57 protein-coding genes, 2 tRNA genes and 1 pseudogene (2 of these 60 only partly in view) are annotated in these 54,373 nt (G+C 63.1%); 27 read left to right on the top strand and 33 right to left on the bottom strand.

Annotated features, from left to right (window positions below; genetic code table 11):
- Positions 1-150, bottom strand: the 5' end (the start) of a protein-coding gene (locus RYZ20_RS04800) for a hypothetical protein (protein WP_317670869.1). The gene continues 240 nt to the left of window position 1, outside the view; the window shows 150 of its 390 coding nt (coding positions 1-150); the start codon lies at positions 148-150; its stop codon lies off the left edge, out of view.
- Positions 151-231: 81 nt separating this feature from the next.
- Complete coding sequence (gene ilvC, locus RYZ20_RS04795; protein WP_317670867.1) at positions 232-1,254, bottom strand: ketol-acid reductoisomerase; 1,023 nt, start codon at positions 1,252-1,254, stop codon at positions 232-234.
- A gap of 126 nt (positions 1,255-1,380) precedes the next feature.
- Between ilvC and RYZ20_RS04790 the strand changes: the two genes are divergently transcribed.
- Together RYZ20_RS04790 and RYZ20_RS04785 are read left to right on the top strand one after the other, a co-directional pair.
- Complete coding sequence (locus RYZ20_RS04790; RefSeq protein WP_317670865.1) at positions 1,381-1,839, top strand: Lrp/AsnC family transcriptional regulator; 459 nt, start codon at positions 1,381-1,383, stop codon at positions 1,837-1,839.
- Entirely contained in the window at positions 1,836-2,294 is a 459-nt protein-coding gene (locus RYZ20_RS04785) for an Lrp/AsnC family transcriptional regulator (RefSeq protein WP_317670863.1), read from the top strand. Before RYZ20_RS04790 ends, RYZ20_RS04785 begins: the two co-directional genes overlap by 4 nt.
- A gap of 244 nt (positions 2,295-2,538) precedes the next feature.
- On the opposite strand, the gene RYZ20_RS04780 is transcribed toward RYZ20_RS04785, so the two are convergent.
- From RYZ20_RS04780 to RYZ20_RS04765, 4 genes are all read right to left on the bottom strand, one after another.
- Positions 2,539-2,901 (bottom strand): hypothetical protein, encoded by a 363-nt coding sequence (locus RYZ20_RS04780; protein ID WP_317670861.1) that lies wholly within the window; start codon positions 2,899-2,901, stop codon positions 2,539-2,541.
- 136 nt (positions 2,902-3,037) lie between these two features.
- Complete coding sequence (locus tag RYZ20_RS04775) at positions 3,038-4,249, bottom strand: UbiH/UbiF family hydroxylase (protein WP_317670859.1); 1,212 nt, start codon at positions 4,247-4,249, stop codon at positions 3,038-3,040.
- A gap of 62 nt (positions 4,250-4,311) precedes the next feature.
- A complete protein-coding gene (locus tag RYZ20_RS04770; protein WP_317670857.1) occupies positions 4,312-4,527 on the bottom strand; it encodes a hypothetical protein in 216 nt (71 codons plus the stop codon).
- Positions 4,528-4,638: 111 nt separating this feature from the next.
- Entirely contained in the window at positions 4,639-5,313 is a 675-nt protein-coding gene (locus RYZ20_RS04765) for a pyrimidine 5'-nucleotidase (protein WP_317670855.1), read from the bottom strand.
- A gap of 113 nt (positions 5,314-5,426) precedes the next feature.
- On the opposite strand from RYZ20_RS04765, the gene RYZ20_RS04760 reads away from it, so the two are divergent.
- Positions 5,427-6,062 carry a GntR family transcriptional regulator gene (locus RYZ20_RS04760; RefSeq protein ID WP_317670853.1) on the top strand — a complete coding sequence of 212 codons (636 nt, stop codon included), beginning with the start codon at positions 5,427-5,429 and terminating at the stop codon, positions 6,060-6,062.
- Here the strand turns inward: RYZ20_RS04760 and RYZ20_RS04755 are convergent.
- The gene (locus RYZ20_RS04755; protein WP_317670851.1) at positions 6,059-8,098 is read right to left on the bottom strand and encodes a glycosyltransferase family 2 protein; all 2,040 of its coding nucleotides are present in this window, start codon (positions 8,096-8,098) and stop codon (positions 6,059-6,061) included. The genes RYZ20_RS04760 and RYZ20_RS04755 overlap by 4 nt on opposite strands.
- A gap of 118 nt (positions 8,099-8,216) precedes the next feature.
- On the bottom strand, positions 8,217-9,383 hold the full coding sequence (gene carA / locus RYZ20_RS04750; RefSeq protein WP_317670849.1) for a glutamine-hydrolyzing carbamoyl-phosphate synthase small subunit: 1,167 nt from the start codon (positions 9,381-9,383) through the stop codon (positions 8,217-8,219).
- Positions 9,384-9,550: 167 nt separating this feature from the next.
- Between carA and RYZ20_RS04745 the strand changes: the two genes are divergently transcribed.
- Both RYZ20_RS04745 and RYZ20_RS04740 read left to right on the top strand, forming a co-directional pair.
- On the top strand, positions 9,551-10,009 hold the full coding sequence (locus RYZ20_RS04745; protein WP_317670847.1) for a GatB/YqeY domain-containing protein: 459 nt from the start codon (positions 9,551-9,553) through the stop codon (positions 10,007-10,009).
- A 41-nt stretch (positions 10,010-10,050) separates the two neighbouring features.
- Positions 10,051-10,383, top strand: coding sequence for a hypothetical protein (locus RYZ20_RS04740; protein WP_317670845.1), 333 nt, complete (start codon positions 10,051-10,053; stop codon positions 10,381-10,383).
- Here RYZ20_RS04740 and RYZ20_RS04735 read toward each other — a convergent pair.
- Positions 10,356-10,883, bottom strand: coding sequence for a DUF2244 domain-containing protein (locus RYZ20_RS04735; RefSeq protein ID WP_317670843.1), 528 nt, complete (start codon positions 10,881-10,883; stop codon positions 10,356-10,358). The two genes, RYZ20_RS04740 and RYZ20_RS04735, sit on opposite strands and share 28 nt — an antisense overlap.
- Positions 10,884-11,025: 142 nt before the next feature.
- Here RYZ20_RS04735 and RYZ20_RS04730 point away from each other — a divergent pair, with 142 nt between their 5' ends.
- A complete protein-coding gene (locus RYZ20_RS04730; RefSeq protein ID WP_317670841.1) occupies positions 11,026-11,385 on the top strand; it encodes a hypothetical protein in 360 nt (119 codons plus the stop codon).
- A gap of 57 nt (positions 11,386-11,442) precedes the next feature.
- Here the strand turns inward: RYZ20_RS04730 and ctaD are convergent, their stop codons facing one another.
- The 3 genes and pseudogenes from ctaD to lipB all read right to left on the bottom strand — a co-directional run.
- Entirely contained in the window at positions 11,443-13,116 is a 1,674-nt protein-coding gene (gene ctaD, locus RYZ20_RS04725) for a cytochrome c oxidase subunit I (protein WP_317670839.1), read from the bottom strand.
- A gap of 215 nt (positions 13,117-13,331) precedes the next feature.
- Positions 13,332-13,745 carry a c-type cytochrome gene (locus RYZ20_RS04720; protein WP_317670837.1) on the bottom strand — a complete coding sequence of 138 codons (414 nt, stop codon included), beginning with the start codon at positions 13,743-13,745 and terminating at the stop codon, positions 13,332-13,334.
- A 135-nt stretch (positions 13,746-13,880) separates the two neighbouring features.
- Positions 13,881-14,549: pseudogene (gene lipB / locus RYZ20_RS04715) on the bottom strand (lipoyl(octanoyl) transferase LipB); the annotation flags it as partial.
- A 210-nt stretch (positions 14,550-14,759) separates the two neighbouring features.
- Here lipB and RYZ20_RS04710 point away from each other — a divergent pair.
- Positions 14,760-14,846 (top strand) — tRNA-Leu (locus tag RYZ20_RS04710).
- Positions 14,847-14,934: 88 nt separating this feature from the next.
- Here RYZ20_RS04710 and RYZ20_RS04705 read toward each other — a convergent pair.
- Positions 14,935-15,159 carry a hypothetical protein gene (locus RYZ20_RS04705; RefSeq protein ID WP_317670835.1) on the bottom strand — a complete coding sequence of 75 codons (225 nt, stop codon included), beginning with the start codon at positions 15,157-15,159 and terminating at the stop codon, positions 14,935-14,937.
- A 55-nt stretch (positions 15,160-15,214) separates the two neighbouring features.
- Here RYZ20_RS04705 and RYZ20_RS04700 point away from each other — a divergent pair, with 55 nt between their 5' ends.
- From RYZ20_RS04700 to RYZ20_RS04680, 5 genes are all read left to right on the top strand, one after another.
- Positions 15,215-16,318: an ABC transporter ATP-binding protein gene (locus RYZ20_RS04700; protein WP_317670833.1), complete on the top strand. Its 1,104-nt coding sequence runs from the start codon at positions 15,215-15,217 to the stop codon at positions 16,316-16,318.
- 94 nt (positions 16,319-16,412) lie between these two features.
- Positions 16,413-17,486 carry an ABC transporter substrate-binding protein gene (locus RYZ20_RS04695; RefSeq protein ID WP_317670831.1) on the top strand — a complete coding sequence of 358 codons (1,074 nt, stop codon included), beginning with the start codon at positions 16,413-16,415 and terminating at the stop codon, positions 17,484-17,486.
- 99 nt (positions 17,487-17,585) lie between these two features.
- On the top strand, positions 17,586-18,836 hold the full coding sequence (locus RYZ20_RS04690; RefSeq protein WP_317670829.1) for an ABC transporter permease: 1,251 nt from the start codon (positions 17,586-17,588) through the stop codon (positions 18,834-18,836).
- A gap of 11 nt (positions 18,837-18,847) precedes the next feature.
- Positions 18,848-19,807, top strand: a complete 960-nt coding sequence (locus RYZ20_RS04685; RefSeq protein ID WP_317670827.1) for an ABC transporter permease — start codon at positions 18,848-18,850, stop codon at positions 19,805-19,807.
- Positions 19,808-19,909: 102 nt separating this feature from the next.
- Positions 19,910-20,302: a VOC family protein gene (locus RYZ20_RS04680; RefSeq protein ID WP_317670825.1), complete on the top strand. Its 393-nt coding sequence runs from the start codon at positions 19,910-19,912 to the stop codon at positions 20,300-20,302.
- Positions 20,303-20,308: 6 nt separating this feature from the next.
- Here the strand turns inward: RYZ20_RS04680 and RYZ20_RS04675 are convergent, their stop codons facing one another.
- From RYZ20_RS04675 to RYZ20_RS04645, 7 genes are read right to left on the bottom strand one after another with little or no spacing between them, the layout of a single operon-like run.
- Positions 20,309-21,256, bottom strand: a complete 948-nt coding sequence (locus tag RYZ20_RS04675) for an AEC family transporter (RefSeq protein WP_317670824.1) — start codon at positions 21,254-21,256, stop codon at positions 20,309-20,311.
- Positions 21,253-22,053, bottom strand: coding sequence for an MBL fold metallo-hydrolase (locus RYZ20_RS04670; RefSeq protein ID WP_317670822.1), 801 nt, complete (start codon positions 22,051-22,053; stop codon positions 21,253-21,255). Before RYZ20_RS04670 ends, RYZ20_RS04675 begins: the two co-directional genes overlap by 4 nt.
- On the bottom strand, positions 22,050-22,856 hold the full coding sequence (locus RYZ20_RS04665; protein WP_317670820.1) for a TatD family hydrolase: 807 nt from the start codon (positions 22,854-22,856) through the stop codon (positions 22,050-22,052). The genes RYZ20_RS04670 and RYZ20_RS04665 overlap by 4 nt, the downstream gene beginning before the upstream one ends.
- Positions 22,857-22,871: 15 nt before the next feature.
- Positions 22,872-23,996, bottom strand: coding sequence for a DNA polymerase III subunit delta' (locus RYZ20_RS04660; RefSeq protein WP_317670818.1), 1,125 nt, complete (start codon positions 23,994-23,996; stop codon positions 22,872-22,874).
- Positions 23,993-24,604 (bottom strand): dTMP kinase, encoded by a 612-nt coding sequence (tmk, locus tag RYZ20_RS04655; RefSeq protein ID WP_317670816.1) that lies wholly within the window; start codon positions 24,602-24,604, stop codon positions 23,993-23,995. Before tmk ends, RYZ20_RS04660 begins: the two co-directional genes overlap by 4 nt.
- Positions 24,605-24,608: 4 nt before the next feature.
- Positions 24,609-25,775, bottom strand: a complete 1,167-nt coding sequence (locus tag RYZ20_RS04650) for a D-alanyl-D-alanine carboxypeptidase family protein (RefSeq protein WP_317670814.1) — start codon at positions 25,773-25,775, stop codon at positions 24,609-24,611.
- A 19-nt stretch (positions 25,776-25,794) separates the two neighbouring features.
- Positions 25,795-26,667 (bottom strand): SPOR domain-containing protein, encoded by an 873-nt coding sequence (locus tag RYZ20_RS04645; RefSeq protein ID WP_317670812.1) that lies wholly within the window; start codon positions 26,665-26,667, stop codon positions 25,795-25,797.
- Positions 26,668-26,915: 248 nt separating this feature from the next.
- Here RYZ20_RS04645 and RYZ20_RS04640 point away from each other — a divergent pair.
- Positions 26,916-27,005, top strand: a tRNA-Ser gene (locus tag RYZ20_RS04640).
- Between the two features lie 648 nt (positions 27,006-27,653).
- On the opposite strand, the gene RYZ20_RS04635 is transcribed toward RYZ20_RS04640, so the two are convergent.
- From RYZ20_RS04635 to RYZ20_RS04615, 5 genes are all read right to left on the bottom strand, one after another.
- Positions 27,654-28,421, bottom strand: a complete 768-nt coding sequence (locus tag RYZ20_RS04635; protein WP_317670810.1) for an ABC transporter ATP-binding protein — start codon at positions 28,419-28,421, stop codon at positions 27,654-27,656.
- Position 28,422: 1 nt separating this feature from the next.
- The gene (locus RYZ20_RS04630) at positions 28,423-29,475 is read right to left on the bottom strand and encodes a FecCD family ABC transporter permease (protein ID WP_317670808.1); all 1,053 of its coding nucleotides are present in this window, start codon (positions 29,473-29,475) and stop codon (positions 28,423-28,425) included.
- On the bottom strand, positions 29,472-30,572 hold the full coding sequence (locus tag RYZ20_RS04625; protein WP_317670806.1) for an ABC transporter substrate-binding protein: 1,101 nt from the start codon (positions 30,570-30,572) through the stop codon (positions 29,472-29,474). The genes RYZ20_RS04630 and RYZ20_RS04625 overlap by 4 nt, the downstream gene beginning before the upstream one ends.
- Before the next feature lie 102 nt (positions 30,573-30,674).
- Entirely contained in the window at positions 30,675-31,136 is a 462-nt protein-coding gene (locus RYZ20_RS04620) for a hypothetical protein (RefSeq protein WP_317670805.1), read from the bottom strand.
- 374 nt (positions 31,137-31,510) lie between these two features.
- The gene (locus RYZ20_RS04615) at positions 31,511-31,780 is read right to left on the bottom strand and encodes an accessory factor UbiK family protein (RefSeq protein WP_317670803.1); all 270 of its coding nucleotides are present in this window, start codon (positions 31,778-31,780) and stop codon (positions 31,511-31,513) included.
- Between the two features lie 123 nt (positions 31,781-31,903).
- Between RYZ20_RS04615 and lgt the strand changes: the two genes are divergently transcribed.
- The 5 genes from lgt to RYZ20_RS04590 all read left to right on the top strand — a co-directional run bounded on the left by lgt (position 31,904) and on the right by RYZ20_RS04590 (position 36,189).
- On the top strand, positions 31,904-32,791 hold the full coding sequence (gene lgt, locus RYZ20_RS04610; protein ID WP_317670801.1) for a prolipoprotein diacylglyceryl transferase: 888 nt from the start codon (positions 31,904-31,906) through the stop codon (positions 32,789-32,791).
- Positions 32,788-33,870 (top strand): class I SAM-dependent methyltransferase, encoded by a 1,083-nt coding sequence (locus RYZ20_RS04605; RefSeq protein ID WP_317670800.1) that lies wholly within the window; start codon positions 32,788-32,790, stop codon positions 33,868-33,870. The genes lgt and RYZ20_RS04605 overlap by 4 nt, the downstream gene beginning before the upstream one ends.
- 16 nt (positions 33,871-33,886) lie before the next feature.
- Entirely contained in the window at positions 33,887-34,648 is a 762-nt protein-coding gene (gene pgeF / locus RYZ20_RS04600; RefSeq protein WP_317671344.1) for a peptidoglycan editing factor PgeF, read from the top strand.
- 244 nt (positions 34,649-34,892) lie between these two features.
- Positions 34,893-35,051 (top strand): hypothetical protein, encoded by a 159-nt coding sequence (locus tag RYZ20_RS04595; protein ID WP_317670799.1) that lies wholly within the window; start codon positions 34,893-34,895, stop codon positions 35,049-35,051.
- Between the two features lie 316 nt (positions 35,052-35,367).
- Positions 35,368-36,189, top strand: a complete 822-nt coding sequence (locus RYZ20_RS04590) for a Hint domain-containing protein (protein ID WP_317670797.1) — start codon at positions 35,368-35,370, stop codon at positions 36,187-36,189.
- Here RYZ20_RS04590 and RYZ20_RS04585 read toward each other — a convergent pair.
- The 3 genes from RYZ20_RS04585 to RYZ20_RS04575 form a co-directional block, all read right to left on the bottom strand.
- The gene (locus tag RYZ20_RS04585; RefSeq protein ID WP_317670795.1) at positions 36,186-36,773 is read right to left on the bottom strand and encodes a hypothetical protein; all 588 of its coding nucleotides are present in this window, start codon (positions 36,771-36,773) and stop codon (positions 36,186-36,188) included. The genes RYZ20_RS04590 and RYZ20_RS04585 overlap by 4 nt on opposite strands.
- Before the next feature lie 80 nt (positions 36,774-36,853).
- Entirely contained in the window at positions 36,854-37,150 is a 297-nt protein-coding gene (locus tag RYZ20_RS04580) for a hypothetical protein (protein ID WP_317670794.1), read from the bottom strand.
- Positions 37,150-38,961 (bottom strand): M3 family oligoendopeptidase, encoded by a 1,812-nt coding sequence (locus RYZ20_RS04575; RefSeq protein ID WP_317670793.1) that lies wholly within the window; start codon positions 38,959-38,961, stop codon positions 37,150-37,152. The genes RYZ20_RS04580 and RYZ20_RS04575 overlap by 1 nt, the downstream gene beginning before the upstream one ends.
- A gap of 209 nt (positions 38,962-39,170) precedes the next feature.
- Between RYZ20_RS04575 and RYZ20_RS04570 the strand changes: the two genes are divergently transcribed.
- From RYZ20_RS04570 to RYZ20_RS04555, 4 genes are read left to right on the top strand one after another with little or no spacing between them, the layout of a single operon-like run.
- Positions 39,171-40,583: a circularly permuted type 2 ATP-grasp protein gene (locus tag RYZ20_RS04570; protein ID WP_317670791.1), complete on the top strand. Its 1,413-nt coding sequence runs from the start codon at positions 39,171-39,173 to the stop codon at positions 40,581-40,583.
- Between the two features lie 6 nt (positions 40,584-40,589).
- Complete coding sequence (locus RYZ20_RS04565; RefSeq protein ID WP_317670789.1) at positions 40,590-41,543, top strand: alpha-E domain-containing protein; 954 nt, start codon at positions 40,590-40,592, stop codon at positions 41,541-41,543.
- Entirely contained in the window at positions 41,540-42,349 is an 810-nt protein-coding gene (locus RYZ20_RS04560; RefSeq protein WP_317670787.1) for a transglutaminase family protein, read from the top strand. The genes RYZ20_RS04565 and RYZ20_RS04560 overlap by 4 nt, the downstream gene beginning before the upstream one ends.
- 33 nt (positions 42,350-42,382) lie before the next feature.
- Positions 42,383-43,108: an Ntn hydrolase family protein gene (locus RYZ20_RS04555; RefSeq protein ID WP_317670785.1), complete on the top strand. Its 726-nt coding sequence runs from the start codon at positions 42,383-42,385 to the stop codon at positions 43,106-43,108.
- On the opposite strand, the gene RYZ20_RS04550 is transcribed toward RYZ20_RS04555, so the two are convergent.
- Both RYZ20_RS04550 and RYZ20_RS04545 read right to left on the bottom strand, forming a co-directional pair.
- Positions 43,105-44,043, bottom strand: a complete 939-nt coding sequence (locus RYZ20_RS04550) for an alpha/beta hydrolase (RefSeq protein WP_317670783.1) — start codon at positions 44,041-44,043, stop codon at positions 43,105-43,107. The genes RYZ20_RS04555 and RYZ20_RS04550 overlap by 4 nt on opposite strands.
- Positions 44,044-44,049: 6 nt before the next feature.
- Positions 44,050-44,337 carry an SCP2 sterol-binding domain-containing protein gene (locus tag RYZ20_RS04545; RefSeq protein ID WP_317670781.1) on the bottom strand — a complete coding sequence of 96 codons (288 nt, stop codon included), beginning with the start codon at positions 44,335-44,337 and terminating at the stop codon, positions 44,050-44,052.
- 63 nt (positions 44,338-44,400) lie between these two features.
- On the opposite strand from RYZ20_RS04545, the gene RYZ20_RS04540 reads away from it, so the two are divergent.
- The 5 genes from RYZ20_RS04540 (at position 44,401) to RYZ20_RS04520 (ending at position 49,260) form a co-directional block, all read left to right on the top strand.
- Positions 44,401-44,973 (top strand): tetratricopeptide repeat protein, encoded by a 573-nt coding sequence (locus RYZ20_RS04540; RefSeq protein ID WP_317670779.1) that lies wholly within the window; start codon positions 44,401-44,403, stop codon positions 44,971-44,973.
- Between the two features lie 10 nt (positions 44,974-44,983).
- On the top strand, positions 44,984-47,719 hold the full coding sequence (locus tag RYZ20_RS04535) for a helicase-related protein (RefSeq protein ID WP_317670777.1): 2,736 nt from the start codon (positions 44,984-44,986) through the stop codon (positions 47,717-47,719).
- Positions 47,719-48,027 carry an RNA-binding S4 domain-containing protein gene (locus RYZ20_RS04530; protein WP_317670775.1) on the top strand — a complete coding sequence of 103 codons (309 nt, stop codon included), beginning with the start codon at positions 47,719-47,721 and terminating at the stop codon, positions 48,025-48,027. Before RYZ20_RS04535 ends, RYZ20_RS04530 begins: the two co-directional genes overlap by 1 nt.
- A 66-nt stretch (positions 48,028-48,093) precedes the next feature.
- The gene (gene fdxA / locus RYZ20_RS04525; RefSeq protein WP_317670773.1) at positions 48,094-48,435 is read left to right on the top strand and encodes a ferredoxin FdxA; all 342 of its coding nucleotides are present in this window, start codon (positions 48,094-48,096) and stop codon (positions 48,433-48,435) included.
- Between the two features lie 315 nt (positions 48,436-48,750).
- Complete coding sequence (locus RYZ20_RS04520) at positions 48,751-49,260, top strand: CarD family transcriptional regulator (protein ID WP_317670771.1); 510 nt, start codon at positions 48,751-48,753, stop codon at positions 49,258-49,260.
- 54 nt (positions 49,261-49,314) lie between these two features.
- Here the strand turns inward: RYZ20_RS04520 and RYZ20_RS04515 are convergent, their stop codons facing one another.
- The 3 genes from RYZ20_RS04515 to RYZ20_RS04505 form a co-directional block, all read right to left on the bottom strand.
- The gene (locus tag RYZ20_RS04515) at positions 49,315-51,192 is read right to left on the bottom strand and encodes a monovalent cation:proton antiporter-2 (CPA2) family protein (RefSeq protein WP_317670769.1); all 1,878 of its coding nucleotides are present in this window, start codon (positions 51,190-51,192) and stop codon (positions 49,315-49,317) included.
- A gap of 164 nt (positions 51,193-51,356) precedes the next feature.
- On the bottom strand, positions 51,357-54,095 hold the full coding sequence (locus RYZ20_RS04510) for a hypothetical protein (RefSeq protein WP_317670767.1): 2,739 nt from the start codon (positions 54,093-54,095) through the stop codon (positions 51,357-51,359).
- 213 nt (positions 54,096-54,308) lie between these two features.
- Positions 54,309-54,373, bottom strand: partial view of an O-acetylhomoserine aminocarboxypropyltransferase/cysteine synthase family protein gene (locus RYZ20_RS04505; protein WP_317670765.1) — the end only. The gene runs 1,219 nt beyond the window's last position; only the last 65 of its 1,284 coding nucleotides appear in the window; its start codon lies off the right edge, out of view; the stop codon is at positions 54,309-54,311.

Below are 54,373 nucleotides of genomic sequence, written 5' to 3'. Positions count from 1 at the left end.
GATGAACAGCAGCACGCCCAGATTGCCGATCCAGAAGGTGTCCCCAAACCCGAGCCGCGCGCCGAACAGATCCGCAAACCAGCGTGGCGAGAAATACCCGGCGCGGGTTTCCGCGATCTGGTGCAATTCTTGTTCGGACGGATTGGTCATCGTTACGCTCCTGTTTCGGGGGACCATAACGAAAAAGGGGCGCCCTGCAAGGCGCCCCGATCTGACAGGTTGTCGCGCGGATTAGTTGCGCTCTTTGTTAACCATTTTGCCTTTGGCGATCCACGGCATCATGGCGCGCAGACGCTCGCCGACTTGCTCGATTTCGTGCTCGTCGTTGATGCGGCGGGTTGCCTTGAAGAAGGGCTGGCCAACAGCGTTTTCGAGCATGAAGTCACGCACGAATTTGCCGGTCTGGATGTCGGTCAGAACCGCTTTCATGCGGGCCTTGGTTTCTTCGTAGGGCAGGATGCGCGGGCCCGAGACATACTCGCCGTATTCGGCGGTGTTCGAGATCGAGTAGTTCATGTTCGCGATGCCACCTTCGTAGATCAGGTCGACGATCAGCTTCACTTCGTGCAGGCACTCGAAATAGGCCATTTCCGGCTCGTAGCCAGCTTCAACCAGGGTTTCAAAGCCCATGCGGATCAGTTCAACAAGGCCGCCGCAGAGAACGGCTTGTTCGCCGAACAGGTCGGTTTCACATTCCTGACGGAAGTTGGTCTCGATGATGCCCGAGCGGCCGCCACCGATAGCCGAGCAATAGGACAGGCCGATGTCCATCGCCTTGCCGGTTGCGTCGTTGTGAACAGCCACGAGGCAGGGCACGCCGCCGCCTTTGGTGTATTCGCCGCGAACCGTGTGGCCCGGGCCTTTCGGGGCCATCATGATGACGTCGATGCCCGGCTTCGGCTCGATCAGGCCGAAGTGAACGTTCAGGCCGTGTGCGAATGCGATGGCCGAACCTTCTTTCAGGTTGTCGTGGACGTATTTCTTGTAGGTCTCTGCCTGAAGCTCGTCGGGCATGGTGAACATGATGACGTCGCACCATGCAGCAGCTTCGGCGATGCCCATGACCTGGAGGCCTTCGGCTTCGCATTTCTTGGCCGAGGCCGAGCCTTCGCGCAGAGCGACGACGATGTTTTTCGCGCCCGAGTCACGCAGGTTCAGTGCGTGGGCGTGGCCTTGCGAGCCGTAGCCGAGGATGGCGACTTTTTTGTCTTTGATCAGGTTTACATCGCAATCGCGATCATAAAACACGCGCATGGGCGGTCCTCCGTTGAATGTCTAGCGATAACTTACGACTTTATGTCGCAATATCTGCGCATTCATTGAGAAATATTCACTCGTAGTGTAAGATTAATTCACAGATACTAAATTAGTGAAAAAATCATGCAGATAGATGATGCGGATCGGCGGTTGTTGCGCCAGATGATGGCGGAACCGGGCCTGCCTGCGGCGGAACTGGCCGAGAGGGCTGGGCTGACCACCGCGACCTGCTGGCGGCGGATTGAAAAGCTGCGCGCGCGCGGCATTCTGCGCGGCGAAGAGGCGCGGATCGACTGGCGCGCCCTTGGCTGGGGGGTCGAGGTGAGCCTGCGCTTCACGCTGGATAAAACCAACCCACGCGCCTTTGACGAGTTTATCGCCGCCGCGCGTGAGGTGCCCGAGGTGATCGAGATCCAGACCTTCCTTGGCCAGACTGACATTCGCCTGAACGTGATTGCCCGCGACATGGGGCATTATCAGGAGATCTATCGTCACCGCATCCTGATGCTGCCCCACATCGCCGAGCTTGATGCGCTGATGCTGGTCGCTACCATCAAGGAAAGCGCGGAGCTGCCGCTATGATCGACCTTGACGATACCGACCGCGCGATCCTGCGCGCGCTTGTGCAGGACGCAACGCAAAGCGCTGGCGGATTGGGGCGGCGGCTGGGATTGTCGCAGCCTGCCTGCTGGCGGCGCATCCGGCGGCTGGAGGAGGCGGGCATCATTGCGGGGCGGCGGCTGGATGTCGATGCTTCGGCGCTTGGTTTCGGGGTGACGGTGTTCCTTGGGATCAAGCTGGCCGCGCGCGGGCGCGTCAGTCTTGAGGATTTCGAGCGCGCCGTGACGGCGATCCCAGAGGTGCAGGTTGTGCAGCACGTTCTGGGGCGGTTCGACTACCGCCTTCGGGTCAGCGCGCGCGACATTGCCGATTTCGAACGTGTCCTGCGCCGCCGGATCATGACCCTTCCGGGCGTCGGGCAGGTCGAGGCGAATGTGATGCTCTCGGAGGAGCGGCGGCCGGGACCCTTGGGCTAGAATATGCTATGCCATTCGGACTCTGAGCCGGCTTTGCTGGCAAGTCCGGTCTGGGGGATCCCGAGTGCGTTGTTCCTTGCCACCTACATACCGGAAGGCGGGCTTATAGGCCACGTTTCGGCTGATCGCTGTCGAGGCGCGTATCCCGCTTGAAAACTCAGGGGAGTCATGTGCGGTTTCTTATGGATGACTGGCGAACCGGGGCGGGAATTGCTGCTTGCGTAGCTATCCCCGCCCCGAGACGTTAATGCAGCGTCAGCCCGGCAAACAGGCGTTTGCGCGGTTTCGGGCGCAGCTCCGCCAACGGATCTGATACGGGAACGAGGCTCGGGGTGCGTTCGGCATTCGGAATACGCTCGGTGCGCAGCACGCGCATGACGCGCTCGCGGATATAGGTCGGGTCGTTGCGGATTTCCGCGGGCAACAGGCGGGCCTCGAACACAATGCGACGGCGTGTCACCAGTTCGACCTTATGCATGCGCCCTATTTTGGGCAGGTCGGGCGTGGCGAAATAGGCCATACGCAACTCGGCCTCGCGTTGCTTCAGGCGCGCGATTTCAGCGCGGATTTCGGCGAGTTCATCGGCCGGATTGGTCGGGGTCATCATCGGCATTGCTCCTTTCTGGAGGCTCCGATGGTGCGCGGTTCGGCTTAATATAGCTCTAACAGGAATGAGCGGAGGCAACGGAAGCTTGCCCCAAAGCATTGAAAATTTTACCGAAGGGTGGGTGCGGACCGGCGCATCAGCGCATGCCAAGCCCCGCTTTCATCAGCGTCTTGCGCACCGGACCCAGCGAATACAGCGCGCCCAGAACGCCCGCGCGCAGATCGCGCAGGGGGCGGGCCTCGACCATCGAGGCGCGGTTCAGCAGGTCGATGCCGATTTCGCGCGCCTTCACCTCGGGCCAGCGGCGACGGTTATAGGCGGCCAGCATCGGGGTGCTTCCCAGGTGCGCAGGGTCTTTCTCGCACAGTTCCAGCAGGCAGGTCAGATCGGCCAGCGACATATTCAGCCCCTGTGCGCCGATCGGCGGGATCACATGCGCGGCCTCGGCGATCAGGGCAACTCGTTGCCCCGCAAAGCTTTTGGCGATCTGCGTCATCATCGGCCAGACCGAGCGGCGCGTGGCCAGCGTGAGCTGCCCCAGAACGCCGGTCGAGCGCGCGTTCATCTCGGCCTCGAACTCGGGCACGGGCAGAGCGGCCAGACGCTCGGCCTCGGCGCCGCGCTCCATCCAGACGATAGCGGACGAATGCAGCCCCCCGCGGTCGGGCAGCGGCACAAGCGTAAACGGCCCGCCCGAGCGGTGGATCTCGGTCGAGATATTGTTGTGCGGTTCGGGGTGGGTCACGGCAAAGGCCAGTGCTTTCTGGCCGTAACGCGTTGTTTTTACGTCGATCCCCGCCGCCTCGCGGATGAACGAATTGCGTCCGTCAGCGGCGACAACCAGTCGCGCTTTGACGCGGGTGCCGTCCGAGAGCGAAACCTCGGCGCCTGCCTCGCGGGTGATCAGGCCCGTTGTCGCGACGCCCGGGCGGAAATCGACCAATGGGAGTTCGTCCAGCCGCGCCACCATCTCGCGGCGCAACAGCCAGTTTTGCAGGTTCCAGCCAAAGGGTTCGTCGGAGATGTCGGCCGCGTTGAAATCGCGGGTCAGACGCGCCTCGGGGGCGGCACCGCCCGCGTCGATGATCCGCATGATCTGAAGGGGTGCCGCGAAGGGCTGCAAACGCTCCCAAAGCCCTGCGCGCTCCAGCACGCCGCGTGAGGGATGCAGGAAGGCGGTGGTGCGCATATCCGCACCTTCCGCGCCCTCAGATGTCACCGGCGGGGCAGGATCAACGCAGATCGTGGTAAACCCTGCCGAACCAAAGGCCGCCGCAGCCGTCAGGCCCGCGACGCCGCCGCCGGAAATCAGGATGTCGGTCTCGACCGGAGTTTGGGTATTGCTCATCTGTCCCTCCATGCGCAGCGCCAATCTACGCGCCGCGCATAGGGAAAGCCAGAGCGTTGGCGTCAGCCGCCAGCGGTCAGCAGGACCAGAAGCGCCAGCGAGACCCAGGAGGCGATTACCCCCCACATGATCAGCCCGCCAAGGCCAAGCGCGACAAAAGCCGCTGCCGCCGAGCCGATCAGCAAGATCGCAATGGCCCACATGATCGCGCTATTGTCTTTGCCGGTTTCATGGGCGTGCAGGTTGGTTGCGCCGGTTTCGGCGGTCGACATGGTCATGATAGAATCTCCCGTTCGCTGTCTCCCTGACAACGGGGTGCTACTTAGCGTGCTGCGACGCAGAATGCAGGTGCGAAAGATGGTCAAATTGTCGCACCTTGCGCGGGCGACTCAGGAGGGGTTTATGCGGGTCAGAAAGGCACCCAGATCGCCGGTGTGATGGTGGATATGGGCAGGCGGTGCGGGCAGGGGCTCGGGCGCGACATGAACGCAACGCATACCAAGCGTGTGGGGTTCCACGAGGTTGCGCGGGTCATCCTCGAACATGGCGGCGCGGGTGGGGGTAATGCCCGCCGCGCCAAAGACCGTCGCGAACGAAGCCGGATGCGGCTTCGGATGAAAGCCCGCGTTTTCAACGCCGTAAATCCCGTCGAACAGCCCCGAAAGCCCGCGCGCCTCTAGCACGCGCATCGCATAGGGCGCGCTGCCATTGGTGAAAACGATCTTTTGGCCGGGCAGGGCGGCAATGCCCGCGCGCAGCACCGGATCGGGGCACAGATGATCCAGAGAAATCTCGTGGACCTCGTGCAGATAGGGCGCAGGGTCCACACCGTGTTCGTGCATCAGACCCGCAAGCGTCGTGCCGTAAAGCTGCCAGTAATGGGCGCGCAGATGGTTCGCCTCGTCGCGCGGAAGCCCGAGTGCGCGCATGACGAAATCGGTCATCCGCACCTCGATCTGGTCGAAGAGGCGCGCCTCGGGCGGGTAGAGCGTGTTGTCGAGGTCAAAGACCCACTCACGCACATGCGCGAAATCGGCCTTCGGATTTGGTTCGGCGTTCGTCATGGGGCAAAGCTAGCGCCCGCGCGGGGGCAGGGCAATGGCGCTTGCATGGGGGCGGGGATGGGGCGTAAGGTTCGCGCTCGCGGCGGGAGGTCGGAACTGGGAGCGGAGCGCCAATGCAGAAAGATGCCTATACCTTGATCCTCGAGGCGATCGACGGCGGGATTTACCGCCCCGGCGACCGGCTTGTTGAATCGGAACTGGCCGAGCGGTTCGGGGTGTCGCGCACGCCGGTGCGTGAGGCGTTGCAACGGCTTGAAACGCAATCCATGCTGGCGCGTGACGGGCGCTCGTTGATTGTGGCTTCGCTTGACCATAACCAACTGGCCGAGCTGTATGTCGTGCGCGCCGAGCTGGAGGCGCTTGCCGCGCGTCTGGCGGCGAAACATGCTGCCCCCGAAGAGGTGCGTGTGCTGCAAGAGATGATCGAGGAAGACCGCGCGAAAATCGGTGATCCCGGTGCGCTCAGCCGCGCGAACCGCCGGTTTCATCATCAGATCCACCTTGCCTCGCACAACCGCTATCTGGTGCAGCAGCTTGACCTTGTGCACCGCTCGATGGCGCTTTTGGCGACGACCTCTCTGGCGGTTGAAGGGCGCGGCGAGGCGGCACTGGCCGAGCACCAGGCGATCGTCGATGCGATTGGTGCAGGCGATGCCGAGGCTGCCGGCACGATGCTGCGTAAACATATCTCGAAGGCGTTCGAGACGCGGCTCAAGCTGGACGCGACCGCCGTGCAGGAGCGCGGCTAGTCGATCAGCGGCGCCAGCCGCGTGCGTGGCGGTGGCGCAGGCACAGGTGTCGCGGCGACGATCTGCGGAACCAGGGCCGAGGCGCGGGGCTTTTGCGCGTTCAGGTCAAACACCCCGTGGCTGGTCTTGTCCCAATAGAAGGGCTTGACGATCATCTCGTAAAGCGCCTTCCAGCCGGCCAGCGCGCCAAGCGGAAAGTAGAAATGCAGCGTCGGCACCCAAGGGATCAGGTGACGGTGTTCCTTGCCACTGACGGCCCAGATGCCGACCGCGATATTCGCCCCCTCGGTCAGCACGAACAGCCCGATCAGCGCGTTACGCAGCGGTGTGGACAGAACTGTGTCGACCGGATGCCAGACCCCCAGCGGCACAAGCCACATCGACCACAGCACGGGCGCGAAAATAAACTGCGTGAGCGACCCGAGAACCAGAATCTGGATGCCTAAAAACCGTTTCGGGCCAAGCTCTTGCCACAGGCGACGCGGGTTTCGCATATGCACGGCCCAGGTCATCGCATAACCCTTGAGCCAGCGAGATCTCTGCTTGACCCATGGCATCGCGCGGCAGTTTGCCTCTTCGTGGGTGACGGTGCGCACCAGTTCCGTGCGATAGCCATGACGCGCCAGACGGATGCCCAGATCTGCGTCCTCGGTCACGTTATGCGCGTCCCATCCACCCAGTTCCTCCAGCGCCTCTCGGCGGAAAAACAGCGTCGTGCCGCCAAGCGGGATCACCAGCCCCATCCGCGCGACACCGGGCAAAAGCGTGCGCCACCACGCGGCATATTCGATGGTAAAGCACCGCGCGAGCCAGTTCGTGCGCGGGTTATAATAATCCAGCATCCCTTGCAGACAGGCGACCTCGGGCGGCGCCTCGGCAAAGCGGCGCGCAATGATATGGAGCTGGTCGGGATCGGGCGCGTCCTCGGCGTCATAGACCCCGATCACCGAGCCGCGACAGAAGTTCAGCGCGTAATTCATCGCTCGTGGCTTGGTCTTGATCGGGCCGTCCGGCACCGTCACAACACGCATCCAGCGCGGCAGGGTCGCCTCCGCCAGCGTCGTGCGGGTCATCAGATCGCCCTGTTCGACCACCAGAAGAATGTCCAGCAATTCGCGCGGGTAATCCAGCTTGCCAAGCCGCGCGATCAGCCGCTCGGCTATGTCGTGTTCATGAAACAGCGGCACCATGATCGAGATGATCGGCAGCCTTATCGGTGCCTTCGGGCCTGCGCGCAGAGGGGCGGGGCTTTCGCGCCGCGCTTTGATTTCGCTGCGCGCCGCCAGCAGTTTCAGTCCTGTCGAGAGCACCAGCGAGAGCACCACCCAGCTAAACAGCGCCATGAAGACCGCGATTGGGGCCAGCCACAGCCCGACCGCACTGAGCGTGAGCAAGGCCAGGGCGAAGCGTGCGGCACGGGCCTCGTTATGCGAGCGACAGGATTTCTCGGGGTCGACCTTGACCTCGGCGCGGCGGATCAGCGCGGTCTGGCGGCGCGCGAGCAGGCTTTCATGCACATCACGCTCGGGCGCCAGAACCATGCGATAGGGCGCTAGCCCGGCAGGCAGGCTATTGCGAAGATTGTGAAAATCTTCGGGACGTGCCGTCGCGACAAGGGTAACGCCGCCCACGCGCCGCCACGGCACAAAGCTGTCACGCAGGCAGGCCTCGGGGCCGATAGCGTCAATCAGGCGCGGGTCGGGAGCTTGCGCAATCAGATCGACAATCGGCGCCGACCATTGCGCCGAAAGCGCTGACATCAAAGCGGCCTCATCGACCCAGCCATGCGCTAGCAGAATGTCGCCCAAGCGAACGTCTTGACGGATGCGCAGCGAGAGCGCCTTGATCAGATGTGCGGGCTCGATCGCGCCGCGATCCAGCAGGATCTGACCCAAGGGCGTGCGGTTCGGGCTGGCCTTGGGCGAGTTTGGCAGGCGAATGCGCCGCGCCTTTTCGGGCCTCAGAAACGCCGAAAGCGAGATCGGAGCGTTTTCCGGCTCGAGAACAGGGATAATCTTACGCTGTGTGGAACTCATGAACACACCCCTTGGTTGTGTTCAGAGTTGAGCAAGATCCGTTAACAGAGGGTTAATAGATCACCGGATCGGCCAAAAATTCAGATCGTTGCAGGCAGAGACTGTCTGCCTGCTGATCTCAGGCGGATTTGCGCGCGCGCATGGCCTCGGCGAAACGCTCGAACAGGTAATAGCTATCCTGCGGACCGGGGCTTGCCTCGGGGTGGTATTGCACCGAGAACACCGGACGCCCCTCGATGCGGATGCCACAGTTCGAGCCGTCGAACAGCGAGACGTGCGTCTCGATCACGCCTTCGGGCAGCGATTGCGCATCAACCGCGAACCCGTGGTTCATCGAGGTGATCTCGACCTTGCCGGTCTCTTTGTCTTTCACTGGGTGGTTCGCGCCGTGGTGGCCGTGGTTCATCTTGATCGTCTTCGCGCCAAGCGCGAGGGCAAGCATCTGGTGGCCAAGGCAGATCCCGAAGACGGGCAGTTCGGTCTTCAGCACGTCACGGATCATCGGCACGGCATATTCGCCGGTCGCAGCCGGGTCTCCGGGGCCGTTCGACAGGAACACGCCATCGGGATTGTGCGCGAGCACTTCTTCGGCGGTCGCGGTTGCGGGCAGAACCGTCACATCGCAGCCAGCCGAGGCCAGGCAGCGCAAGATGTTGCGCTTGGCGCCGAAATCAAGCGCGACGACCTTGAAGCCTTCGCCTTCGCGCGCCTTGTAACCCTCGGGCCAGGCCCAACGCATTTCATTCCACTGGTAGGACTGCGCGCAGGTCACGTCTTTCGCCAGATCAAGCCCGACAAGCCCCTGCCAGTCGCGCGCCTTTTTGACCAGTGCCTCGATGTCGAACTCGCCATTCGGGTTATGCGCGATGGCGACATGCGGCGCGCCCTGTTGGCGGATCGCACGGGTCAGGCGGCGGGTGTCGACACCGCCAACGCAAATCCGGCCGCGCTTGGCCAGCCAGCTAACAAGGTCTTCGCTCGCGCGCCAGTTCGACGGCTCGGTCGGGTCCCATTTGACGACCATACCGGCGGCAACCGGATCGCTGGTTTCGTCATCTTCGGGGTTCACGCCGACGTTGCCGACATGCGGGAAGGTGAATGTCACGATCTGGCCCGCGTAAGACGGGTCGGTCATGATTTCCTGATAACCGGTCATGGCAGTGTTGAAGACAAGCTCGGCCACCGTCTCTCCGGTAGCGCCGAAACCCTTGCCATAGAACAATTGCCCGTCGGCAAGCGCGATAAGCGCTGTGGGTTTCTCGGATGCGGTCTGGCGTGCAGGCATGGCGTGTTCCCCCGGGGCAAAATCCGTGGGAAACTAGGCGCGTGCGCCTGCGCGGTCAAGGGGGTTCGTCTTTTTATTGATATTGAATGAAATCAATATGTTAGCATCATTGCGCCAAAGCGTGCTTCGGGGTATTTTGGCGGCTTACACGGAAAAGGGCTTTGCCGATGGGAATGAAAGACAAGATTGCGCTGGCACTGAAAGACGCGATGCGTTCGAAAGAACAGGCGCGGCTGTCGACGCTGCGGCTGATCAATGCGGCCATCAAGGACCGCGAGATTGCGCTGCGGGGCGAGGATGGCGGCGGCGAGCTGGCCGATAGCGACATCCTTGCGATTCTGGGGAAGATGGTAAAGCAGCGTCAGGAATCGGCGCGCGCCTATGAAGAGGGCGGGCGGCTGGAACTGGCCGAGAAAGAGCTTTCCGAGGTTGGCGTGATCGAGGAGTTCCTGCCACGCCAGCTGTCGGCGGAAGAAGTGACCGAGGCCGTGGCGGCAGCGATTGCCAAGGTCGGCGCCAGCTCGATCCGCGACATGGGCCGCGTGATGGGCGAGTTGAAGGCGAAATACACCGGCCAGATGGATTTCGGCGCGGTCGGTCCGATGATCAAAGACAAGCTGGCGTGAGATGGCTCTGGCCAGTGCCGGCTCTGGCGCTGGCCGGATGCATGGGCGGGGGATTCGGTGCGAATCCCTATCCCGACCGCGAGGTGGTGGCCTTCGCGTCAACCACGGGGGACGGCGCGTTCCGATACGCCTGTGCCGAGGCGGAGCCTCCGGATTCCATTCAAGCCCGCGGCAAGGCCGCGCATCGCGCCTTTGAGGTCGCTTTGGCAGAGTTCGAGGATCAGCGCGCAAAGATTTTGCTAGAGGGGCTGGATAGCGGCAAGTCTCCGCGCGCAATAACGCGGCTGCTGGATGCTCGGACCGAGCTTTGGGCGCAGAAGACCGCCGAACGGATCGAGGCGGGGTATCACTGCATCCCGCTGTCGGGCGGCTGATCGGCCTGCGTCACGCGCGCGATCATCAGATTATCGCTGAGTTCCGTGTAAACTGCGCTCCTTTCGGCGGGCGTGAGGAAGGCGCCAAGCTCGACCACGCGCGGCCCGCCATGCAGCACCAGATAATCCGGCACGGGCCCGCCCTGCGCGATCAGCTCGGGGCGCACCCAATGTGTGTTGGCCTGCCAGTGTCCCGCCTTGTCGGGATCGGTGCGGAACTGGCTGAGAGTGACCGTCTCGGGGGTGAGCGTCAGAACCTCCAGCACCTCGCCCGTGCGATAGCTATATGCCAGCGCCCACCAGATCGCGCCAACCGCAATCGCCAGAAACGGCAACAGCGCCCAGAGGATCACCGAGCCGAGCACCGCAAACAGCGGCAGGGCGAGAAGGGCTATCGTCGCGCCGATAAACAGCACGAAGCCCCGCTTTGGCAGCGAGCGATACGGCCAAAGCTCCAGCCGGAGTTCTCCGGCCTCTCCGTCAGTCCATTGATAAGGCATGTCCTCCCCCGTTCGCAGGTCCAGCGTAAGCCCGCGGACCGTGCTCGGGCAAGGCTGGCGAGGGTGTCGCATGGTGATTTATCGGCGGATCGGGCAGACTCCGGTTTTGCCGGAGGGACAGGCCATGCAACCAGTCAGAAAAATGCGGAAAATTTCAGCAGTATTCGCGGGCATCTTCGGCGTGATGACGCTGGTTGTCGGTGGATCGGCGCTGACGGGGACGGTCGATTTCGGAACGCCCGTGCCCTTCGTCCTGATCTTTAACTTTGCTTCGGGCTTCGGGTTTGTGGCGGTCGGATGGGGACTTTGGGCCGGTCGAAACTTTGCCAGGCTTCTGACGGTGGTAATGTTCGGGGCCAGCCTGATCGTTGCTCTGGGGCTGGTTTGGTGGATTTCGCAAGGCGGCGCGTATATGACCCGCACGCTTTGGGCGCTTTCTGCGCGCACGCTGGTTTGGGGCGGGCTGGCGCTGGTTGCGCGGCGGGTGATTGCCAAAGCCTGAATAGCACGCAACGAAAAACGGCCCCGGATCGCTCCGGGGCCGTTTCGATTTCTTGCCTTAGTGGGCGTGGGAGTGATCCCAGTCCTCACGCTTGGGCAGCTGCTCGAACGTGTGCTCGGGCGGCGGCGAGGGCAGCGTCCACTCCAGCGTATCGGCATATTCGTTCCAGTAGTTCTTTTCGGTGACGCGCTTGCCGCGGGTCAGCGTGTAGAACACGATGCCGATGAAGAAGACGAACGACGCGAACGAGATGAAGGCGCCATAGGACGAGATCTTGTTCCAGTAGGCGAAGGCCTCGGGGTAGTCGATATAGCGGCGCGGCATCCCCTGACGGCCAAGGAAGTGCTGCGGGAAGAAGATCATGTTCGAGCCAATGAACATCATCCAGAAGTGCAGCTTGCCCGCCCATTCGGGGTATTGCCGGCCCGACATCTTGCCGATCCAGAAATAGACGCCCGCAAAGATCGCGAAGACTGCGCCAAGCGACATCACATAGTGGAAGTGCGCCACGACGTAATAGGTGTCGTGATAGACGCGGTCGAGCGGGGCTTGCGACAGAACCACGCCGGTCACGCCGCCCACGGTGAACAGGAACAGGAAGCCGAAGGCCCAAAGCATCGGCGTCTTGAACTCGATCGAGCCGCCCCACATGGTCGCGATCCACGAGAAGACCTTAACGCCTGTGGGCACTGCGATCACCATCGTCGCCAGCATAAAGTAGCTCTGCTGCGTCAGCGACATGCCCACCGTATACATATGGTGCGCCCAGACGACGAATCCCAGAACCCCGATCGCCACCATCGCATAGACCATCGGCAGGTAGCCGAAGACGGGCTTGCGCGAGAAGGTCGCGATGACATGCGAGATAATGCCAAAGCCCGGCAGGATGATGATGTAGACCTCGGGGTGCCCAAAGAACCACAGAATGTGCTGATAGAGGATCGGATCACCGCCGCCTTCCGGCTGGAAGAAGGTGGTGCCGAAGTTACGGTCCATCAGAAGCATCGTGATCGCGCCCGCCAGAACCGGCAGCGACAGCAGGATCAGCCACGAGGTGACAAAGATCGACCAGCCGAACAGCGGAACCTTGTGCAGCGTCATGCCCGGAGCGCGCATGTTCAGGAAGGTGGTGATCATGTTGATCGAGCCGAGGATCGAGCTTGCGCCCGAGACGTGCACGGCAAAGATCGCCAGATCCATCGAATAGCCTTGCTCTGCGGTCGAGAGCGGCGGGTAAAGCACCCAGCCCACGCCCGAGCCAAGCTGGCCATTGCCGCCCGGTGCCAGCAGCGAGGCCACACCAAGCGCGACACCAGCCACATAGAGCCAGTAGCTGAGGTTGTTCATCCGCGGGAAGGCCATATCCGGCGCGCCGATATGCAACGGCATGAAATAGTTGCCAAACCCCCCGAAGAGCGCGGGAATCACCACGAAGAACATCATCAGAACGCCGTGATAGGTGATCATCACGTTCCAGAGGTGCCCGTTGGGGGTGCATTCCTGCGAGCTGTCCGCGATAAAGCGGGCGCCTTCCGCGCACATATACTGCACGCCGGGGTCCATCAGTTCGAGGCGCATGTAGACGGTGAAAATCACCGAAATAAGCCCGACAATACCTGCGGTGAAGAGATAGAGAATCCCGATATCTTTGTGGTTGGTGGACATGAACCAGCGGGTGAAGAACCCGCGATTGTCATGTTCGCCATGGCCGTGAACGGCTGCGTCCGCCATGTGTGTCTCCCTTATAAGTGCAGAATGTCCGGGCTCTCCCTTCCCGAACCTGCCTAAGTGCAGTTCTAAGGCGCATTTTTTTATCGGGCAAGGATGGAGTGCGAAAAAATGTCACACCCAGATGCCGCACGGGCCTGATGGCGGGCCTGCAATGCGAAAGGGCGCCCGTTCGGGGCGCCCTTTGCGGATCACATCTCTTGCCGGATGGCAAAGACTTATTGGGTGACAGAGGCCAGATAGGCCGCGATGTCTTCCTGGTCTTTTTTCTGCTTGTGAGTCATGCCCGACTTGGCTTTCGCGCCCAGCTTGGCCTCAAGCCATGCGGAGGGGTCGGTCATATAGACGGCCAGCTCTTCTTCGGTCCAGACGAAATCGGGGTTCGCGCCGGCGAACTCGACGATCGATTCCTTGTATTTGAAGCCTTCCTGATGCGCGGCCGGCTTGCCGACGATGCCATAGAGGTTCGGGCCGGTCTTGCCGCCCTTGACGATATCGGTGCCGTCTTCTGCCTGGATCATGTGGCAGGCTTTGCACTTCTTGAATTCTTTCTCGCCTTTCTCGGCGTCACCTGCAAATGCCGGAACGGCAAGGGCAACGACAGCGAGCGTGGCAATCAGGCTGGTCTTCATCGCGTCTTCCTCATGTTAGGTCTCGACCCCTCTCCCTCGGTCAGGGCCCTGAAGGTGCGCAGATAGGGCGCATGGAGGGGTTCTACCACGGGGCAAAAGGTCGCGTCACGGGGGAAGATCGGGAAAATTTCCCCATCAGGCAAAGATTTGATCGAACTTTAGTCGCAACGCGGCGTCCAGATCGTCCATTGTGACCGGCAGGCCCAGATCGACAAGGCTGGTGACGCCGTGCTCGCGGATGCCGCAAGGGACGATTCCGTCAAAGTGGCCCAGGTCCGGTTCGACGTTGATCGAGATGCCGTGGAAACTGACCCATTTGCGCAGCTTCACGCCGATGGCGGCGATTTTGTCCTCGCGCAGCGCGCCGTCGAGGGCAGGGGGCTTGTCGGGGCGTGTGACCCAGACGCCGACGCGGCCCTCGCGGATTTCACCGGTGACGTTGAACTCGGCCAGCGCGGCAATCACCCAGTTTTCCAGCTTTTGGACAAAGGCGCGCACGTCGCGCCCGCGTTTGTTCAAATCAAGCATGACATAGGCAACGCGCTGGCCCGGCCCGTGATAGGTGTATTGCCCGCCGCGACCTGCATTGAACACAGGAAAGCGGTCGGGGTCGACCAGATCCTCGCGTTTGGCCGAGGTGCCGGCGGTATATAAAGGAGGGTGCTCCAGCAGCCAGATCGCCTCGTCTGCCTCGCCTTTATATATAGCGGCGACGCGCGCCTCCATGAATGCCAGTGCTGCGTCATAGGGGACGGGCGCGTCCGAATATATCCACTCGACCATGTGGCCTCCGTTCTGTTGCGAGGAGTCTACGCAAAGATTGCGGGCGCCTCCAGCGGATTGATGCGCGGGGCGGGCGGGGCGCAAACGCGCCTGTCATCGCGCGCAGCCCTTGTTTTCAAGGCGCCGATGCATACCCGCTCGACGCGCCGATTTTTTTTCGCGAATGCCCCGAAATTCCTCTTTTCATCGCGGCGGCCTTTGGCTAAAAGCCCGCTACCAAGCCAAGACAGTGCGGTCGTGGCGGAATTGGTAGACGCGCAGCGTTGAGGTCGCTGTGGGGTAACTCCCGTGGAAGTTCGAGTCTTCTCGACCGCACCATCATCCCGCTGAGGATGACGAAAAAGCTCCCGCAAGGGAGCTTTTCGTTTTCAGCCCTTCCGCTGCGACCGCGGCCGGGCGGAACGACTCACTCGGGCGGCACCTGTCCTTTTCGACAGGTCGGGCCTTTCCATACTGCCTGAAAAACGGACGAGAAATTTCCGCAGATCGCGAGTTGACGCAAAAATCTTGCGCAGGTTGGCTGAATGCGACCTTTTGTTTGCGCGATACGACCGCAGAAAAAGTGGATTTCAGGGCAATCTTTTAAATCTTTCCCCAACGGCAAAAAGTCGGTTGCAACATAGCCGCTCACTTGTTTTATTCATCGGGCGGGAACTAATGAACGATAAACGACAGGGAGCCCGAATTTGACAACTGAAGCCAGCGGCGATGGATTCGTCGTATTTGACCGCGTGCAAAAAAGCTACGACGGCGAAACGCTTGTTGTGAAAGACCTCAACCTATCAATCGGCAAAGGCGAGTTTCTGACGATGCTCGGCCCGTCCGGTTCCGGCAAAACGACCTGCCTGATGATGCTGGCGGGGTTTGAGACTGCAACACACGGTGAAATTCTGCTCGACGGGCAGAATATCAATCACACGCCGCCCCACAAGCGCGGCATCGGGATGGTGTTCCAGAACTATGCCCTCTTCCCGCATATGACGGTGGGCGAGAACCTTGCGTTCCCGCTGGAAGTGCGCGGGATGGGCAAGTCCGAGCGCGAGGCCAAGGTCAAGCGTGCGCTTGATATGGTGCAGATGGGGGCTTTCGCCAACCGTCGTCCGGCCCAGCTTTCGGGTGGCCAGCAACAGCGTATCGCCCTGGCGCGTGCACTGGTGTTCGACCCGTCTCTGGTGCTGATGGACGAACCGCTTGGCGCGCTTGATAAACAGCTGCGCGAACATATGCAGTTCGAGATCAAACACCTGCATGAATCGCTTGGCATTACCGTGGTTTATGTGACCCACGATCAGGGCGAGGCGCTGACCATGTCGGACCGCGTGGCCGTGTTCAACGATGGTCGCATCCAGCAGCTTGCGCCGCCGGACGAGCTTTATGAGCGCCCGCAAAACAGCTTTGTGGCGCAGTTCATCGGCGAGAACAACAAACTGCCGGGTGTTATCGAAACGCTTGACGGCGATAGCTGCACGGTGCGTCTGGCAACAGGCGAGATCATCGACGCGACGCCGGTCAATGTGCACGAAAAAGGGCAAAAGACGCTTGTGTCGATCCGCCCCGAGCGTGTCGAGTTCAAGCCCGAGATGATGCCTCCGGGCGCCCATATGATCGACGCCGAAGTGCTCGAAGTGATCTACATGGGCGACATTTTCCGCACGCGTATGCGTGTTGCAGGTTCGGACGAGTTCGTGATGAAATCGCGGAATACGCTTGGGCAGACCAAACTGTCCGCGGGCGAGAAAATCCGTATCGGCTGGCATCCGCAGGACGCCCGCGCCCTCGATCCGCAGTAAAGGAATAGGCTGGCGGGGCAACCCGCCTTCCTTGCCGCCTCACACGCGGCCAACAGACGTAAAGTCAGCACTAATAACAACTGGGAGTCTCCTAATGAAAAAGACCATGATCCTCACCACGGCTCTTGTGGCAACGGGCTTTGCAGCCTCGGCGCAAGAGCTGAACATCGTGTCCTGGGGCGGTGCCTATACCGTCAGCCAGGTCGAGGCTTATCACAAGCCCTTCACCGAAATGACCGGCGTCAAGATCAACTCGATCGACGCTGACAACCCGGCAACCCCCCTCAAGGCGCAGGTTGAAGCCGGCAACGTCTCGATCGACCTTGCTGACATCGAGCTGTCGGACGCCATCCGTCTGTGCGACGAAGGCCTGCTGCAAGAGATCGACCCGGCCATGCTGCCGGCCGCTCCCGATGGCACCCCGGCTGCCGAAGACTTCGTTCCGGGCGCCATTCAGGATTGCGCCGTTGCGAACATCGTCTGGGCAACCAACATTGCCTATGACAAGACCAAGTTCGAAGGCAACGAGCCGAAAACCCTTGCGGACTTCTTCGACCTCGAGAAGTTCCCGGGCAAGCGCGGCCTGCTGAAGTCGGCCAAGCGTTCGCTGGAAATGGCACTGGTTGCTGACGGCGTCGGTTCGGAAGACATCTACACCGTTCTGGGCACCCCCGAGGGCGTCGAGCGCGCACTGGCCAAGCTTGACACCATCAAGGACTCGGTCGTGTGGTGGGAAGCTGGCGCACAGCCGCCGCAACTGCTTGCAGATGGCGAAGTCGTGATGACCACCGGCTACAACGGCCGTTTCTTCGCGGCTGAAGTCGGCGAAGGCAAGCCGTTCGGCTCGATCTGGGAAGGTGCCTACATGGACTATGACCTCTGGGCCATTCCGAAGGGCGCACCGCACCTGGAAGACGCGATGAAGTTCCTCGCGTTCTCGACCGACACCCAGCGTCTTGCTGACCAGGCTAAATACATCTCGTATGGTCCGGCCCGTAAGTCGTCGTCCTCGCTTGTTGGCCTCTATCAGGACGGCAAGACCCAGATGGCACCCTACATGCCGACCAACCCGGACAACCTGATCAACCCGATCTGGACCGATCCGACCTTCTGGGCTGACCACGACGTCGAACTGAACGAGCGTTTCAACGCCTGGCTCGCCAGCTAATGTAACACAACATGCGGGAGGCGCATTCGTGCCTCCCGTATTTTCTTGCAGCCGCGGGTTTAGCCCGTGGACAGGAAAATTGTATCTGCGAGGAACCGGATGACCGACGCAACGACCATTCTTACCACTGCCGATGGCAAGCCACTCAAGGCCGCACTTGCGGCCTCGCTCGCGGTGCGCCGTCGCCGCGCACTCATGCTGGTTGCGCCGCTCTTTCTGTTCATTCTGATCAGCTTCATCGTGCCCATCGGGCAGATGTTGTTCAAGTCGATCCATAATGACACATTCTCGAAAAACGCCCCCGCGCTGGTGGAGTGGTTCGATGCCAATCCCGCCGGTTCTGCGCTGGACGAAAGCGCTTATGCGGCGCTCGCCTCGGACCTTGTGCTGATGCGTGATAAAAAAACCGCGGGCGAGGCGGGGACGCGGATCAACTACGACATCGCGGGGACGCGCTCGCTGTTCACAGGCTCGGCGCGGTCGGCGAAAAAACTGTCGGCCCCCTATAAAGAAGCGCTGATTGATCTGGATGCGAAATGGGCCGATCCGGCGATCTGGCGCGCGATGCGCTCGGCGTCCAGCCCCTATACCATCGACTTCTATCTGGCGGCGAACGACTTTACCCGCGATGACGATGGCTCGATCACCACGGTGCCGGAAGGTCAGGCGATCTATAAAAAGCTGATGTCGCGCACGCTCATTATGTCGCTGGAAATCACCGCGATCTGCTTGCTCCTCGGCTTCCCGATTGCGCATCTTCTGGCGACGCTGCCGATGCGCAAGGCGATGCTGCTGATGATCCTTGTTCTGCTTCCCTTCTGGACCTCGCTTCTGGTGCGCACGACCGCGTGGATGGTGCTCTTGCAAAGCCAGGGTGTGCTGAATGACCTGATGGTCTGGGCCGGTATCATCGACGAAGAGGGCCGGTTGCAGATGATCTATAACGAGACCGGCACGATCGTCGCGATGACGCATATCCTGCTGCCCTTCACCATTCTGCCGCTCTATTCGGTGATGAAGACGATCCCGCCGAGCTATGTGCGCGCCGCGCGCAGCCTTGGCGCGACCTCGTGGACCGCGTTCCGCCGCGTCTACCTGCCGCAGACCCTTCCGGGGATCGGGGCAGGCGGGCTTTTGGTCTTCATCCTCGCGATGGGCTACTACATCACCCCCGCTCTTGTCGGTGGCGCCGATGGCCAGATGATCTCGAACATGATCGCCTTCCACATGCAGAAGTCGCTCAACTGGTCGCTGGCTGCCGCACTTGCCTCGCAACTTCTGGCCGTCGTTCTGGTCTTCTTCTGGATCTACGACAAGCTGGTCGGCATTGACAAAATGAAGCTCGGGTAACGGAGAGAGACATGGCACTTCCTACCTACGCAAGCCCGCTCGAGCGCGTCTGGCATTACTCCTATCTCGTGATCTGCGCGCTGATCTTTACCTTCCTGATCGCGCCGATCCTGATTGTGATGCCGCTCTCGTTCAACGCGGAACCTTACTTTACCTTCACCGAGAAGATGCTCTCCTTCGACCCCGAGGGCTATTCGATGCGCTGGTATGACACGCTGATCACCTTCGGGATGCAAACCCCCGAGGGCGAACGCGGCGCGGCCTTCTGGTCGGACTTCTGGCACAACGCGACCTGGATGCATGTTGCGAAGAACTCGATCATCATCGGTTTCTTCTCGACCATCCTGTCCGCATCGCTTGGCACCATCGCGGCGCTTGGTCTGACCCGCCCCGAGATGCCCTATCGCAAGCAGATCATGGCGGTTCTGATTTCGCCCATGATCGTGCCGATCATCATTTCAGCGACGGGGATGTTCTTCTTCTACTCGGGCCAGTGGGTTCCGGTCCCGAGCTTCGAGAACGGTTTGCATCTGGAATGGGGACGTCTGGCGGGCTCCTATCCGGGGATCATCCTTGCGCACGCGGCCCTGGGCATTCCCTTCGTGATCATCACTGTGACGGCCACCCTGTTTGGTTTCGACCAGTCGCTGGTCCGTGCCTCCGCGAGCCTTGGCGCCAACCCGCGCACCACCTTCTTCAAGGTGCAGATGCCGCTGATCCTGCCGGGGGTGATCTCGGGTGGACTGTTCGCCTTTGTCACTTCGTTTGACGAAGTTGTCGCGGTTCTGTTCATCGCGGACCACACCCAGCAGACGATCCCGCGCCAGATGTGGAACGGTATCCGCGAGCAGATCAGCCCCGCTATTCTGGCCGTGGCGACGATCCTCGTGATCATCTCGATTGCGCTTCTGACCACCGTCGAATTGTTGCGCCGCCGCTCCGAGCGTCTGCGCGGCATGAGCCCGAGCTAATACGGGCAGCACCGCAACTGAAAAGGGGGCTTTGGCCCCCTTTTTCTTTGGCAAAAAGCCGATGCTGTGTAACCTGCCCGTTGCCTAACGAAAGCGAAACCGATGCTTGGAATCGAGCGCCTTGACCATCTTGTTCTGACCGTGGCCGATATCGACCGTGCCTGCGCGTTTTACTGCGAAATCCTCGGGTTTCAGCTTGTAACCTTCGGGCAGGGGCGGAAGGCGCTTGCCTTCGGTCGGCAGAAAATCAACCTGCATCAAGCCGGACAAGAGTTCGAGCCGAAGGCCGCGCGCCCGATGCCCGGTTCCGCCGACCTGTGCCTGATTTCGTCAGTGCCGCTGGATCGCATCACCCGTCACTTGCAGGCAGCGGGTGTGGTGATCGAAGAGGGGCCGGTGCGCAGAACCGGTGCAACGGGGCCGATCCTGTCGGTCTATATCCGTGATCCGGATGGCAACCTGATCGAGATCGCAAATGAGATTGCCCGTGACTGATCTGCCTTAGGGCAAAATCGCGAGCCAGCCCCAGATGCTCAGGATCGAGGTGGCGGTTGCGATCAGCACGGCCGAGGCCGCGACGCGGCGGCCCACTCCGTAAAGGTTGGCAAAGAGATAGGCGTTGACCCCGGGGGCCATTGCCGCTGTCAGCACCGCAGAGCGCAGCGCCGCCGTATCAAGGCCAAAGCCGAAGCGGCCAAGCGTATAGGTGATCGCCGGATGCAGCGCGAGCGAGAGCACGGTGACCATCGTAATCGCTTTGGCGTCGCCCTCGGGGCGATAGCGGTAAAGCACGCCCCCCAGCCCGAACAGGGCCGCAGGCAGGGCCGCGCGCGCCATCATATCCATCGCATCCCAGATCGGCGCGGGCAGGCTCAGCCCCGTCGTGCCCTGAAAGATCTGGATCGCAAACCCCGCCATGATCCCCAGAACCAGCGGCGTGCGCAGCACCCCCAAAAGCGCGTTCATGCCCACGCGCCCCAGTCCCGCGCCCGTGCCATGCGAGCGCACGGCCTCCATCACCAGAATGCCGACGGTATAAAGGAAGGGCGAGTGGACCGAGATGATCGCGAAGTTGCCCGACAGCGCCTCGGCGCCATAGGCGCGCTCGGTGATCGGCACCCCCAGAAGGAGCGAGTTCGAAAAGAGACAGGCAAAGCCTATGGCGACGCTTTCGGGACCGGTGCGGCCCAGAAACCGCGCCCCTGCGATCCCGATGGCAAAGGAGACCAGCGCGCCGGTGTAAAAGCTGGTCATCAGCCCGATGTCATAGCTCGCCCCAAGGTCAAGCCGCGCGATCGAGCGCGCCAGCAGCACCGGCACCGCGAAGTTCTGCGCGAACCGCATCAGCCCGTCGACGGCGGCCTCTGAAAACATCCCGCGCCAGCTGACCAGATAGCCGAAGCCGATAACCAAAAAGACCGGAAGGATAACGTCGATCAGCGCGGTCACGGAGCGTCAAACTCCAGCACCATCCCGTCGAAAGCGGGGGTGATGTGATCGGGGGTCTCGGCGTCGAGATCATTATAGTCGAGGTCGATATGCATATTCGTCAGCACCGCCGTTTTGGGCGCGCAGCGCGTGATCCATTCCAGCGTCAGCTCCAGATGGGCATGCGTCGGGTGGGGGGTGCGGCGCAGCGCGTCGATCACAAAGCACTCCAGCCCGTCCAGATGGGTCCAGCCCGGCTCGGGGATGATATTGACGTCGGGGATATAGGCCAACGGCCCCATGCGGAAGCCAAGCGCGTCGATATTGCCGTGGATTACCTCGATCGGCTGGAACGCAATCGCGCCGCCCGCGCCCGAAATCTCGAAAGCGCCACGGATCGACAGCAGGTCGCAGATCGGCGGGTAGTTTGAATCCGGCGGCTGGATGAAGGCATAGCCAAAGCGGTTCAGAAGCGCCTCTTGCGTATCGCTGTCGGCATAGACGGGCAGGCGGCGGCGCATGTTGAAGACGATCTGGCGCAGGTCATCAAGCCCATGCACATGGTCGGCGTGCGAATGGGTGAAGACCACCGCGTCCAGCTCACCGATGCCGGTGCTGAGGAGTTGCTCGCGCAGGTCCGGCGAGGTGTCGATCAGGACGCGGGTTGTGCCCTGCGCGCCAATGCGTTCAACCAGCATCGAGCAACGGCGGCGGCGGTTCTTCGGGTTGGTCGGGTCGCATTCGCCCCAGTGGCCCCCGATGCGCGGCACACCGCCCGACGATCCGCAGCCCAGAATGGTGAAGCGGAGTTTGCTCATGATGCGGCCTCATAGCTGGCGGCTTTGGCGAAGAGGCGGTCGAAATTCGCGGTCGTGGCCTGCGCGAATTCTGCGACTGAAATCCCGTAAACCTCGGCGCCGGTTTTCGCGGTGAGCGCGGTATAGGCGGGCTCGTTGCGCCGCCCCCGATGGGGCGGGGGGGCCAGATAGGGGCTGTCGGTTTCCAGCAGGATGCGGTCCAAAGGCGCGGCGGCAAAAATATCGCGCACATCTTGCGAGCGGGGGAAAGTCGCGATCCCCGACATCGACAGGTAGAAGCCAAGGTCAAGCATCTGCCGCGCCAGTTCCGGCCCGGAAGAATAGCAATGCATGACGCAGGAGAAGGGTTTGGCCTTCATGCCTTCGGTCAGGATTTGGGCCATGTCCGCATCGGCGGCGCGCGAGTGGATAATCAGCGGCAGGCCGGTTTCCTGCGCGGCCTCGACATGGACCCGCAGCGAGACCTGCTGCACCTCGGCGCTGTCTGCGGTGTAGTGGTAATCCAGCCCCGTCTCACCGATGCCCACGAATTTCGGATGCGCGGCGAGGGTGATCAGTTCGTCAAGTGTGGCAAGCGGCTCTTCGGCGGCGCTCATCGGGTGGGTGCCGGCGGCGTAGAATACCTCCGGGTAGGTCTCGGCGATGGCGCGCACAGCGGGTTCGTTGCGCAAGCGCGTGCAAATCGTGACCATGCGGGTGACGCCCGCCGCTTTGGCGCGTGCGATCACCTCGGGGAGTTCGCCCTCGAAATCGGGGAAGTCGAGGTGGCAGTGGCTGTCAACAATCTGCGGGAGGTCGGTCATCGCGTCGTCCTTGGCTCAGGCGGAGGCTGCCGCCGTGATCTCAAGAACCATATCCATGACCAAAGCGGCAGGGTCAAGGTTGACCGCCCGTCCGTGGCGTGCGGTTGCGCCTAAAGACTGGTGCAGGCGTGCCCATTTCATCGCCGCGTTCGCATCGGGGCTGAGGCGGGCCAGCAGGCGGGCCTCGCCCTCGGCGGCCTCGGGCTGGGGCGGGCCGGATACGCCCGCGCGCGCAAGTCGGGCCAGAAACAGGTCGATCAGATGCAGCGTCAGCTCATAGCGCGCCTCGTTCGCCTTGCCTGCGATGCTATCGGCCAGCGCAATCGCGCCCAGACGGTCAAGGCGGGGCAGGGACGACATAATTGTCACCAGCCGCGTGTAACTGTCCAGCCCGTCAAGGTTGATCAGGCGGATTGCCTCGCCAACGGACCCGCCCGAGAGCGCCGAAAGCGCCAGCGTGTTGACCTCAAGCGGGGCGCCATCTTCGGCCTGTGCCAAGGCTTCGGCCATATCCTCGGGCATCAGCGTTTGCAGCCGCAACTCGCGGCAGCGCGAACGGATGGTCGGCAAAAGCCGCGCGGGCTGATGGGTGATCATCAGGAAGGTCACGGCGGGGGGCGGCTCTTCGAGCAGTTTCAGAAGCGCATTCGCCGCCTGCGTGTTCATATCGTCGGCCGCGTCCACAATCACCACGCGCCGCCCGCCCTCGGCAGCGGACAGATGCAGAAAGTTGTTGAGCTTGCGCACCTCGTTCACGCGGATGTCCTGCGAGAGCGCATTGCCTTTGTCGTTCGGCCCGCGCTTAAGCACGAAAACCGTGCTTTCCGATCCCGCATGGATGCGGCGGCAGACCGGATGCTCGGGGTCGGTATCAAGGGTTTTTGGCGGCTCGGGCGCGCCGAAAAGGCCGCCGTCATCCTTGGGGCGCGTCAGCAAAAACCGCGCGATCCGCCATGCAAGCGTGGCCTTGCCCACACCTTGCGGGCCGGTCAGCATCCATGCGTGGTGCATCCGGCCTGTGTTGAACGCGTCCAGAAAGTCGGCCTCGGCGCGGGGCTGGCCCAAAAGGCGGGCGGTATCGCGTGGATGGGGGGCGCCTTCGATGCGGGTCGGATCAGGAAGGAGGTCGGCCTCGCTCATGCAAGGGCCGCCTTGGTTCGGGCCAGAATGTCGGCAGCGATGGTGTCGGTCGCACGGTCGCCCTCAATCACGCGGAAGCGGGCGGCGAATTCCTGCGCCAGAGCCAGAAAGCCCGCGCGCATCTTCTGTTGCAGTTCGACGCCGAAATCCTCGAACCGCTCTTCGGTGCCCTGGCGGCCCTTGGCGCGCGACAGGCCAGTCGTGGCGTCTATATCGACGAGGAAAGTCAGATCAGGCTCGCGCCCGATCATCATCTTGTGCAGAGCATCTACAGTGCCGCGCAGATCCCCGCGCGACAGCCCCTGATACATGCGCGTCGAATCCGCGAAACGGTCGCAGATCACGATTTTTCCGGCGGCGAGAGAAGGCTCAATCAGCCGCTCCAGATGGTCGCGGCGCGCGGCGGTAAACAGCAACAGCTCGGTTTCGGCGGACCAGCGGTCGGGATCGCCCTCAAGCACCAGACGGCGGATTTCCTCGGCCCCGGCCGAGCCACCCGGCTCGCGCGTGAGCACAACGTCGTGCCCCTCGGCGCGCAGTGCCTCGGCCAGTATACGGGCTTGTGTGGATTTGCCCGACCCGTCGATGCCCTCGAAGCTGATGAACATTTCTTTAGACGCCTGCCGCGATAAGAGCTTGCTTGAACAGGCGCCGCGCAGCAGCCTTGACGCGGATCATGAAGCCGCCCTTGGCGACATCGGCCTCGGCAATCAGCGGGATGCGTTTGGCCTCGTCAAACCCGGGGATATGCAAGATCAGATCGCCCGCGGTGTCGCCTTTGGCAATCGGCGCGGGCAGGGGGGCGTTCAGCACGACCTCGGCCTTCACGTCATATTGCGCGGCGGCAGGTATCAGCAGGCGAATATCCTCGGCCGGGATCAGCCCCACAGTTTGTGCCTGGCCAAGCCAGATCGGCGCCTCGGCCAGACGAGTGCCAGCCTTGGCAAAATCCTTCAGAACGAACTGGCGAAAGGCCCAGTTGGCAATCGCTTCGGCCTCTTGCGCGCGCTCAGCCTCGGAGCCAAGTCCCGAAATAACAAAGATAATCCGTCGATCTCCCATCACCGCCGACCCGACAAGGCCGTAGCCCGCCTCTTCGGTGTGGCCGGTTTTCAGCCCGTCCGCGAACCAGTCCGCCGCCTTGATCTTCAACAGCGGGTTGCGGTTTTGCGAGTTCGCGGGCGCGCGGTCCTTGTAGTTGAAGGTCTGGGTCGCGAAGATCGGATAATATTGCGGGAATTTTCCGATCAGGCGCGCGGCCAGAATACCCAGATCATGCATCGACATGCGCTGCCCCGGATGCGGCCAGCCCGAGGCATTGGCGAACATCGAGTTATTCATGCCAAGCGCGCGGGCGCGGTCGGTCATCATGCGGGCAAAGGCGTCTTCGGACCCAGCCAGCCCCTCGGCCACCACGACGCAGGCGTCATTGCCCGAATTCACGATGATCCCGTGCAACAGCTCGTCCACCGAAGGCCGGTCCGAGGTATTCAGGAACATCGTCGAGCCACCCATCGCCTGCGCGCGCGGCGACACGGCGAAAGTCGTCGAGGGGGTGACACGGCCTTCTTCCAGTGCCTCGAACAGCAGGTTGATCGTCATCAGCTTCGACATCGAAGCGGGGGGCAGCGGAATATCGGCGTTCTTTTCCAGCAAAACCGTGTGCGAGGTCAGGTCATAGACCCAGGCAGCCGTGGCGCGTGTTTCAAAAGCGCGGGCTGGCAGGGCGGTCAGCAGGGTCAGGGCGAAAAGGGCGATGAGGCGCAGGATCAGGGGCATTGTCTTGTCGGGGCTTTCCTTAGTTCGAGACGGTGTAGGCATCGGCATAGCCAAGCGAGCGCACCTTCTTCAGAAGTGCTGTGCGGTCGCTGGCCGAGGCCGCCGGACCTGCCAGCACACGCCAGAAGGTTTTGTCGCCGCTCTGGCCCTTGCGGATCGTCGCGATGATGCCTTCCTTCGCCATCTTCTCGACAACGCCGGTAGCGTTGCTTTCAATCGAGAAGATACCAAGCTGCACGAACATTTTGCCTTTGGTGGCAATCGGTGCTGTAGGCGTGCTGGTGACGGTTGGCGCAGGCGCGGCCTTCTCGGCCTTGTCCAGCGCGGCTTCTGCGGATTTCACAACCTTATCAATGGGTTTCGTCTCGATCTCAGCGGCGGTGGCGATTTTGGGGTCTTCCACCAGAGGGGCGGGTTCAGGCGGTGGGATTTCGATCGTCTCGCGCCGCAACGCCACGACGGACAATTTTGTCGGCGCACCTGCCAGAAGGCCGATCGCCTCGGCCGCGTCAGAGGAAACCTGCAATTTCGGCCCCGGATTGTCGTGCTCGCGGCGGAACAGCGCACCGATCACCGACTGGCCGTTTGCCTCGTTGCGGATCATCACCCGCTCGGGGTCTTTGGCGCTCGGATGTGCCACCCAAACGCCGCCAAGCGAGGGACGCCCGTCCCAAAGCCCATCCTCATTGGCGGAAAACACCTGCGGCGCCTCGACGTCTTTTTCGATGACCTGACCGGGCGCTGGCTCGGCGCTGTCGCTTGCGGGTTTGGCTTTCAGGAAGGCCAGCGGCTGCCCTTCCTGACACCCTGCCAAGGCAAATGTCGTCGCGGCGAGAGCGGCCCACAGGCCGAAACGCGCCCCTTTGTTATTCACAATAGTCTGCCCGGTCATTGTGCCCCTTCCCGCGCGGGCTGCGCCCCGCATCTTGTCAGCCTTGCCTGGTTCGCCTCGATCCCCGACAATCGAACGCAACCGAATTGCACCAGTATTACCGCGTGCGGACAAACAAGGAAAGCGCCCGCTCTGCCAAGGAGGCGAAATGCTGCGCGAAAGGCTTTCAGAATCGCGTGAACTGGTTTAGCGACGAGGCGTCGAAAGCGCGAAGGTCAGGCAGGTTTTGCCTTGATGCGCCAGACAATGGAAGTGTGGCCGAGTGGTTTAAGGCTCTGGTCTTGAAAACCAGCGTGGGGGAGACTCCACCGTGGGTTCGAATCCCACCGCTTCCGCCAATAAAAAAGCCACTTAGCGACAGGCCGCGCCTCCCACCGCTACCCTGCTACAAGCTCGCTACATGCAGGCTTCTCGGGGGGGGCGGGAATCGGTCCGCGCGGTTAGCTTGTAGCGCATTTGTAGCATAGTCGCGAAAGCGGCCCGCTTCACATGCACCCGGGCCGCTTTACCGATGCAGGCAGAAAGGAGTTACTGCCGTCGGCTGGTTCCGATGGTTTAGGGTCCGTCGGTTTCCTGAAGGGCCTGCGGCTGGCGAGACCGCTCCCCGTGACGCCACTCCAATCACGAGGTTATGGGGTTCGTCTCTGCCTACGCGGGGGCAACTTGCACTCGTCGCTCATCCTCACTTTGACCACATCGTCCGAGAAGAACGGCGTCGAGCACCTCATGCAGACACGCCACGGTTGACCACAACCAAGGCGTCATCCGGGTCCGCCCCGTCCAAGCGCTTGGTCACCGCCTTGTCGAACAGGGCGACGAACTCGGCCCCGGTGTAGGTCATCAGGTAGACGGTTCCGGTGTCCGGTAGGTTGCGAAGCAGCGTCTGGACCGCCTCGCGGTAGAGCGAGCTTGTGTTTGCGCACAGGGAGCAGCCGCCTGCAAGGGCAGGACTTGCGCGGGTCGAACCGGCGGTGCCGCCGTTCGCCTCAGCCCGAGGGGGCGCAGGCGGGCAGATGCGGCACGATCACCGGCTTGTCGTCGCGCGCGCGCAGGATTTCGGGGGCGATGCGCCAGTGGCGGGAAAGGCGGTCAGGGGTCAAAACCGCCTCGGGCGGGCCATCGGCCTCGATCCGGCCCTCCGCCAGCACCAGCACCCGGTCGGCATAGCGCGCCGCAAGGCTCAGGTCGTGCAGGGCCGCCAAAACGGGGGCGCATGTCGCCGCCGCATGGGCGCGCAGGAGTGCCATCGCCTCAAGCTGATGGTGCAGATCGAGCGCCGAGGTCGGTTCGTCGAGCAACAAAAGCTTCGGGCGGCGGAACAGGCGCTGCGCGATCAGAACGCGCTGCTGCTGCCCGCCCGAGAGGTCGTGCATCGCGCGGTCGGCCAGTTCGGACAGGCCAAGGCGGTGCAGCAGTGCCTCGGCCTCGGCAATCAGAAGCGGCGGCACGCGCATGCCAAGCGCCTCGCGCCGCCCCAACAGGACGCAGTCGAGCACGCTGAGCGCGGCGCGCACCGCAAAGGCCTGCGGCAAGAAGCCCACCTCGCCCCGCGCCACCGCCCGCCCACCAAGCGTGAGCCGGACGGGTTCGGGGGAAAGCCCCGCAATTGCCTGCAAAAGCGTGGATTTGCCTGCTCCGTTGGGGCCGATCAGCGTCACCACCTCGCCAGCCGCAAGGTGCAGTCGGCAAGGGGCCAGCACCCGCGCCCGACCCCGATGCAGCGCAGGCAGCGTGATTTCGATAGCCGCGTTCATCTTAGCCCCCCTTCTTCGTCAGGATCACCGCAAGCAGCATCGGCACCCCCGCCACCGCCGTGACGATGCCAACCGGAATTGCCGCGCCCTGCGACAAAACCTTGCCGGTGACCGAGGCCGCAATCAGGATCAACGCACCGGCAATGGCGGCGGCGGGCAGGCCAAGGCGGTGATCCTCGCCCACCAGCGCACGCGCGACATGCGGCGCGATCAGCCCGACAAAGCCGATGGTGCCGGTGAAGCTGACCGCCCCCGCGGTCAGAAGCGCGGTGATCAAGAAGGCGCGCCGGCGCAGCGCCGCAACGTCAAGCCCAAGCGAGGCGGCATGGGCCTCGCCCAGACGCAGGCTGGTCAGTGCCCAGAGATCGCGGACCAGAAGCGGCAGGCAGACCAGCAGGATCGTGCCCGAGACCGTCACCGCCACCCAGTTTGCCTTGAGAAGCGAGCCGAAGAGCCAGAACACGATCTGCGCAAGCACCTCGGGCGAGGCCATGAATTGCATCAGCGATTGCGCCGACTGAAAGAAGAACATCACCGCAATGCCCGCAAGCACGAGGGTTTCCGGCGCGGTGCCGCGCGCGCGCGCCACAAGCCAAACGAGCGCGGTGGCGGCGAGGGTGGCGGCAAAGGCCAAGGCAGGGGTGAGCAGCCAGCCCGGCAGCGGCAACGGGATGAGCGTGCCGCCCATGATCGCGAGCGCCGCGCCAAAACCGGCCGCGGCGGAAAAGCCCAGCGTGAAGGGCGAGGCCAGCGGATTGGCGAGGATCGTCTGCATCAAAAGCCCCGCAAGGCCCAGCGATGCGCCGACGATCAGCCCCATGCACAGCTGTGGCAGCCGGATTTGCCAAAAGATCGTGGCGGCGGCGCGGTCGGCGCCCTCGGGGCCGGCAAGGGCCGCGTGCCACAGCGCCCCCGGCGTCATCCCCGAGGGGCCGGTCATCAGATCAAGCAGCGCGAAAGCGGCGAGCACGAGGGCGGCGATCAGCACCGCCGCCCCCTGCCGGGCCGCCCGCGCCCGCCACCGATCAAGGGCGGGAACGGGTAGCGCGGTCATTGCAGTTTCGTCACGAAGGTGCCGTCGGGCGCGACCGGCAGCCAAGCCTTGTAATAGTCCACCAGCTCGGCGGCCGGATCGACATCGGCAAAAGCCTCGGGGTAAAGCGCCTTGGCGATGGTGCGGGCATAGACGAAATCCGACAGCGTGCGGTTGCCGCCGTGATAGATGCCGTAAACCTCGCGCGATTTCACCGCAGGCAGATCGGCCCAACCGGCGCGGGTTGCATAGGCCGCCATTTTGGGCTGCGCGGCCGCATCGCTTTTGCCAAAGCCCAAAAGCACCGCCTCGGGTTTGTTGAGCCATTCCGAGCCAGCGAGCAAAATCACATCGGGCTGCGCCGCAATTACATATTCGGGCGAGAGCGGGCCCCAGTTTTCGATCTGGCCCTTGGCGATATTCTCGCCGCCCACGAGGTCGATCACGCCGGCCCACATGCCCTTGCCATAGGTGTTGCCGATCTCGCCCGGCCCCTTTTGCGCCAGTTCGACATAGATTTTCTTGCCAGAAGGCCCGGCCTTGGCGATGCGCGCGGCGGTGTCGGCGGTCTTGGCCTCATACATCGCGGCCAAGGCCTCGGCGCGCTCGGGCTGGCCCATCACCGCACCCAATACGCGGGTCGAGAGCAGGTGGCGCTCGAGCGTTTGGGCGTTGTAATCAATCGCCACCACGGCAATGCCCGCATCTTCGATCTGCTTCACGCCCGGTTCGCCAAGCGACGCCGTCTGCCAGGTGGACAGGATCGCCACATCGGGCTTCGAGGCAATCAGCGCCTCGACCGAAAACGTGTTGTCATCGGCATTGCCGAAATCGGGGAGCGTTTCAAGCGCGGGGAAAACCGCCGTATAGGCAGCCCATTGCCCCGGTCGCCAGTCGGCCCACGGCGCGCGCGAGAGCGAGACAATCTTTGCCGCGCCCTCGGGGCCGGTCACCGCGAGGTAATCCTCGTAGTAAAAGCCGAGCGCCACACGTTTGGGCGTTTCATGAATCATCACCGAGCGCCCGTCGAGATCGGTGATCATCTCATGGGCAAGCGCGAGAGCGGGGGTGAGGGCGAGCGAAAGTGCGACCGTGGTCGCAAGAGTTGCGAGTTTCATACGTATCTCCATGGGGTTGACGGGCCAGCGCAAAGGGCGCGGGCGCGGGTCATCTGCGCGCAAGCGCGCGGGCGGGCCACGGACAAGCCGGGCCGCGAGCGGTCAGGAGAGACGGAAAACGGGAGGTGCGCGGGGCTGTGGGCGGTGTTGCGGCGGCGCGGTGGCGGGCCGGGGCGCCGTCAGATCGGGGCGGAAACGGTCGAAATGCGCGGGCTCGGCAAGGGTGCCAAGGTCACTTTGGACCGCCGCGAACGCCATCGTTACCGAAAGACATTTGCCGGTCTCGTGGTTCTGATCGGGCAACGGCGCGCGGTCGTGCGCCACGCCTTTGGCATCCATCCAAATCTCGCGCGGGCCTTCGGGGGTGCACAGCACCAGCCGCAGCCCGGACCCGTCGGCCACCCGCATCATCCCCTCGGGGACCGAGCCGGCAACGATCAGCGCAAGCAGCAGAAGTCCGCTCAGCATCGCCTGCGCGAAGCCAAAACCCGCGCGCAGGCGGCGGTGGCTTTGCAGGAAAGAAGAGGGCGGGATTGGGCGCATAGGGTCTGGGTAGCGGATCACACCAAGATGATACTTGATCTTTATCAAAAGATCCAGAAAATCCGCGACATTCTGACTGGCGCTTCGATCGCTCGCCTAAGTTTGCGATCGCCCCGTCCGATGTGTCACAAGCTCCCGCAGCGCAGACAAGACTGAGCGGCGCTTTGACCTCGGACAGGACCGGCCACATCCAACCGCCCAGAAAGGTCGGCTTCTGTCGCAGAAATCAGGCTCTCGCATTCGCAAGAAACCGACCTGCGCGTCGGGCCCATAAGGCATGCCGCGCTGGGCATGAATGTCCATAAGGGGCTGGGACCAGACTTTGATCTGCGCGCAGGAAATGGCAGCAAAGTCCCAAACAGCTGCCATATAGGCGGAGGAACATTCCCCTCCGATCACGCGCCTTTTTTGGCGGGGGCTTTCTTCGGGGCGGCCTCAAGCGCGTCGAGGCGGGCTTTGAGGGCTTCGTTCTCTTCGCGGGCTTTTTGGGCCATCGCCTTCACCGCGTCGAACTCTTCGCGGGTGACGAAATCGCGCTCGGCCAGCCAGCGATCCATCCAGCCCTTCATCGCGGTTTCGGCCTCGGATTTGGCGCCTTGGGCCACGCCCATCGCATTGGTCATCAGCTTGGACATCTCGTCGAAGATCTTGTTGGGCGCTTGCATCTGGGTCGCTCCGGCTTTGGGCTGTGTTTGCCCCTATATGGTCTGCTCTGCGCGCGGAGACAAGGTTGACTTCGCCGCCTGTGCAAGATCACTTGCGCCTTGACGCCCCAGAAAGGACCGAGGATGGCTATTCCCTTTCCGCAGATTGACCCGAATGCCTTTGTGATCCCGGTGGTGGACTTGCCGATCCGCTGGTATGCGCTGGCCTATATCGCGGGACTGGTGGCGGGATGGCAGATCATCATGGGGCTGATGAAGCGCCCGCGCTTGTGGGGAGGGGGCGCGCCGATGGAGCCTGCGCGCGTCGAAGACCTGCTGACGGCGGTTGTGCTTGGGGTGATCCTTGGCGGGAGGCTGGGCTATGTGCTGTTTTATCAGCCGGGTTATTACCTGTCGCATCCGCTCGAAATCCTGAAGATCTGGGAGGGCGGCATGTCCTTTCACGGGGGCTTCCTGGGGGTTGTCATCGCGGGGCTGATCTATTGCCATCGCCACGGGATCGAGAAGCTGGCGATCGCGGATTCTTTTGCGCTGGTTGCGCCGGTCGGGCTGTTCCTTGGCCGCGTTGCGAATTTCATCAAGCCCGAGCTTTGGGGGCGCCCGACCGATCTCGCATGGGGCGTGGTGTTCCCAGGGCTAGAGGCGCAGAGCTGCCTTGGCATCGCGGGGCAGGTGGATGGCGCCTGCGCGCGCCATGCCTCACAGCTTTATGAAGCGGGGCTGGAGGGGCTGGTTCTGGGCGTGATCCTGTGGGTGATGCTCTCGGCTGGTGCGCTGCGCCGGCCCGGCATGATGCTGGGCGTGTTTTTGCTGGGCTATGGTCTGTCGCGCGCCTTCGTCGAGCTGTTCCGGCAGGCGGACGCGCAGTTCATGACGCTGGAAAACCCGATGGGCTATGTGCTGCGCTTTGGCGATCTTGGGCTGACGATGGGGCAAATCCTGTCGCTGCCGATGATCCTTGCGGGCGGGTTTTTCCTGTTGCGCGCGATGCGGGCGGGGCGGCGCGGATGAGTGCGTTGCGCGACATCATTGCGGCGCAGATTTCCCGCGAAGGGCCGATGCGGCTGGATCACTATATGGCCGAATGCCTGCTGCACCCAGACCACGGCTATTACGCGACCCGCGATCCGTTCGGAGCCAAGGGTGATTTCATAACCGCCCCCGAGATCAGCCAGATGTTCGGAGAGATGCTGGGTCTGTGCCTTGCGCAGGTCTGGCTGGATCAGGGGCGCCCTTCGCGGTTCATTCTGGCCGAGCCAGGGCCGGGGCGGGGCACCTTGATGGCCGATATGCTCCGCGCGATGCGCGCGGTTCCGGGGATGGCCGAGGCCGCCGAGGTGCATCTGGTCGAAGCCTCGCCCACGCTGCGCGCGGTTCAGGGGCAACGGTTGTCGGCCTATGCCCCCGTCTGGCACGACAGCGTCGAGAGCCTTCCCGACGGGCCATTGTTTCTGGTCGCGAACGAGTTTTTCGATGCGCTTCCGATCCGCCAGTTCGAACGCCGCGGCGAGGGATGGGCCGAGCGGCAGATCGGGCTTGGAGCGGATGGGGCATTGGGGCTGGGGCTGACGCCGCCCACGAATTACGCGCTTCTCGAACACCGGCTGCTGGATACTCAAGAGGGCGATGTGGTCGAGATTTGCCCCCTTGCCCCGCAGATCGCGGGCCGGATTGCCGGACAGATCGCCGCGCGGGGCGGGGTTGCAATTGTCATCGACTATGGGAATTGGCGCAGCCTTGGCGATACGTTCCAGGCGCTCAAAGCCCATGAAATGGTTGATCCTTTTGCCGATCCGGGCGAGGCGGACCTGACCGCGCATGTCGATTTCGAACCTCTTGCGCAGGCGGCTCGGGCGGCGGGGGCGCGAGTCTCTGCGATGACGGGGCAAGGCGCGTTGCTTGAACGGCTGGGAATTACGCCGCGTGCCCAAGCTTTGGCCAAATCGCTGACCGGCCCGGCGCTTGAGGCGCATATTGCCGCGCATCGGCGCTTGACCCATCCCGAAGAAATGGGTCACCTGTTCCAGACCCTTGCGATCTCGCCCGTGACGGCCCCGCCTGTTCCGGGCTTTGACCAAATTGACCATTGATCCGGTGGAGCGCCCGATGCCCGCAACGCTTGAAATTCTGACGTCTCCGGCTCTTGAAGGGGTGCGCCACGGCTTCATGACGCGCAAGGGCGGGGCGTCCTCGGGGGTGTTCAGCGGGTTGAACTGCGGGCATGGCTCCAGCGACCTGACCGAGGCTGTCACCGTCAACCGCGCCCGCGTGGCCGAGGCGTTCGATCTGACGCCCGCGCAGCTTGTGGGCGTCTACCAGACCCATTCCCCCGATGTCGTAGCGGTCACTGGCCCGCTTGAGGCGCCGGTCGAGGCCGATGCGCTGGTGACGAATACGCCCGGTGTTCTGCTGAGTATCCTGACCGCCGATTGCCAGCCGGTGCTGTTTGCCGACCGCGAAGCGGGGGTGATCGGCGCGGCACATGCGGGCTGGCGCGGTGCGCTGGAAGGGGTGCTGGAAAACACCATCGCCGCGATGGAAACCCTTGGCGCGCGCCGCGCGGAGATCTCGGCGGTGATAGGACCGTGCATCTCGCAGCAATGCTACGAGGTCGGTTGGGACTTCATGGATCAATTCACGCTTGAAGATCCTGCTTATGCACGGTTTTTCACCCAAGGCCCGACCGACAAGCCGATCTTCGATCTGCCTTCTTTTGGGCTGTATCGTCTGCGCGAGGCGGGCGTGGGGCACGCCGAATGGATACACCACTGCACCTATAACGAACCGGACCGATTCTACTCCTACCGCCGCAGCACCCATGCGGGCGAGGCCGATTACGGGCGGCTGATTTCGGTTATCCGGCTCTGATTGGGGCGGGATTTCGGCAAGGTCGGTCTCAGATCGGACGCAATTCGTTCAGCCGAAGCGGCGCGGCAGGCAAAAAGCCGTTAATTTCTTTGGGTTTCGAAACAATCTTCGTGATCGCCCCGCATTGATCGTTTCCGGCGAGAAAATTGTTTACCTGCCAAAACCCTGCCGCATTGCCTTGGCATAACTGTCGCCAGACGGGCAACAGACCCGAGAGTGATACGGATAAGCAGGAGCACGAGCTATGACCCCGAAGAAAACGCGCCGCTGGATGACCTCGGTAATCGCGGAGGCCGCAAAGGCCGACGTGCAGATGCCCTGGGCCCGTGGCGAGCGCCGCGCTGAAATGATCGCGCGCCGTGAGACCCGCGCCGCCGCACCGCGCGTGCTGCGCGCCTCCTGATCCGCAGGTTCCTCCTGCCCCGCCGATTATGCCCTGTCATGCGGGCGCGCGCGGGGAGGACTGGCCGGGGGCTGCCAACCCCGGCCTTCTTTACCCCCGAATCGCATTCGGGCGAAGTTGGGGCAATTGTGGCGCGATTGTGGCAGGGCGTTCACGAGGGCGGAACAGTCCGGCGACGGCAGGCGCCATTACCCTGCAATCCCATTGTAATTTACCGAAAAATTTGACCTGCACGGGCAGGCTGTGCAACTTGTGCATAGTCAATCTGCATCCGGTGGGGGCCGCGCAGATGTGACCAGACCGAAAGGCTGATCGCATGTCGTTTCCTCATCGGGCTGCGCCGGGGTATTCCTCGGCGGGGGCAGCCCAGACCGCACCGCTGCCGGATCGCCTGCCGCGGATCAAGACGCCTGCTCCCAAAGGGCTGACGCCGCCGCGCCCGGTGCGCGCGATGCCGATGACGCGCCGATACGAGGCGATGTGGCTGACTTCGAGCGGTGATATTGACAGCTCGACGCGCATCGCTCCCGCAACCCCCCTGTTCGAAGAGGCGTTCTCGGCGCTGGCGCGCGGTGCGGTGCTGACCAGCGAGTGCGGGCCTGTCGCGATCGAGGACGTTGTGCCGGGGATGCGGGTTCTGACCGCGGATGGCGCGATGGAGCGCGTCACATGGGTCGGGTCGATGATGCTGTTTCCCAATCAGCAAGAGGCTGGCCAAAGCGCGGGGCTGACGCGGATCACTGCCGAGGCGATGGGTCCGGGGCGCCCCTTGCCCGATCTTGTTCTTGGGCCGCGCGCGCGCATTTGCCTGCGCGACGCCCGCCTGCGCCAGATGACGGGTCTGGAGGCCGCGCATGTTCCTGCGCGTGCCTTTATCGACGGGGTCAGCGTGATCGAGGTGACGCCTGCCTCGCCGGTGACGGTTTACCATCTGGTGCTTGAGCGTCACGCGACGCTGAAGGTTCTGGGGCTTGAGGTCGAAAGCTACCACCCCGGCGAGGGGCTGGAAGAGATGATCGACCCGCGGATGCTCTCGTTGTTCGAAGGCATGTTCCCGCAGATGCGGACGGTGCGCGATTTCGGGCCGCTCGCCCTGCCGCGCCTGACCCGGTTCGAGGTCGAGGAGCTGCTGGGTTAAACCCGCGCCAGCCCTAGCTCCGTCAGATCAACCCCTTGGGCTGCGATGCGGCGCGTGACTTGCTGCAACAGATCGGGGCGGCCTGCGTTGATCATGTTTTGCGCAAGGAACCAGTGCACGAAGGCCTCGTAGGGCCAATCGGTGCCAAGGGCGCCCGCGCAGGCGTCCGGCCAGTCTTCGGCGCGCCTCACGGTTTGCGCGCAATGATGGAAATCCGAGCGCCCGAACAGCACCGCCGGACAGCGGTGCAGCATCCCTTCAAGCGAGACCGACGAACAAAGCGACACGGACACGGCCGCCTTCGCCAGAATGTCGTGAATATTCCCGAAGCAGATCGTCACACGCGGATCGTTGCGCAAACTGGCCAGCAATTCAAAGGTTTCGCGGTCGCGTGTCTGCGGATGGGGCTTGATGATGACGGGTCGCCCGCCGGTATCGGCCAGCACTGCGGCGACCATCTCGGGCTCGGTCATGTGGCGCAGGCGTTCCGTGGGCTCCGACCAGCCTTGCAGGAAAATCGCGATCGCATTGTCGGGCAGGGGGGTATGTTCTTCGGGCTGGGGCAGGCGGCTTTTGCGTGCCACGACCAGCCGTTTATGCAGCCGGTCAAAGAAGGCGTGCGCCTCGATCGGGTCTTGGGTGCTGGCCTCGAAAGGGCCGTCCGTCAGGCTTGAGGCGCCATAAACGCCGGTCGGGCCAGATACCAGAACGGAAAGATATAGCCGACGGCAGTGTTCAACAGGCGCGGGTGGCAGGTATGGCCCTGCCAGACGATGTGGAAGTCGGGTGTGTCTCCCATCGCTTCAAGGGCTGCGAAATCGCGGGTGCGCAGCTCGACACGCGCGCCCGCTTGCGCAAATCCCTCGAACAGCTTGGCCGGAAACCCGTGCAACCCCGAGCCATCGGCGGCAGACATCGGGCCGGGAACATGCAGAACAATCCCCGGCCCGGTGTTGTGCATCAGAGCGTTTCCAGCTCGTCGATGAAGCCCGCGATCATCGACAGACCCTTGTCCCAGAAGGCGGGGTCCGTCGCATCAAGGCCGAACGGCGCGAGCAGCTCTTTGTGGTGCATCGACCCGCCCGCTTCGAGCATGGCGAAATACTTGTCCTCGAAGCCTTCAAGCCCGCCTGCATAGGTCGCGTAAAGCGCGTTCACCAACCCGTCGCCAAAGGCATAGGCGTAGACGTAGAAGGGCGAGTGGACGAAATGCGGGATGTAGGACCAGAAGGTCTCGTATCCGGGCATGAATTCAAACGCCGGACCAAGGCTTTCGCCCTGCACCGACATCCAAAGATCGTTGATCTCGTCCGGCGTCAGTTCGCCCTTGGCGCGGGCCGCGTGGAGCTTGCACTCGAAATCATAAAACGCGATCTGGCGCACGACCGTGTTGATCATGTCCTCGACCTTGCCCGCCAGAAGCGTCTTGCGCTCGGCAGGGGTTTTCGCGCCATCCAGCAGCTTGCGGAAGGTCAGCATCTCGCCAAATACACTTGCAGTTTCAGCCAGCGTCAGCGGCGTCGAGGACAGCATCTCGCCCTGCTTTGCCGCCAGCACCTGATGGACGCCGTGGCCAAGCTCGTGGGCAAGCGTCATCACATCGCGCGGCTTGCCCAGATAGTTCAGCATCACATAGGGGTGGACGGATGTTACGGTCGGATGGGCAAACGCACCCGGAGCCTTGCCCGGTTTCACCCCCGCATCAATCCAGCCCTTCTCAAAAAACGGCTCAGCGATCTTGGCCATACGCGGATCAAAGGCGGAATAGGCGTCCAGCACGGTCTGGCGCGCCTCGTCCCAGCCGATGGAGCGCGGGGCCTCGGTCGGCAAGGGGGCGTTCCGGTCCCAGACTTGCAGCGTGTCGAGGCCCAGCCACTTGGCTTTCAGCGCATAATAGCGGTGCGACAGGCGCGGATAGGCGGCCACAACCGCGTTGCGCAGCGCCTCGACGACCTCGGGTTCGACGTGGTTCGACAGGTGGCGCCCGGTCTGCGGCGTCGGCATCTTGCGCCAGCGATCCTCGATTTCCTTTTCCTTCGCCAGCGTGTTGTGGACGCGGGCGAACAGCTTGATGTTCTGGCCGAATACGCGGGCCAGTTCCTGCGCCGCCGCTTGCCGCTTGTCGCGGTTGTGGTCGGACAGAAGCGTCGTCGTGGCCTCAAGGTTCAACACCTCGCCATCGACGGTAAATTCCAGCGCGGCGGTGGTTTCATCGAACAGGCGGTTCCATGCAGCAGCCCCCACAACCGATTGGTCGTGCAGGAATTTCTCAAGCTCGTCCGAAAGCTGGTGCGGCTTCATCGCGCGCATCCGGTCAAAGACGGGCTTGTAGCGCGCGACCGCCGGATCGGCAAAAACCGCCTCGTAGGTGGTGTCCTCGATCCGGTTGAATTCAAGCGAGAAGAACACCAGCGGCGTGGTGAAGGTTGTGATCCGGTCCTGCGCGTCGGCCATGAATTTGGCGCGGCCGGCATCGACGGTGTTCTGGTAATAGCGCAGGCCCGCGTAGGACATGATGCGTCCGGCGGTGGTTTCGATCGCCTCGTAGCGGCGGATGCAGTCCGCCATGCCTGCTGCATCAAGGGCTGCCAGCTTGCCCTCGTAATCCGCCGCGAAAGCCGCGCATTCGGTTTCAAGCCAGCCCATGTCGCGCTCGTATTCAGGCGCATCGGGGGCGGTGTAAAGGTCGCTCAGGTCCCATTCCGGCAGCTCCCCAAAGCCCCCGGCCGAGGAATGTGCGTCAAATACGGGGGTCGGGAGTTTGATCGTCATGGGCGGCCTCGTTGAAAACTGTCTCCAACAGATAGGGGCAGGGCAGGGGCGGCTGCAAGGGGCGGTTTGGGGGTGAAGTGGCTAAAAATCAGGCAGATGCTGCTCTGTTTTGCATCGTTCGGGGCGAATGTGCCGAATTGTTGCCCGAAGCGCTTCCCATTCCCGCAGGGCTGCCTAGAGTTTAACCAGTTCTATCGTCTCGAGGTATCATGACCACTTATTTCAACGAGATGTTCGAGGGCGGCCAGACGCGCCTGCCCTATGCGCGACTTGAAGACTGGACCCGCGCCATGCCTGCCGAGCTGCGCCAGATGAAACAGGCCGAAGCGGAGGCACTGTTTCGCCGCATCGGGATTACGTTTGCGGTTTATGGCGAGGGCGGAGACCCGGACCGCCTGATCCCCTTCGATATGTTCCCGCGCGTCTTTGCACAGTCCGAGTGGCGCAGGCTGGAGCGTGGTATCAAGCAACGCGCCCGCGCGCTGAACGCCTTTCTTCTGGATGTCTACGGGCGCGGCGAGATCATCCGCGCTGGCCGTATTCCGGCGCGTCTGGTCTATCAGAACGAGGCCTATGAACAGGCGGTGGTCGGCTTTGCGCCGCCGCGTGGGATCTATTCGCATATCGTTGGCATCGACCTTGTGCGGACGGGGCCGGACCAGTTCTATGTGCTGGAAGACAACTGCCGCACGCCCTCTGGCGTCAGCTATATGCTGGAGAACCGCGAGATCATGATGCGCATGTTCCCGCAGCTTTTCCGTGAAAACCGGATCGAGCCGGTGGATGGATACGCGGGGCTGTTGCGGCGCACGCTGGCCTCGGTCGCGCCGGTGAAATGCGAACGCGACCCGACCATCGTGATCCTGACGCCCGGGCATTTCAACTCGGCCTATTACGAACATTCCTTCCTGGCCGACCTGATGGGGGTCGAGCTGGTTGAGGGGGCAGACCTGTTCGTCGAGGGCGGCTTTGTCTGGATGCGCACGACGCGGGGCCCGAAGAAGGTCGATGTGATCTATCGCCGTCTGGATGATGCCTTCCTTGACCCGCTGTGCTTCCGGCCGGATTCGATGCTGGGCGTTCCGGGGCTGATGGATGTCTACCGCTCGGGCGGGGTGACGATTGCCTCGGCGCCGGGGGCGGGCGTGGCGGATGACAAGGCGATCTACACTTTCGTCCCCGACATGATCCGCTTCTATCTGGGCGAAGAGCCGATCCTTGAGAACGTCCCCACCTGGCAATGCGCCAAGCCGGACGAGCTGAAATATGTGCTTGAACACCTGTCCGAGCTGGTGGTGAAAGAGGTCCACGGCTCGGGTGGTTACGGGATGCTGGTCGGCCCCAAATCGACGAAAGAACAGATCGAGGCCTTCCGCCACAAGATCGTGGCCGACCCCGATAATTACATCGCGCAGCCGACGCTGGCGCTGTCGACCACGCCGACCTTCGTCGAAGAGGGCGTGGCGCCGCGGCACGTCGATCTGCGCCCCTTCTGCCTTGTGGGCGAGACGATCGAGCTGGTGCCGGGCGGGCTGACGCGGGTCGCGCTGACGGAAGGCTCGCTGGTCGTCAACTCCTCGCAAGGGGGTGGCGTGAAAGATACCTGGGTTCTGGCGGAGTGACATGACATGCTAAGCCGGACGGCCGAAAACCTTTTCTGGATCGCGCGCTATATCGAACGCGCGGAAACAACAGCGCGCCTGCTTGAGGTGGGCGCGCGCATCGCACTGATGCCCTCGGCGGGGCATGGCTACCGCTCGGAATGGGAAAGCCTGCTTCTGGCCTCAGGCACAAGCGACGGCTTTGCCGCGAAATACGGCGACCCTGTTCAGCGCAATATCGAAAGCTACCTGTTCTTCGATCGCGACAATCCGTCTTCGGTGATTTCGTGCATCCATGCCGCGCGCGAAAACGCCCGCATCGTGCGGACCGCAATCACCGCGCAGGTCTGGGACGCGCTCAATACCACCTATCAGGAGATCAAGGCGCTGGAACGCCGCCCGCGCTCGGAGATGGAGCTGACCGACCTGACCGATTGGGTGATGCGCCAGACCGCGATGGTGCGCGGCGCGATCGAGGCCACGCTTTTGCGCAACGAGGGGTATCATTTCCTCAACATCGGCTTCGCGCTGGAGCGGGCGGATAACACGGCGCGGCTTCTGGACGTGAAATACTATGTTCTGCTGCCCGCGGTCGATATGATCGGCTCGGCGCTGGATAATTATCAGTGGCAGGTGCTTTTGCGCGCGCTTTCGGTGCACCGCGCGTTTCACTGGGCCTATGGCGGCGAGATCACGGCGGCCAAGATCGCGCATTTCCTGACGCTGAACCGGCAATGCCCGCGTGCGCTGATTACCTCGCTTGAGGCGGCGATGACGCATCTGGATGCGCTGGCGCGGGAGTATAACCACTGTGGCCCCGCGCAGCGCCGGGCCCGCGCGCTGGTGGGCGATATTGCCGAAACCCGCGTCGAAGAGATTTTCGACGAAGGGCTGCACGAGTTTCTGAACCGCTATATCCGCGAAGTGGGCGCGCTGTCGGTTCTGGTCCATGACGCCTATCTGAGCGGGGAAGCGCGATGATCCTGACGGTTTCTCATGTCACGACCTATAGCTACGACCGGCCGATGCTGTCGGCGGCGCAGTCTTTGCGGGTGTTCCCGTCGCGCTTTGACGGGCAGCGGGTGATCGACTGGTCGGTGCAGATCGAGGGGGGCACGCGCGGGGCAACGTTTCGCGACGGCGCGGGCGACAAAATCGAAAGCTGGACGCTGCGCGGCCCGCTGGAGGCGGTGGTGGTGCGCGTCGCGGGGCAGGTCGAGACAACCGATCTGGCGGGGGTTCTACAAGGTCACCGCGAGACCATCGCCCCCGAGGTTTACCTGCGCGACACTGTCCCGACCGAGGCTGATCAGGCGCTGCGCGATCTGGCGCAATCGGCGGCTGGTGCTTCGGGTGCGCTGGATACGGCGCACCGTCTGTCGGGTGCCGTGGCCGAGGCCATCGCCTATCGCCCCGGTGTGACCCACGCCCATACCACCGCCGCCGAGGCGCTGGCCCTGGGCGAGGGGGTCTGTCAGGACCACGCCCACGCGCTGATCGCGATGGCGCGCTGCCTTGAGATGCCCGCGCGCTATGTCTCGGGGTATCTGTTCGCCTCTGAGGATGGCACCCCGCACGAGGCCGCGCACGCCTGGGCCGAGGTTTACATCGACGGACTGGGCTGGGTGGGGTTTGATGCGGCGAACCGATGCTGCCCGGATGCGCGCTATATCAGGCTTGGCTCGGGGCTGGATGCGCAAGGGGCCGCGCCGATCCGGGGTGTTGCCCGGGGCGTTGGGGCAGAGAGCATGGATGTGACGGTTGCTCTTGCGAGCGCACAGCAATAGATTGCCGACGTTTTCGCGTCGAATGAGGCTTCGATGACCTACTGTGTCGGACTTCTGCTCAAGCAGGGGATCGTTCTTCTGTCGGACACCCGCACCAATGGCGGGCTCGACAATATCGCCACCTATCGCAAGATGTTCAGTTTTGAGCGTCCGGGCGAACGCGTCATCACGATCCTGACGGCGGGGTCGTTGTCTGTCACACAGACCACGCTGGCGCGGATACGCGACGCGATCGAGGATGAGAACGCGACGCCTGAAACCTCGATCCTGCTGGCGCCGACGATGCTGCAAGTGTGCGAAATCATTGGAAATACGCTGGCATCTGTGCGCACTGGTATTGACGCTAAAATGACTGCGGGCACGGTGCCGACCTCGGCCACGATGATCGTGGCGGGTCAGCGGGCGACGGGCGATATGCGGATGTTCCTCGTCTATTCCGAGGGTAATTTCATCGAGGCGACCGAGGATACCCCCTATCTCCAGATCGGCGAGCACAAATACGGAAAACCGATTCTGGACCGCGTTGTGACGACCGATACTTCGCTCGAAGACGCGCAAAAGGCGGTTCTTTTGTCGATGGATTCGACGCTGCGCTCGAACCTGTCAGTCGGTATGCCGCTGGATCTGGCGATCATCCGCCGCGATGCGCTGCGGGTCACAGAACGGCGCCGGATCGAGCCGAAAGACCCCGATTTTGCCCGCATGTCCGAGGCCTGGTCCAAGGCGCTGCGCGACGGGTTCGGCCAGATCGAGCTTTAGGCGGCCGCGTCGAAAAGGGCGGCTACCCCTGCCAGAAAGCGCGCCCTGATCGGAGTGCGTTCGGCCATCAGCTCGTGCTCGCCCCCCGGGATCACCTCAAGCGTGCCATTGGGCCAGCGTGCCATGCGCGCATGGACCGCGCCGGTGTGGATGATCCGCTCGTTCCCGCCAAGGCCGACATAACAGGGCAAATCGGGGGAGGGGAGCTTTTGCAGGGCTTTGGTCTCAATCTCGCCCGCCGCCACCCACTGGATAGTGGCGCCCGCGATTGTCAGCTGCGGACAGCGCACGCGCGCCATCATCATATCCGCCCAGTCGGCGGCCGAGCTGGTCAGCTCGTTCCCGATAAACGGGTGGGTCAGGACATAGGGCTGCGGCCCCTGATTGGGCATGTAACCTTGCGCGAATTTTGTGCCCCGCACCAGGCGTGCGCCCGCAGGGGCGAACGGGCGGAGCCAGCGCGGCACCCCGATTTGCCACATCGGCGCGCCAAAGGCGCAGGCGATAAAGGGGTGATCGCGCGTCAGGCGGCGCAATGCGATGCAAGCCCCCATCGAGTGCCCCAGAATGAACCACGGTTTCGGCAGGCGCATTTCCGCCGCCGCGGCCAGCATGGTGTCGAGATCGGTCTGATAGTCGGCGTAGCTGTCGATATAGCCCTTCTCGGGGTCGTCCAGCAGGCGATCGGACAGCCCCTGACCGCGCCAGTCGAGACATAGCGCCGCATAGTTGCCCGCATTCAGCCAGCCTGCGATCCCGGTGTATTTCTCGGCATATTCGCCACGCCCGGGAAACAGAAAAACCGTGCCCCGACTTGCGTCGAGGCCCGGCCAGAGGGTGAGGCGCAGCTTGACATTGTCCTCGCTGCGCAGCCAGAATGCCTTGCCGCCCTTTGCGTGGCCACATAGCTCGCTATGAAAGGGGGCAGGCAGCATGGCAGATCAGGCCAGCGCAGCCCCGAGCTGCATCGCAAGCCCCATCGCGCCATCGACCTTGAGCTTGCCGGTCATGAAGGCTGCCGTCGGGTTCACATCGCCCTCGATCATACCCTGAAACGTCTCGGCCGAGGCAGTCAGCGTCACATCGGCCTCGTCGTCGCCCGCGCGCACCCCGTTTTCATCCACGATGATCGAGCCTTCGCCCTCGATTTCAAACTTGGCGGTTGCCGAAAACCCGTTGGGCAGCTTCACAGCCAGCGCGGCAATGGCTTTCTCGATCACGTCACTCATGAATTCCTCCGATTGTGATGGCCGGACACTCGATTTCTCCGACATATACGTTACAGTTTAGTTATGTGCGAGCGACTGACCACACACAAATATGCCGTGACGGCACTTTGCGCGCTTTGGCTGGGTGCCGTGGCGTTCACTTCCGGTGTGCGGGCGGAAACGGTGGGGCTGGAGCGCTATTTCGAGGAACTGGCCGATCCGGCGTTCGAAGGCTGGGAGCGGGCCGAATCCGACATCGAGCGGGCCTGGTCGCGGTCGGGGTCTGCGGCGATGGATGTGCTGCTCAAACGCGGGCAGACCGCGCTGGATGAGGGCGATGTCGCGGGCGCGATTGACCATCTGACCGCGCTGACCGACCATGCGCCCGATTTTGCCGAGGGCTGGAATGCGCGCGCGACGGCTTATTTCGTGGCGGGGCTTTACGGTCCCTCGATGGCCGATATTGCACGCGTCTTGCAGCTTGAACCGCGTCACTGGGGGGCGCTGGCGGGGCTGGGGATGATTCTGGATGAAATGGGCGATGCCTCGCGCGCGCTTTCGGCGTTTCGGGCGTCTTTTGCCTTGAACCCGCACCAGCAGGATGTGAAAGACGCGATTGAGCGCCTTCAGGCCGAGCTTGAGGGAACCGCGCTTTAACAGGCATCGAATGAGGCAAGCCAGCATGACGCAAGGGCGCGTTACGGCCGTTCTGGGGCCGACCAACACCGGCAAGACCCATTACGCGATCGAGCGGATGCTGGCGCATCGCACGGGCGTTATCGGCCTGCCGCTGCGTCTCTTGGCGCGCGAGGTCTATGACCGGATCGTCGCCAAACGCGGGCCGTCCGTGGTGGCGCTTGTGACCGGCGAGGAGCGCATCGTCCCCGAACGCGCGCAATATTGGGTCTGCACGACCGAGGCGATGCCCGACGGGCTTGGCGCGGATTTCGTGGCGATTGACGAGGTCCAGCTTTGTGCCGATCCCGAGCGCGGGCATGTGTTTACCGATCGTCTGCTAAAGGCGCGCGGCCTGCATGAGACGCTGCTGCTTGGGTCGGAAACCATGCGTCCGGCGATTGCCGCCTTGGTGCCCAAGGTGCAGTTCACCCGCCGCGAGCGGTTTTCCAATCTGACCTACGCAGGTTCGAAAAAGACAAGCCGGATGCCTCCGCGCTCGGCTATCGTCGGGTTTTCGGTTGATAATGTCTATGCAATGGCGGAACTTTTGCGCCGCCAGAAGGGCGGCTGTGCGGTGGTGATGGGGGCGCTGAGCCCGCGAACGCGCAACGCTCAGGTCGAGATGTATCAAAACGGTGACGTGGATCATCTGGTTGCGACCGATGCCATCGGGATGGGGCTGAACCTTGACATCGGGCATGTCGCCTTTTCGGCGGTGTCCAAGTTCGACGGGCGCCGGATGCGGCCCCTGTTTCCGCATGAGATGGGGCAGATCGCGGGCCGCGCGGGGCGGCACCTGAACGACGGCACCTTTGGTGTTACGGGCGAAGTGCGCCCGCTCGACCCCGAGCTGGTAGACGCGCTTGAAAACCACCGTTTCGCGCCGATCCAGCGCTTGCAATGGCGCAACCCGCGCCTTGAATTTGCCACCACGCAACGGCTGATCCATACGCTTGAGGAATCGCCGCAGGACGAATGGCTGACCCGCGGGCGCGAGGCCGACGACCTGCGCGCGCTCAAGGCGCTAGCCGCGATCCCCGAGGTTGCCGACCGCGTGACCCATCCCAACGATGTGCGCCTTTTGTGGGACGTCTGCCGCATCCCCGATTTCCGCTCGATCTCGGAGATGGAGCACGCGACGCTGTTGCAGCGGATCTTCGGGTTCCTGCAAACCGGCAAAGGCGTGCCGTCCGAATGGCTGGCGGGGCAAATCGCGCGGATCGACAAAACGCACGGCGATATTGATGCGCTCTCTAAACGGCTCGCCTTTATCCGCACTTGGACGTATGTTGCGCAGCGGAAAGGCTGGGTTGACGATGAAACCCATTGGCGCGAGGAAACCCGCGCTGTAGAAGACCGACTGTCGGATGCGCTTCATAGCGCGCTGACCCAACGATTTGTGGACCGGCGCACCAGCGTTCTGCTGCGCCGGCTCAAGCAGAAGGAGACCCTCGTGGCCGAGGTGAACGACAAAGGAGAAGTGACGGTTGAAGGCGAATTCGCTGGCCGTCTGGATGGGTTCCGCTTTGTGACGGACGGGACCAGTTCACCCGACGAGGCAAAGATGCTCGCGCGCGCCGCCTATGAGGCGCTGCGCCCCGAGTTTCATCTGCGCGCGGACCGTTTTTATAACGCGCCCGATACCGAGCTTGATTTCACCGAGCAAGGCGGCCTGATGTGGGGCGAGATTGCGATCGGCAAGCTGGTCAAGGGCGGCGAGGCGTTGCGCCCGACGGTCGTGGCCTTTGTCGACGAAGAGGCTGGCTCTGATGTGGCCGAAAAGGTCGCGCGCCGCTTGCAGCATTTCATCGACCGCAAGGTCGCGGCCCTGTTTGAACCCATGCTCGCGATGAGCCGTGACGAGGCGCTGGCCGGTCTGGCCCGCGGCTTTGCCTTCCGTCTGAGCGAAGGTTTCGGCATCATCCCGCGCGAGCAGGTCGCAGCCGAGGTGAAAGAGCTGGATCAGGACATGCGCGGCGCGCTGCGCAAGCATGGCGTGCGCTTTGGCCAATACACGATCTTCATGCCCGCGCTTCTGAAGCCCGCGCCGACGCGCCTGCGTCTGGTTCTGGCCTCGCTGTGGGACGGGCTGGACGAGTTCCCCGAAAGCCCTCCTCCGGGTCTTGTGACGATCCCGAACGTCGAGGGGATTCCGGCCGCGACCTATGCGCAGTCGGGCTATCGCCCCGCTGGCGCGCGCGCGATCCGCATCGACATGCTGGAGCGTCTGGCTGATCTGCTGCGCGGTCAGGATTCGCGCGGCGGGTTCGAAGCGAACCCCGACATGCTCTCGATCACGGGCATGACGCTGGAGCAGTTCGCTGATCTGATGCAGGGTCTTGGCTATGCTGCCGAAAAGGGCGAGCGCGAGAAGCAAAAGCCGGTCGCGGAAGTGGCTGCCCCCGAGGGGGACGCCGCCGAAGTCGTGGCCGAAGTTGCGGAAACCCCTGCCGAGGAAGCGCCTGCCGAGGCCGCAGCCGCCGAGCTGGAAGTCTTCTACACCTTCACCTGGGCACCGCGCCCGCGTGGCAATCAGCAGCGCGGCCCGCGCCGCGAGGGGGGCAAGCCCGAGCAGCGCAAAGGTGGTGGCGGCAAGCCGAAGGGCAAGAAATTCGCCAAGGGTGGCAAGCCCGAGCAGCGTTACGAGGCCCGTCCGCCCAAGAAGGAAAAGCCGATCGACCCCGATAACCCGTTCGCGGTTCTTGCAGCCCTCAAAGGCAAGTAATGACCCACGCGGACGAGCGTATCCGCATCGACAAATGGCTCTGGCACGCGCGTCTGGTCAAGACGCGCCCCCTTGCCGCCCGGCTTGTGCAGGGCGGCAAGTTGCGTTTGAACGGGCAGCGTATCGACAAGCCGGGGCGCGCGGTGGGCGAGGGCGATGTGCTGACGCTCGCGATCGGAGGGCAGGTCCGGGTCTTGCGGATTCTGGCCTGCGGGGCGCGCCGCGGCCCCGCGCCCGAGGCGCAAACCCTCTATCTTGATCTCGACGCGCAGGGCCAGATCGCCGCAGAGGGTAAAATCACGCCTTGAACCGCTTGATTGATCCTGCAAGGCTCGTTAGGTATCGCGCAAACTCATATTTCTTCGGGGGTCCCCATGACCTATGTCGTCACTGATAACTGCATCGCCTGCAAATACACCGACTGCGTCGAGGTATGTCCGGTCGATTGCTTCTATGAGGGCGAAAACACGCTGGTGATCCATCCTGATGAATGTATCGACTGCGGCGTGTGCGAGCCCGAGTGCCCTGCCGATGCGATCCGCCCCGATACCGAACCGGGCATGGAAACATGGGTCGAGTTCAACCGCAAATACGCCGATCTCTGGCCGGTTATCACGCAGAAGAAAGACCCGATGCCGGGCTATGAAGAGCGTGACGGCGAAGAGGGTAAACTGGAGAAGTATTTCTCCGAAAAGCCGGGCGCGGGCGACGAATAAGAATCGGTGATTCTGCGGGCGCGAAGCGATTCGCGCCTGTTTTCCGGTTAAAAGGCAACCTGCCGGGTCGATGAAATGGCGCTAAGCCTCTGAAAACTCTGGGGATGCGGGGGATCTCGCGTCGAGTTGCTTTGTTTTCGGGCGGTTTTGTGATACCTTCTTGTTACATAATGGATCTCGAATCCGGCTTTCCTGTTTGTGACAGCAGGGAAGGTTTCACCAGTGTCTGGGCGTTATCTCGGAACCAAGTGTTCCGTGGGCGTCTTTTGCGCTGTCGAAACAGGAAAACGGGGTCATCTGCAAGGAAGCGACTGCATGACCAAGACCAAGAAACCCGAGTTTCGTCCCAATGAATTTGTTGTCTATCCGGCCCATGGCGTTGGTAAGATCGTTTCGATCGAGGAACAGGAAATTGCCGGGCTTAAACTTGAGCTGTTCGTGATCTCCTTCGAAAAAGACAAGATGACGCTGCGCGTGCCGACCCACAAGGCGACCGAGATCGGGATGCGCGGGCTGTCCTCGCCCGACATCGTGACCAAGGCGCTGGAAACCCTTAAGGGTAAGGCCAAGGTCAAGCGCGCCATGTGGTCGCGCCGAGCGCAGGAATACGAGCAAAAAATCAACTCGGGCGACCTCTTGTCGATTGCCGAGGTCGTGCGCGACCTGCATCGCAACGACGACCAGCGCGAGCAATCCTATTCCGAGCGTCAGCTTTACGAAGCCGCACTCGAGCGCCTGACCCGCGAGGTTGCGGCTGTTTCGGGCACGGACGAAGCCGGTGCCGCGAAAAAGGTTGATGACGTTCTGGTCAGCCGCGCCGCGTAAGGCAAACCTGATACCATTCGTGAAACGCAGGGCTTTTGTCCTGCGTTTTGCGTTTCAGCTGTCGGCCTCGGGGGCAGGGGCGTCGCCTGCGCTGTCGGTCCGCTTGGCAAAGCGCTGCATCATCTCGGTCTCAAGCTCGGTGTTCAGCTCGCGCGTGCGGGCGATATATTCGGGGTTCTGCTCAATCGGCACGCCGGGTTTCCAGACCTTTGCCAGATCGCGCACCGCCGCGCGGTCCAGCTTGAAGAAGATCTTTTCCAGCTCGGATGCTTCGAACTCGGACAGGCCGACGTTTTCCAGAACATAGCGGCCAGCGCGCAGCGAGGAGTCGAACATCTCGCGCACGATGTCATTGGCGCCAGCGCGATACAGATCGAACACATGAATACGGTCGCGCGCGCGCGCGATGATGTGCAGATCGGGCCGCATCCGGCGGGCATAGGCGACCAGCCGCGTCGTGGCGTTCTTGTCGTCCAGCGCCACCACCAGAACCCGCGCCTTCGCCAGCCCTGCAGCCGCCAGCAGGTCAGGCCGCGTCGGGTCTCCGAAATAACCCTTGAAGCCGAAGGTGCGCATCAACTGGATCGTGCGCAGATCCGCGTCCAGAACCACCGTGCGATAGCCCGACATGGTCACAAGCCGGTTCACCACCTGCCCGAAACGCCCCACGCCCGCGATGATGATCGGGCCTTGTTCGTCGATCAGATCCGCCTTCGGGCCGCCTTCCGAGACCAGCAGCTTGACCAGCCAGTCGTGCAGGATGAACAGAAGCGGCGTGATCAGCATCGAGAGCGCGATCACCACCAGCGCCTTTTCCGCGACCAGATGCGGCAGGATGCGCTGCGCGACGGCGAATGAGATCAGCACAAAACCAAACTCGCCCGCCTGCGCCAGCCCCAGCGTGAAAAGCGAGCGGTCCTTGCCGCGCACCCGGAAGGCGCGCCCAAGCCCCGCCAAAATGCCCGCCTTCAGCAGAACCAGCCCCGCCACCAGCGCGAAAATCTCAAGCGGTTGGCGCCAGATCAGCGCGAAATTGATCCCCGCGCCGACGGTGATGAAAAAGAGACCCATCAGAAGCCCCTTGAACGGCTCGATGTCTGATTCCAGCTCGTGCTTGAACTCGCTATCGGCCAGAACGACGCCCGCCAGAAACGTGCCAAGCGCGGGTGAGAGGCCCACCAGATACATCAGCGAGGCAATACCCACGACGATCATCAGCGCCATCGCCGTGTTGATCTCGCGCAGGCGCGCGCCGTGGACAAAGCGAAACAGAGGGCGCACCAGATAGTGCCCCGCGACCACGGTAAAGGCGACCGCGCCAAGGGTCACAAGCGTCACTTGCCAGCCCGGCAGCGCCTGAATGAAATGCGCGACAGGGTGGTCGGGGCTGTTTTGCGCCTCGGCAATCGCGCGCGCTCCGGGGCGCGCCAGAAGCGGCATCAGTGCCAGCATCGGGATCACTGCGATGTCCTGCATCAGCAGCACCGAAAACGCCGCGCGCCCGCCTGCGGTCTGCATCAGCCGCTTTTCGTTCAGCGTTTGCAGCACGATAGCCGTTGATGACAGCGCAAAGATCATCCCCAAGGCAATCGCAATCTCGATCGGCTGGCCGAGCCAGGCCGCGATCCCCGCCACCGCGCCAAGCGTCAGCACCACCTGCAACCCGCCAAGCCCGACCAACTTGTCGCGCATCGCCCAAAGCGCGCGCGGCTCCATCTCCAGCCCGATCAGGAACAGCATCATCACAACGCCGAATTCCGCGAAATGTTGCAGATCGCTCATCTCCGATCCGACCAGCCCGAGCACCGGCCCGATCAGGATGCCCGCGATCAGATAGCCCAGAACCGAGCCAAGCCCCGCGCGCGAGGCCAGCGGCACGGCGATCACCATTGCAAACAGATAGAGCGTAGCCTGAAGCAGGAAGCTTTCCATAGGGTCGCAAAAAGTCCTTTCCGAAATAGACCGCCCCTTCCGGGCCGTCAGGCCGGAAAAGGCTTTGGCCTCGGGTCCGGGGAGTTATGCAAGGGTAACGCACTCATAGGCAGGCGCAAGGGTAAACGCCTTGTATTTCGAAGCTGTTACAGGACGTGAAAAGCCTAGCTGCCTTTGAGCAGCTTGAGCGTGTAATTGCGCGATTTCTTGGTGTAGCTGATCGTGTCTGTCCCGATGGCGGTGACCTTGCCGCCATCCAGACGGTCTCCGACGCCGACTTTGACGAATTTGCCGTTCGGCATACGGATCAGCGCGCGGCGGCTTTTCGACGAGCCGAAAAGGCCGATCAGGTTCATCTCGCCCAAATCAATGCCATTGCGCACGGTTGCCTGTTTTGCGACCGAGGCGCTGGTCGGAATTTTCGGTGCGGCAGCGGTGGGTTCGGGTTCGTCGATCTCGTCGTCTTGGGCAGGGGCAGAGACGACCGTCGGTTCGGGTCTGCCGGGTTTTGCCGCGGCTGTCTCAATGCGGCGGGCATTTGCCGCAATGGCCGCGATGTTCGAGGGTTTGGAAGGTGGCCTGCGCGAGACGGTGACAGCCAGCCGCGTTGCGCCTTCGAACGGATCTGTGCGGGTGGCCAAGGCTGCCGCAGCGGCGTCGGCGGCGGCTTGGGCCTGCGCGTCACTGGCTGCGGACAAGATGGAGGCCGGACGCGCGCGCGGGCGGATAGAGGCCAGCCGTGCGGCGGCGGGGTTCGCGACCGGAGGCGGCGTCAGGGCCAGCCGCGCGGCCTCCAGAACCGAGGCGGGTCGGGCCTTGGGCCGCGCGCCCGCAAGGGCCGGATCGGCATAGGGCAGCGCGGTGTGATCCTCCTCGGGCAGCGCTTCGGGGGCGGCAGGCTCGACCGCAGCGGGGGCTTGCCGGCTTGCCTCGAAGGCGTTTGTGACCGAGGCCGGACGCGGGCGCGGGCGGAAGCCCTTGAGCGCCGGATCGGCATAGGGGGCATTCGCTGCCGAATAGGCCGCCAGCACCGCCGCAGGGCGCGGTCCGGGCACGAGATCGGGGCGACCGGCAAAAAGGGTGAACCCCTCGGGCGAGAGCGTGCCTTCGGGCGTGGGGTCGATCGCGGGCGCCGGTTCAGGCTGTGGCTCGGGGGCTGGCGCAATTTCTGCAATGGCCACACTCAGCGGCGGCAGCGTGTTCGGTGGCAGCGCGGGCAACGGCGCGGGCTGCGGCGCAGGTTCCGGGGTCGCCAGCTCGACGGCAGGCTCCGTGGCAGGTTCCGTGGCAGGTTCCGGTGCGGGCGCGACCTCCGGCTCCGGCTCGATCACCTCTGGTTCGATCACCTCTGCCGCTTCGGGAGCGGCTTCCGGCGCGGGCGCCTCTTCCTGCGGTGCCGGTGTGGCCGCTGCGATCTGCTCCTCTACGGCGGCTGGCTCGGTCGGGGCTTCAAGGAAGCTCGCCCAGACACCGACCAGCACCAGCATAGCGGCCAACCCGCCGACCAGTGCCAGCCCCAGATGTTTGGGCTTGCCGCCGATCCGGCTTTTGGGCGCGCCGAAAACTGTCACTGCGGGCGGTTCCGCCGCAGGCGTAGCGGGCAGGGCTTCGGGCTTGGCCTGCGCGGATTTGAGCCGGGCCGAGGCCGCCTGCAGTGCAGCGCCGCCTGCAGTGCCCGCCGTCTTGCCCAGTTTGCGCGCGGTCTTGCTTGCTTTTTCCAGCCCGACGCTCGTGGCTTTGGCCAAGGAAATCGCGTCTTTGGCCGCGGTTTTCTGTTTGGTCGCAGCGGGAGAGGCTGCCTTGTCCGTCGCGCGCTTGACGCCGCCAAGGCGGGGGGCAGGGGCCGGAGGTTCCGGCGTTTCGATCTTGGCACTCACCGCGCTCAAGCCGACATCGAAGGCGGCTTGTTCTGTGCTCGCCGGTGCGGCCTCGACGGGCGCCGGTTCGCCGTCCGGGGTGTCCTTTGCGGGGGCGGGCGTTGCTGCGTCGGCGGGGGGCGGTTCGGGCGATGGCTGCGCCTCTTCTGTCGCTGGGGCGGGGGTCTCGGTCGGGGCCGCATCCGGACCTTCTGGTTCCGGCGTTGCCCCGGCGGGCGCGGGCGGTTCTTCCGTATGAGGCGGTTCGTCGGGCTGCGTCTCGGGGGAGGGAGCCTCGGTCAGCGGTGCGTCCAGCGCAGGTTCAGGCTCCTGCTCCTCGACCGGCGGCTCATGCAGCACAGGCGCAAGGTCTTCGGGCGCAGGCCGAGGCTCCGCCTGCGGTTCGGGGGGCGCTACCTCGACGGGAGGCTCCTCGACGGGCGCGGCTTCTTCCGGCAGAGCATCCTCAACCTCGGGTGCGGCAGGGGGCGGGACATCTTCGGCGCTCAGAATGCGCATGATTTGGGTGTCGCGCAGGATGCGCTCGCCCTCGGGCAACAGGGCCGCCGCACCAGAGGCCAGGCCGAACCAGACCTCGGCGGGGAAATCGCGCTCGTCAGGAATGGCGCAAAAGGCGACCGGCGCAAAACCATAAGTCTGGGCGAAAGTCTCGGCCTCGGACAGGGTCTCGCGTGCGACGACGGCGACGGCGACCTCGGGTCCGGTTCCGCTCCAATCGAAGACCAGATCCGCGACCGGATAGGGGGTCATGCCCTCAAGGGCCGTTGCGATCTGCTTGCGCCGCGCGGCGGGGCTGGGGCCAGAGGCGTTGACGCGGGTATACAGGATTTGCGAGGCGGGGATTACCAGCTTGGTCATCAACCCTTGCGGTGCCAACCCTTCGGCGCGGGCGCGCATGGCCGCCAGTTGCTCGGGCAGGTCGGGCGCATCCAGCGAGAGTTCCTCAAGCACAAGCCAGCCGTCCCCCATCCGCTGAAGCAATCCGATGCCATCATGCGACAGGTTAAGGGCAAAATCTGGTTTCATACTCGGGCCTGGCACTAGCCGCTTTGCGCGGAAAAGTTACGTTTGTGACTTGGTAAAGCAGTTTGCGCCTTGTGAAAAGCCAAAGCGGGAGGGGCACGCGTTCACTTTTGGCCCGAAGGGCGGGTTTTCGCCCGTATTCGGGGGGGGGGCGCCCGCCAAAAGAAAAGGCCGCGCAGGGGTGTTGCGCGGCCTTTCGGAGTTTTATGCGTCGGATCAGGCGGTTGCGGCGGTCAGTGCCTGATCGAGATCGGCAATCAGATCGGCGGCATTCTCGATCC

It is taken from the genome of Pseudothioclava alba, from assembly GCF_033100795.1.
Taxonomy (GTDB): Bacteria; Pseudomonadota; Alphaproteobacteria; order Rhodobacterales; family Rhodobacteraceae; genus Pseudothioclava.
The sequence above is the reverse complement of the archived record's forward strand: the minus strand, read 5'-3'. Positions and strand labels throughout refer to the sequence as shown.

Excerpts from the sequence above, each read along its gene's own strand:
- ilvC (WP_317670867.1), bottom strand. The coding sequence starts at position 1,254 with ATGCGCGTGTTTTATGATCGCGATTGCGATGTAAACCTGATCAAAGAC.
- RYZ20_RS04790 (WP_317670865.1), top strand. The coding sequence starts at position 1,381 with ATGCAGATAGATGATGCGGATCGGCGGTTGTTGCGCCAGATGATGGCG.
- RYZ20_RS04785 (WP_317670863.1), top strand. The coding sequence starts at position 1,836 with ATGATCGACCTTGACGATACCGACCGCGCGATCCTGCGCGCGCTTGTG.
- RYZ20_RS04780 (WP_317670861.1), bottom strand. The coding sequence starts at position 2,901 with ATGATGACCCCGACCAATCCGGCCGATGAACTCGCCGAAATCCGCGCT.
- RYZ20_RS04775 (WP_317670859.1), bottom strand. The coding sequence starts at position 4,249 with ATGAGCAATACCCAAACTCCGGTCGAGACCGACATCCTGATTTCCGGC.
- RYZ20_RS04770 (WP_317670857.1), bottom strand. The coding sequence starts at position 4,527 with ATGACCATGTCGACCGCCGAAACCGGCGCAACCAACCTGCACGCCCAT.
- RYZ20_RS04765 (WP_317670855.1), bottom strand. The coding sequence starts at position 5,313 with ATGACGAACGCCGAACCAAATCCGAAGGCCGATTTCGCGCATGTGCGT.
- RYZ20_RS04760 (WP_317670853.1), top strand. The coding sequence starts at position 5,427 with ATGCAGAAAGATGCCTATACCTTGATCCTCGAGGCGATCGACGGCGGG.
- RYZ20_RS04755 (WP_317670851.1), bottom strand. The coding sequence starts at position 8,098 with ATGAGTTCCACACAGCGTAAGATTATCCCTGTTCTCGAGCCGGAAAAC.
- carA (WP_317670849.1), bottom strand. The coding sequence starts at position 9,383 with ATGCCTGCACGCCAGACCGCATCCGAGAAACCCACAGCGCTTATCGCG.
- RYZ20_RS04745 (WP_317670847.1), top strand. The coding sequence starts at position 9,551 with ATGGGAATGAAAGACAAGATTGCGCTGGCACTGAAAGACGCGATGCGT.
- RYZ20_RS04740 (WP_317670845.1), top strand. The coding sequence starts at position 10,051 with ATGGGCGGGGGATTCGGTGCGAATCCCTATCCCGACCGCGAGGTGGTG.
- RYZ20_RS04735 (WP_317670843.1), bottom strand. The coding sequence starts at position 10,883 with ATGCCTTATCAATGGACTGACGGAGAGGCCGGAGAACTCCGGCTGGAG.
- RYZ20_RS04730 (WP_317670841.1), top strand. The coding sequence starts at position 11,026 with ATGCGGAAAATTTCAGCAGTATTCGCGGGCATCTTCGGCGTGATGACG.
- ctaD (WP_317670839.1), bottom strand. The coding sequence starts at position 13,116 with ATGGCGGACGCAGCCGTTCACGGCCATGGCGAACATGACAATCGCGGG.
- RYZ20_RS04720 (WP_317670837.1), bottom strand. The coding sequence starts at position 13,745 with ATGAAGACCAGCCTGATTGCCACGCTCGCTGTCGTTGCCCTTGCCGTT.
- RYZ20_RS04695 (WP_317670831.1), top strand. The coding sequence starts at position 16,413 with ATGAAAAAGACCATGATCCTCACCACGGCTCTTGTGGCAACGGGCTTT.
- RYZ20_RS04690 (WP_317670829.1), top strand. The coding sequence starts at position 17,586 with ATGACCGACGCAACGACCATTCTTACCACTGCCGATGGCAAGCCACTC.
- RYZ20_RS04685 (WP_317670827.1), top strand. The coding sequence starts at position 18,848 with ATGGCACTTCCTACCTACGCAAGCCCGCTCGAGCGCGTCTGGCATTAC.
- RYZ20_RS04680 (WP_317670825.1), top strand. The coding sequence starts at position 19,910 with ATGCTTGGAATCGAGCGCCTTGACCATCTTGTTCTGACCGTGGCCGAT.
- RYZ20_RS04670 (WP_317670822.1), bottom strand. The coding sequence starts at position 22,053 with ATGAGCAAACTCCGCTTCACCATTCTGGGCTGCGGATCGTCGGGCGGT.
- RYZ20_RS04665 (WP_317670820.1), bottom strand. The coding sequence starts at position 22,856 with ATGACCGACCTCCCGCAGATTGTTGACAGCCACTGCCACCTCGACTTC.
- RYZ20_RS04660 (WP_317670818.1), bottom strand. The coding sequence starts at position 23,996 with ATGAGCGAGGCCGACCTCCTTCCTGATCCGACCCGCATCGAAGGCGCC.
- tmk (WP_317670816.1), bottom strand. The coding sequence starts at position 24,604 with ATGTTCATCAGCTTCGAGGGCATCGACGGGTCGGGCAAATCCACACAA.
- RYZ20_RS04650 (WP_317670814.1), bottom strand. The coding sequence starts at position 25,775 with ATGCCCCTGATCCTGCGCCTCATCGCCCTTTTCGCCCTGACCCTGCTG.
- RYZ20_RS04645 (WP_317670812.1), bottom strand. The coding sequence starts at position 26,667 with ATGACCGGGCAGACTATTGTGAATAACAAAGGGGCGCGTTTCGGCCTG.
- RYZ20_RS04635 (WP_317670810.1), bottom strand. The coding sequence starts at position 28,421 with ATGAACGCGGCTATCGAAATCACGCTGCCTGCGCTGCATCGGGGTCGG.
- RYZ20_RS04630 (WP_317670808.1), bottom strand. The coding sequence starts at position 29,475 with ATGACCGCGCTACCCGTTCCCGCCCTTGATCGGTGGCGGGCGCGGGCG.
- RYZ20_RS04625 (WP_317670806.1), bottom strand. The coding sequence starts at position 30,572 with ATGAAACTCGCAACTCTTGCGACCACGGTCGCACTTTCGCTCGCCCTC.
- RYZ20_RS04615 (WP_317670803.1), bottom strand. The coding sequence starts at position 31,780 with ATGCAAGCGCCCAACAAGATCTTCGACGAGATGTCCAAGCTGATGACC.
- lgt (WP_317670801.1), top strand. The coding sequence starts at position 31,904 with ATGGCTATTCCCTTTCCGCAGATTGACCCGAATGCCTTTGTGATCCCG.
- RYZ20_RS04605 (WP_317670800.1), top strand. The coding sequence starts at position 32,788 with ATGAGTGCGTTGCGCGACATCATTGCGGCGCAGATTTCCCGCGAAGGG.
- pgeF (WP_317671344.1), top strand. The coding sequence starts at position 33,887 with ATGCCCGCAACGCTTGAAATTCTGACGTCTCCGGCTCTTGAAGGGGTG.
- RYZ20_RS04595 (WP_317670799.1), top strand. The coding sequence starts at position 34,893 with ATGACCCCGAAGAAAACGCGCCGCTGGATGACCTCGGTAATCGCGGAG.
- RYZ20_RS04590 (WP_317670797.1), top strand. The coding sequence starts at position 35,368 with ATGTCGTTTCCTCATCGGGCTGCGCCGGGGTATTCCTCGGCGGGGGCA.
- RYZ20_RS04580 (WP_317670794.1), bottom strand. The coding sequence starts at position 37,150 with ATGCACAACACCGGGCCGGGGATTGTTCTGCATGTTCCCGGCCCGATG.
- RYZ20_RS04575 (WP_317670793.1), bottom strand. The coding sequence starts at position 38,961 with ATGACGATCAAACTCCCGACCCCCGTATTTGACGCACATTCCTCGGCC.
- RYZ20_RS04570 (WP_317670791.1), top strand. The coding sequence starts at position 39,171 with ATGACCACTTATTTCAACGAGATGTTCGAGGGCGGCCAGACGCGCCTG.
- RYZ20_RS04565 (WP_317670789.1), top strand. The coding sequence starts at position 40,590 with ATGCTAAGCCGGACGGCCGAAAACCTTTTCTGGATCGCGCGCTATATC.
- RYZ20_RS04560 (WP_317670787.1), top strand. The coding sequence starts at position 41,540 with ATGATCCTGACGGTTTCTCATGTCACGACCTATAGCTACGACCGGCCG.
- RYZ20_RS04555 (WP_317670785.1), top strand. The coding sequence starts at position 42,383 with ATGACCTACTGTGTCGGACTTCTGCTCAAGCAGGGGATCGTTCTTCTG.
- RYZ20_RS04550 (WP_317670783.1), bottom strand. The coding sequence starts at position 44,043 with ATGCTGCCTGCCCCCTTTCATAGCGAGCTATGTGGCCACGCAAAGGGC.
- RYZ20_RS04545 (WP_317670781.1), bottom strand. The coding sequence starts at position 44,337 with ATGAGTGACGTGATCGAGAAAGCCATTGCCGCGCTGGCTGTGAAGCTG.
- RYZ20_RS04540 (WP_317670779.1), top strand. The coding sequence starts at position 44,401 with ATGTGCGAGCGACTGACCACACACAAATATGCCGTGACGGCACTTTGC.
- RYZ20_RS04535 (WP_317670777.1), top strand. The coding sequence starts at position 44,984 with ATGAGGCAAGCCAGCATGACGCAAGGGCGCGTTACGGCCGTTCTGGGG.
- RYZ20_RS04530 (WP_317670775.1), top strand. The coding sequence starts at position 47,719 with ATGACCCACGCGGACGAGCGTATCCGCATCGACAAATGGCTCTGGCAC.
- fdxA (WP_317670773.1), top strand. The coding sequence starts at position 48,094 with ATGACCTATGTCGTCACTGATAACTGCATCGCCTGCAAATACACCGAC.
- RYZ20_RS04520 (WP_317670771.1), top strand. The coding sequence starts at position 48,751 with ATGACCAAGACCAAGAAACCCGAGTTTCGTCCCAATGAATTTGTTGTC.
- RYZ20_RS04515 (WP_317670769.1), bottom strand. The coding sequence starts at position 51,192 with ATGGAAAGCTTCCTGCTTCAGGCTACGCTCTATCTGTTTGCAATGGTG.
- RYZ20_RS04510 (WP_317670767.1), bottom strand. The coding sequence starts at position 54,095 with ATGAAACCAGATTTTGCCCTTAACCTGTCGCATGATGGCATCGGATTG.